The organism is Actinomyces sp. ZJ308 (genome assembly GCF_011752065.1).
Lineage (GTDB): Bacteria > Actinomycetota > Actinomycetes > Actinomycetales > Actinomycetaceae > Actinomyces.
In genome coordinates this window covers 57672-115342 of record NZ_JAAIJY010000006.1, presented here as the reverse complement: position 1 = coordinate 115342, position 57671 = coordinate 57672, and the positions used below count along the sequence as shown (strand labels likewise).

Genomic DNA, 57671 nt, shown 5'->3' with positions numbered 1-57671 from the left:
GGCAACTTGAATAGTAAAAACTCGGAAAAACTCACGGTTTGCAGCGAGGATCAAGTTTCTCGCATCCGCCTACTCACACCTGAGAGTAGTAAGTTCGATAAAACAGTGCAGGTAATACCTGCAGTCACATACAACGAAATTTCTTACAAAATTCATGAGGGCAAGATTAACCTCAGCCAAAAGGACTTGAGAGTTCTAGTATCTTCGATCGACAATATTAAGCACCAGGCAACGAAAGAGTACGCTGCAAAACAGTTGATTGAAGCCATCTTCACAGCATCATTTTTGAATTTCGGGAATCCTCAGCTAAACATTAATATCGTTGAAGCCATGCCTTATCTCAACCCCTACGCCGACCCGATCGGAGATGAATGCATGTTGAGGAAACTAGCATTTTCATTTGCTGAGCGGAAGATAATCTCTGGAGAGAGCTTGCCAAATGGATCCTATAAAAATCTTCTGAAGTTCACTTCATATAACTTGCGGATTGCAAACCTGTTTGTAACTCTATTCAAAAACAAGGAATCTTTCGATCTGAAGCTGGCCGAGTACTTAACGCAGGAAATTGAACCTGTCGACCTAACGTCGAAAGACGAATTTGTTGATGAGCCACTGCAATACGACTCTGATTTACTGAAGTTTGAAGCAGGTAAAGTAAAGGAAATGATATATAAGTTTGATAGCAGACCATTAAATATGACTCTCATGAATATCCGCGATGGAGGCGCACTAGAGTGGCTTTTTGACATTCTAAAGAAGCCAATTACCTGCGACATGTATAGGGAGTTTGAGAAACAGAATTTTAAACGATTCTTTAGATTTCGCACTGTAGTCCTATGGAGAACTCTAGTCTCTACGGAAATCTATGATAACTTATACTATTTATTAGACGGCGCATCAGGTTATAGTGGCATGTTTTACAAAAGTGATCAAGATCAGTCAGATCTCATAGACTTAAAAGAAGCAACGGAAGAAGTTGACAAGGCGGCTGATCTCCTTGAAGGTTTTGGCCGGAAAGAGGAGGCTAAAATGCTGCGCCGGTCTATCGCTACGAAGTGAAACACCGGTTTCTCAGCACTCTACGACGTTGACGGCCAGGCCGCCGCGGAAAGTCTCCTTGTACTTGGCGAGCATATCCTCGCCGGTCTGATGCATCGTCTCAATGACGGTGTCGAGGCCGACGGCGCGGCCCCGTGCCCGGGCTCCGATTCCTGCGATCTCGGCGGCCGTCAGTCGGTGGGGCGCACCAGCCACCAGGCGGCGTAGGGCGGCACCGGCACGCGGCCGTCGCCTGCCCCCTCCAGCGAGGTGGACCCGAAGGGGATCGTGTCGGTCAGGACGTCGGTGGCCCCCATGACGCCGAGCCGGGCGAGCTGGTCGGCGGCGACCGAGCGCCACTGCGGCGTCACGTTGTACACGCCCACGAAGCTGCCGCGCGGGTGGTCGCGGTAGATCACCAGCACGCCGGGGTCGTCGACGTCCTGGACCTGGGTGCGCACGACGGCGTCGAGCTGGGGCAGGCCCGCGCGCACCCGCGCCATGTGGGCCAGGTCGGTGAAGACGCGCCCCTCGACGGTGGAGCGGTCGTGCCGGTTGGCCATCCGCGTCTCGTCGAGCCGGGGCCGCCCGGCCCAGCGCGAGTCGGCCTCGTGGCCGGGCTCGGTGTCCCAGTTGGGGTCGTTGGGCTGGGCGAGCTCGTCGCCGCTCCACAGGACGGGGACGCCGCCCCAGCCGTAGAGGATGGCGTGAGCCATGCGCAGGGCGTGGATCCGCTCCTCGCGCCAGGTCCACAAGGACTCCACCTCGTGCTCGGGGGCCTCGTCGGTGACGCCCTCCCAGGCCTCCGCGGCGGCCTCGATCCCGATGAGTGAGGCCGCGGTCCCGGCGATGCGCCGGTCCCCGGTGGCCGGGTTGTGCTGGAAGACCAGGCCCGCGGCGTCGGAGGAGGGATACTCGCCGCTGTACCAGTCCGCGAGGAAGGCCCGGTGGTCGTAGCCGCTGAGGCCGACGGCGGCCGCGTCGTCGTCATCGATGGCCCAGCCGATGTCGTCGTGGCAGCGCAGGTAGGTGATCCAGGTGGCCGTGGACGGCTCGACCGGCAGGCTCTGGAGCGCCTCGACGGCCAGCGTCGTGTCGCGCGCGGCGAGCATGGACCAGATCTGGACCATGAGGGAGTTGTGGTAGGCCAGGTCGGAGACCTTGCCGGTGTACTTGCCCTGGCCCAGGTACTGGAGGAGCTCGGTGGGGGCGACGATCGCCTCGGCCTTGAGGTCGACGGCGGGGCATGCGATGCGGGTCAGGGCGCGCAGCACCTCGGTGATGGCGTGGACCTCGGGCTGGCCCTGGCAGTCGGTGCCCAGGCGCTTGATGGTGAAGGCGATGGCGCCCAGGCGCAGCACCTCGACGCCGCGGTTGGCCAGATCCAGGACGATCCCGGCGAACTCGGCCATGACGCGTGGGTTGCGCCAGTTGAGGTCCCACTGGAAGGAGTTGAAGGTGGTCCACACCCAGCCGCTGACATCCTCGTCCCAGGTGAAGTTGCCGGGGGCGAAGTCGGGGAAGACCTCCGGCAGGGTGCGCTCGTAGGCATCGGGCTCGGTGCGGTCGGGGAAGATGAGGAAGTAGTCGCGGTAGCGCTGCTCGCCGGCGCGCGCCCGGGCCGCCCACTCGTGCTCGGCGGCCACGTGGTTGAGGACGAGGTCCACCACCAGGGAGATACCCTCGGCGCGCAGCTCGCCGGCCAGGTGCTCGAGGTCATCCATGGTGCCCAGGTCCGGACGCACGGTGCGGTAGTCGGCCACCGCGTAGCCGCCGTCGGAGTCGCCGGGGCGCGGGGTGAGCAGGGGCATGAGGTGGAGGTAGCTGACGCCGAGCTCACGCAGGTAGTCGATGCGGTCCTCCACGCCGCGCAGGGTGCCGGCGAAGCGCTCGGTGTAGGCGGCGTAGCCGACGCGGCCGGGGTGCTGGGCCCAGGCGGGGTCGAGGGTGCGGGCCAGGTCCAGGCGGCGCAGCTCGTGCTCACGCTCCACGTAGGCCCGGGCGGCCAGGGCCAGCAGGTTGAGGGCCGTGTCCTCGGCAGTGTCCCCGTAAAGGGTGGTGAGCCCGTCGATGAGGTCGGGGTACCAGGCCTCCACGCGCGTGAGGAAGATGTCGCGCTCGGCGGCCTCAAGCGGGTCCAGGACGTGGAAGACGATGTCGTCGAGGGAGGACGGGAGGGGAGGGGTGGCGCTCATGGATCCATGGTCCCCGATTCGACGTCGCCGCGGTACTGATTTCCTCACCGTCCCACCGGCCGGCGACCGCGGACGGGCAGCAGGACAAGCCGCTGCCGACAGAGCCCGCCCCGACCACCGGCGGGGACATTCCGCGCGGCCGGGTGCATCGCCCGATCAGACGGGGACATGTCACGCGTACGGGGACGGAATTTCTGTCCCCGGCCGGGTGGAACGCCCCCGCCCGGGAGGAAAGGTCCCCGACGGCGTCGAATGTCCCCGGCCGCGAGAGACGGGCGACCGACGGCCCCACAGGCGCAGGAAGATCAGGATTCGGCGGCGTCGTAACGCTCGCGATGGGCCAGGATCTGGGCGGCGTTGTCCTGGATCCAGGTGCGCAGCACGCCGATGGGCGCCTGGAGGCTGCGGCCCAGGTCGGTCAGCTCGTAGTCGACGTGCGGCGGCACCCCCGGCAGCTGGGTGCGCGTGACCAGTCCGTCGCGCTCCATGGAGCGCAGCGTCTGGGTGAGGACCTTGGGGGTGACTCCGCCGACCCGCGAGCGCAGCTCGCCGAAGCGGCTCGGCCCGTCGGCCAGGACCGTCACCACGAGTGGGGTCCAGCGGTCGACGACGTGGCGCAGTACCGTGCGCGACGGGCAGGCCGGCGACAGGATGTCGAAGTCGAAGACCGCCGCCTCGACGCCGCGGCCCACGGCACCGCTCTCCGTGTCGTCGCGGCGCACCGAGCCCCTCGACTCGCGTGCGGCAGGCGCGCCTGGGCAGGCCCCTGCGGCGCCGTCGCCATCGGCCCGCACCGAGCCCTCCGACTCATGCGGAGCCGACGCACTCGGGGACGAATCGTCGGTAGCGGCACCACCGCTGCCATGGCGCTCCTCCTGCTGGCGCCCCATCAGCCCGACAGAACGTGACACAACACACTCCTATAGTTACTTTGAGGTACTTGGTACCTTAAGCATACCATCAAGCCATCGCGAGCACGGCGACATCCCGTCGCGCACACTCGTCCGCAAACGCCGCTCCCTCATCCAACAGGAGGAAAAGTCATGAAGATCGCCGTCATCGGAGGAACCGGAATGGTCGGCTCGGCCGTCGTCGCCGAGGCCGCGGGCCGCGGGCACGAGGTCGTCTCGGCCTCCCGCTCGGGGCGCCACGCCGAGGGCGCCGCGCAGGACGTCAGCCTCACCCTGTCAGACACCCGGGCCCTCGTCGACCTCATCAACGCCTCCGACGCCACGATCATCTCCGTCTCCGCGGGCCGCGGCGAGTCCGCCCAGCCGGCCATCGACGCCCACCGCGCCCTCATCGCCGCCGCCCCCACCGGCCGGCTCGTGGTCGTCGGCGGTGCCGGCTCCCTGCTGACGCCCGACGGCGCCCGCCTGGTGGACAGCCCCGGCTTCCCCGAGGAGTACAAGCCCGAGGCCCTGGCCTTCTCCGAGGTTCTCGACCTCTACCGCGGGGCCGACGACGCCCTGCGCTGGACCTTCCTCTCCCCCGCCCCGGCCTTCACCGACAAGCCCCGCACCGGCAGCTACGTCGAGGGAACGGACGAGCCCGCGGGCGGCGAGATCTCCGTGGCCGACTTCGCCGTCGCCCTGGTCGACGAGGCCGAGAAGGACGCCCACCGCGGCCGGCGCTGGACCATCGCCAACGCCTGAGCCACAGCTTTTCACATCCCCTCGCCAAGCCGGGCCGGTTCCTCGTGATCGGCCCGGCTTGGCCGGCACGCCCCGAGCGGTGCACGCTAGATCCATGACTCCCATCGCCCTGACCATCGCCGGCTCCGAGGCCTCGGGCGGCGCCGGCGCCCAGACCGACCTCAAGACCTTCCACACCCTCGGCGTCTTCGGCTGCACGGCCCTGACCTGCATCGTGTCCATGGACCCCAAGGACAGCTGGAACCACCGCTTCGTCCCGGTGGACCCCGGTGTCATCGCCGACCAGATCGAGACCTGCGCCGCCGTCCACTCGCGCGTCGACGCCGTCAAGATCGGCATGCTGGGCACGGCGGCCACCATCGACGTCGTCGAGCAGGCACTGGAGACCTACGACTTCCCCACCGTGGTGCTCGACCCGGTCCTCATCTGCAAGGGCCAGGAGTTCGGGGGCGCCCTGGAGGTGGACAACGCGCTGCGCTCCAAGATCCTGCCGCGCGCCACGATGACCACCCCGAACCTCTTCGAGGCCGCCACCCTGGCGGGCGTGGAGGAGATCACGACGGTCGATCAGCTCAAGGACGCCGCCAAGCGCATCCACGACCAGGGCGTCCCCAACGTCCTGGCCAAGGCCGGCCCGTCGCTGGGCACCGGCACCGCGCTGGACGTCTTCTACGACGGCACCACCCTGGAGGTCCTCGAGGTCGAGGCCGTGGGCACCGAGCGCGTCCACGGCGCCGGCTGCACCCTGGCGGCCGCGGTCACCGCCGAGCTCTCCAAGGGCGCCACCCCACTGGAGGCCGCCGTCACCGCCAAGGAGGTCGTCTCCTCCTCCATCCGGCACGGGCTGCGCGGCAACATGCCCTTCCTCTACGTCTACCAGGGCGAGTACCGGCCGGCCTGAGGCCCTTCACCGCGGTTCTCCGCGGTTATCCATGGCCTCCCGCAGTCTTCCAGGGTCATGCACAGACCTGACTGCCCGCTTGCCATCTGTACGTCCGCCGTCGACGGCCTCCAGTGCCGCTGACGGCGGACGTCCGTCAAAGTCGGGTCATTTTGTCACTCAGGGAGACTTTTCCCTTGACCTGACGCCGCCACAATCCCACACACAGGGCTCTGACCTGGGAGGATATGCCGCCCTCCCGCCGAGAAGCAGCACTCGGGCGACCTAAAAGTCGCCACCAGTGACACTTTCGACCGTGCGATCCGGCGCGTGTACACGTTCCGGTAGATAGATTGCCTAGTAACTAGGTAGTCTATGAACCATGGACACCTCGACGGCCCGTCTCCTGCGCGGCTTCCTGGAACCCTGCCTGCTCTCCCTGCTGGCCGAGCACGCCGACTATGGCCTGTCACTGGCTCAGCGCCTCGCCGCCGCCGGGCTGGACGAGGTTCCGGGCGGCACGCTCTACCCGGCCCTCATGCGACTGGAGAAGCGCGGCCTCGTCGCGGTCTCCTGGCGCCCCTCCACCTCGGGCCCCGCGCGCAAGTACTACGCGCTGACGGAGGCCGGACGCACAGAGCTCGCCGCACGGCGGACCGAGTGGCGGGCCTTCTCCACAGCCGTTGGCGCCCTCATCGAGGGCCGGTCGGCCCGGGCGGAGGCCTCCTCATGAACCGCGCTCAAGAGCCTTGCGGCCCCGCGCCGGACCCGCCCGACTGGTACCGGACCTTCGAGACGGAGCTCGCCTGCCACGGCCTTCCGGTCCCCGAGGTCTCACGCACCTCCACCTCGACCCGCGCCGAGGCGGAGGCGGCCGGCGTGCCGCCCTTCGAGATGTACGGGCCGGCAGTCCTCTACGCCCGCGAGGTCGCCTCCGCTCTGCGCGACTACCAGGGAACGGTCGCCCCTCCGGCGCCCGGCTCATGGACCGGCAACCCCACCGACCTCAGCTCGACTGATCTCGTCGACGCCTCCGACCATAGCGTCCCGGTCGACTCCGCCGAGCAGGCGCCTACCGCAACCACCATCCCGGCTGACGCCGTCCCGTCCATCGCCCCCGTCGTCCTGCGCCTGACGAACGTGTCCGTGCACCGCGGCAGGCGCACGGTCCTGTCCGGCATCAGCCTCACCGTCCACCGAGGTGAGGTCGTCGCCGTCGTCGGGGCCAACGGCGCCGGCAAGTCGACCCTGCTCCAGCTCTGTGCGGGCCTGCTGCGCGCCGAGAGCGGACGTATCGAGCGGACACCACGCTTCGGCTACGCACCCCAGCTCGACTCCCTGGCTCCCCTGCTCACGGTCGACGAGCACCTCAGGCTCTTCGGCGCGGCACGCGGCATGCCGCGGGGCCGCTCGGTCTCGACGGGGCACCGGCTCCTGACCCGCCTGGGCTGGACCGCCCGAGGAGACCAGAACGCCGGAACACTCTCCGGCGGGACCCAGCAGAAGCTCAACGTCGCCCTCGCCCAGCTCGACGCACCCGACCTGCTGCTGCTGGACGAGCCCTACCAGGGCCTGGACGCCCTGGCCTACGAGGACCTGTGGGCACTCATCTCCTCCTGGCGCGCCTCGGGTGCGGGGGTCCTGCTGGTCACCCACCTGCTGCGCGACGTCGACCTGGTCGACCGTGTCATCGAGCTTCCGGCGCCGCAGGAGGGCAGCGGCCGGTCAGCCCGTTGGGCACCCCGATGGACACGGCGGAAGGAACCCGCATGAGCACACCGCCCCCTCAGCCACCCGCCTCGCAAGCCGGACCTCCCCACACCGAGGCCTCCCGGTTCCGATCGACGGCGGCGACCACGGGCCTCGTCGCCCTCATCACCCTGCGTGAGCTCGCCCGACGGCGCGGCGCCCTCGCGCTGGCGACTCTTCTGCCGTTGGTCTTCTACCTGGTGCGCCTGGAGGCGCACTGGACCGCCATCCGGCTCCTGTCGATCGGCCTGGGCTGGGCGACGGCGACGCTGGCGCTGTTCACGCAGGTCTCCTCCCGGTCGGTGGACCGCCGCCTGACCGTGAACGGAGCGGACCCCACGGCTCTGCTGCTGGGCCGCCACCTCGCCGTCCTCGGCCTGGGGTGGGCCGTCGGCCTGCTCTACAGCGGGCTTGTGCTGACCACGATCGGCGACGAGCTCACCCGCCCGGGGACAGTCCCGGTCATGCTGCTGCTGACGGCCGCCGTCGCCGCTCCCCTGGGCTCGTTGGCCGCCGCTCTGGTCCCACGGGACCTGGAGGGGGCGCTCCTGCTGCTGTCGGTCATGGCCATCCAGGTGCTCGTCGACCCCTCGGAGGGCTGGACCCGCGTCCTGCCCCTGTGGTCGACCCGGGAGCTGGCCAGCGTCGTCGTGGAGAACCTGGGGTCGCAGACCGCGACCTACCTGCACCGAGGACTGGCGCATGGCGTTGCGACGGCCGTCCTGCTGACCGCGGCGAGCTGGGCCGTGGGCGCCCTGCGACTGCGCACGGTGCGCATCCCGGCCCCGAGTCCTGCCGAGCCGGCCTACTCGTAGGCGGGCTCGGGAGTGACGTCGCGCGCCATGTTGGCGAAGCGCGAGACGTGCCCCTGGAAGGCCACCGGAATGGTGCGGGTCTGCCCGTTGCGGTGCTTGGCCACGATGATGTCGGCCTCGCCGGGGCGCTCCTCGTTGTTGTAGTACTCCGGACGGTGCAGCAGGATGATGATGTCGGCGTCCTGCTCCAACGACCCGGACTCGCGCAGGTCGCTCATCTGGGGCTTGTTGCCGGTGCGCTGCTCGGGACCGCGGTTGAGCTGGGCGACGGCGATGACCGGGATCTCCAGCTCCTTGGCCAGCAGCTTGAGGGACCGGGAGAACTCGGAGACCTCCTGCTGGCGCGACTCGACCCGCTTGCCCGAGCTCATGAGCTGGAGGTAGTCGATGACCATGAGCCCCAGGTCGTGCTGCTGCTTCATGCGCAGCGCCTTGGAGCGGATCTCCGGCATCGTGAGGTTGGGCGAGTCGTCGATGAACAGCGGCGCGTTGGACACGGGGTTGTAGGCCACGGCGACGTCGGTCCAGTCCCGGTCCTCCATCTGGCGCGAGCCGCGCAGCTTGTTCATGTCCACGCTGGACTCGGCGGCCAGGATGCGCATCATGAGCTCCATGCGGCCCATCTCCAGGGAGAAGTAGCAGCTGGTGATGCCGTGGTGGATCGAGGCCGAGCGGCAGAAGTCGACGGCGAGGGTGGACTTGCCCATGGCGGGACGCGCGGCCACGATGATCATCTGGCCGGGATGCAGCCCGCCGGTGAGCTCGTCGAGCTCGATGAAGTCGGTGGGGACGCCGGTCATGGCCCCGTTCTCGCGGTTCTGGGCGGCCTCAATCTCAAGGTTGGCTTCACCCAGGAGCTCGGAGACGGCGACGTAGTCCTCCTTCTCGCCGTCGTGGTGGGCCACCGAGTAGACCTCGGCCTCGGCCAGGGTGACGAGCTCGGCGATGTCGCCGGCGTCGGTGGAGTACCCCAGCTGGGTGATGCGGGTTCCGGCCTGGACCAGGCCGCGCATGAGCGCCTTGTCCTTGACGATGCGGGCGTAGTAGCCGGCGTTGGCCGCCGTGGGGACGGTGGCCATGAGGGAGGCCAGGTAGGGGGCGCCGCCGACGCGCTCGAGCTCGCCGCGCCGGGAGAGCTCGTCGGCCACGATGAGCGGATCGGCGGGCTCGGAGCGGTTGTAGACCTCGACGATGGCGTCGAAGATCGACTCGTGGGCCGAGCGGTAGAACTCCGGTCCGCGCAGGACGTCGATGACGTCGGTGATGGCCTCCTTGCTCAGGAGCATGCCGCCCAACGTGGCCATCTCGGCCTCAAGGTCCTGGGGCGGGAGGCGGTCGAAGGCGGCGCTGTCGGTCCGGACGCTCCCGCCGCCGGCGCCCTCCGAGCCGGCCTGCCCGCCCATGCCGTTGTCCATCCGGCCACCTTCCGCACGATCACGCCGGTTGGTACCGGCCCCTCCTACCACTCCCGACGACGGAGCGCCGTGCCAGGAAGACGCTCGCCCGCGTGGAGCGCGCGCGTGACGATAACGCCATCGCGCAGACCTGGCAAACTCTCAAGTTCGCCAGTCTTGGGGATATCCGCACCGCCACTGTGGGAAGACCCCCCATCCCTGGGGACAGAAGCGCATCCACTGTGGATACAGATGTGCGCATCTGGTGCAGCCGTACCAGGGACTGTCGACTTTTCGTTGCCATCACTGACATCTGCGAGTTCAGGCTTCCTATAGGCACTTCCCACGACATCACAATGTGATCTGTGGACAAGTGGGTAAACCTGTGGACAAACATGACGCTCGACTTGAGGTCCACACCGTTTGTGGCTCTCCTACAGGGATGTCCGCACCAGTTATCCCCAGGTTGCTCGCACTCCGGCGGACAACGGCCTCACCAGTCGCATTTCCAGGATTCTTTCAGTATGTACCTACTTTTCTTTCTGGAGAATAGTTGTGCGATCCTCCAGAGAATCCGGGTTGTTCGCCCGATCGATGACGCGGGGGCCGTGGACGCCGGCCCGCCCTCAACCTGATCCTCAACCTGGCCATGAGGACCGCTTCGGCACAGGCAGGTTCGTCTCAACGAACTCATCCCGCGCGGTGGCGTGCGGTGTGTGCGCGCCGTCGAGCAGGCTCCGTGCGGCCCACCGCGCCCACCCGGCAACCGCCCATGACCTCCAGTGGTCCCCTCCGGTCCACCGTGGTCCACAATGGGGCGGTGCCCGACGCCAGCAGCCCCGTTTCCACCAGTCTCAACCGCCAGGTCCTGTCGCTGGCCCTGCCCGCGCTGGGGGCGCTGATCGCCGAGCCGCTCTTCGTCCTGGCGGACTCGGCGATGGTCGGTCACCTCGGAGCGGTCAGCCTGGCGGGCCTGTCGCTGGCCTCGACGATCCTGACGACGACGGTGGGCCTGTTCGTCTTCCTGGCCTACGCCACCACGGCGACGACGGCGCGCCTGTTCGGCGCGGGCCGGCGCACGCAGGGCCTGCGGGCCGGCGTCGACGGGATGTGGCTGGCCCTCCTGCTGGGGCTGGGAGCGGGAACCCTCCTGGGACTGGGCGCCCCGTGGCTGACACAGGCGATGGGCGCCCATGGTCCGGTGGCGCAGGCCGCTGTGGCCTACCTGCGCGCCTCCTGCCCGGGACTGCCGGGCATGTTCGTCGTCCTGGCGGCCACCGGGGTGCTACGCGGTCTGCTGGACACGCGCACGCCCTTCGTCGTGGCCTCCGGCGGCGCGGTCCTCAACGTCGCCGTCAACGCGATCCTGCTCTACGGCGTCGGGATGGGGATCGCGGGCTCGGGCGCCGGCACCGCGATCGCACAGACGGCCATGGCGCTGGCGCTGGCCCGCCCGATCCTTCGTGAGGCCCGGGCGGCCGGCGTCGGTCTGCTCCCCCGCCGTGATGGCCTGCGAGCCTCACTGGGCAGCGGCACCCCGCTGCTCATCCGCTCGCTGAGCCTGCGGGTGGCGATCCTGGCCACCGTGTGGGCGGCGACGGCGCTCGGGGACGTATCGCTGGCGGCCCACCAGGTGGTCAACGTCCTGTGGACCTTCGCGGCCTTCGCCCTGGACGCGCTGGCGGTGGCGGCGCAGGCACTCATCGGCACCGCCCTGGGACAGGCGCAGAGAGCCGACGGCGAGTCCACCGCGACCGATACCTCGGCCGGCACCGACGCGGAGGCTCAGACCGCCTCGGCCACGGCGGGCTGGTCCATTGACGAGCTCCTGCGACGCATGCTCACCTGGGGCGCCGGGACCGGTGTGCTCATCGGGGTGCTCATGGCGGCCGGTGCCGCCTGGCTGCCCCGCGCCTTCACCTCCGACGCCGGCGTCATCGCGGCCGCGACTCCGACCCTGCTCGTGGCGGCGAGCGCGCTGCCGCTGGCCGGGGTCGTCTACCTGCTCGACGGCGTACTCATGGGCGCCGGCGACGGCCGCTACCTGGCGTGGGCGGGTCTGGTGACGCTGGCGCCCTATGTCCCCCTGGCTCTGCTCATCGGCGGCGGCGTGCTGCCGGGCGCCACCGGTTCGACGTCGGGCCTGGTCGAGCTGTGGGTCGCCTTCGCCTGCGTGTTCATGGCCGCCCGCGGCGCCACCACCTACCTGCGCGCCCGCGGCACCGCCTGGCGCCACTGAGCCGCCCCGGCGCGCCGCCCTCGCCAGTCCCTACGCGCGCGGTCGTACCTTGTATCGCGCGATCGAGGGGTAGAGGGTACGACCGCGCGACCTACCCCACGAACCGGAGGTCAGCACGAGGCCGAGGCACCCTCAGGACGACGCCGTCGGGCCAGATCCCTCCCCGGAAGGAGGAGACCCGGCCCGACGGCGGAAAGAAGCCCGGAGGCTCTCAGCGCGCGGGGACGACGTTGACCTCGAGGGGGGCCACGACGTCGGCGTGCAGGCGCACGGAGGCGCTGTGACGGCCGGTCGACTTGATCGGCGGCACGACCTGGATCTTGCGGCGGTCGACGGCGGGGCCGCCGGCGGCCTTGACGGCGTCGGCCAGGGTTGCGGTGGTCACGGCGCCGAAGAGACGGCCGTTGTCGCCCGCGGTGGCGGAGACGGTCACGACGTTCTCCTGCAGCCAGGTGCGCGCGGTCTGGGCGTGCTCGAGGGACTCGATGGAGCGCTTGCGACGCGCCTCGGTCATCTGGTCGATCTGGCGCTGGGCGCCCTTGGTCCACGGGGTGGCCAGCTTGCGGGGCAGGAGGTAGTTACGGGCGTAGCCGTCCTTGACCTCCACGACCTCGCCGGCGGAGCCGAGGTGGGAGACGTCGTGCGTGAGGATGAGCTTGGTGGTCATTGCGCGTGCCTCCGATCAGCGAGCCGAGCTCGAGTAGGGCAGCAGAGCCATCTCGCGGGCGTTCTTCACGGCCTTGGCGATCTTGCGCTGCTCCTGGACGGAGACGCCGGTGACGCGACGGGCGCGGATCTTGCCGCGGTCGGAGATGAACTTCCGCAGCGTGGCGGTGTCCTTGTAGTCGATGGTGCCGACCTTGATGGCCTTGACGGGGCTGACCTTCTTCTTCGGCTTGCGAAGTTGGGGCTTCGCCATGGTGGTACTCCTTGGTCTGAGCGCCTGGGCGCTCTACGAGATGAAAAGTGTGGTGTGTTTGAGGGAACGTGCCGACGACGTCGTGGCTTTAGAACGGGGGCTCGTCACCGAAGGAGGTGGAGCCGCCCGTGGCCCATGGGTCGTCCGCGGCGCCGCCGGCGGGGGCGTTGTACCCGGACTGGCCCTGGCCGCCGAAGCCGCCACCGCCGTTGTAACCGCCCTGCTGGGGGCCGCCCTGGTTGTATCCGCCCTGACCCTGGTTGCCGAAGCCGCCGCCCTGGGGTCCGCCCTGGCCGCCGCCGAAGCCGCCCTGACCGCCCCCGCGGGGCTGGCGGGTGACCTGGGCCTTGGCGTAGCGCAGGGAGGGGCCGATCTCATCGACCTGCATCTCCACGACCGTGCGGTTCTCGCCCTCACGGGTGGTGAAGGAGCGCTGGACCAGGCGGCCCTGGACGATGACGCGTGTGCCCTTGGTCAGCGACTCGGCCACGTTCTCCGCGGCGTCGCGCCAGATCGAGCAGCGCATGAACAGGGTCTCCCCGTCCTTCCACTCACCGGCCTGGCGGTCGAAGGTGCGCGGTGTGGAGGCGACGGTGAAGGAGGCCACCGCTGCCCCGGAGGGCGTGAAGCGCATCTCGGGGTCCGCGGTGAGGTTCCCGACGATGGTGATGATGGTGTCTCCGGCCATGGCGTTGTCTCCGTTCCCGGTAGAGGCTCAGGCCTCGGGACGCAGCAGCTTGGTGCGCAGGACGGTCTCGTTGAGGCCGAGCTGGCGGTCGAGCTCCTGGGCGGTCTCGGGCGTGGTGGTCATGTCCACGACGGCGTAGAAGCCCTCGGACTTCTTCTTGATGTCGTAGGCCAGCCGGCGCTTGCCCCAGATGTCGACCTTGTCCACGGTGCCCCCGTTGCTGGGGACGACCTGCAGCAGCTTCTCGAGCGTCGCGTTGGCGGTGCGCTCGTCCGTCTCGGGGTCGAGGATGATCATGATCTCGTAGTGACGCATGCTTGGTACCCACCTCCTCTGGTCTGTGGCGGTCACGGTCCTTCCGTGACAGGAGGGTGATGCGTGCGGCGCACCATCCGGCGGAAAAAGGCTCATCCGCCCGACGACGCAGCCAGTTCGCCACATTACCGGACAACCCGGTGACGCTGAAAGCCGAGACGGTGGGCCGACGACGTGCCGTGCAACACGTCGTCGGCCCACCGTCGGGTGCCTACCGGAATGCGGGTGTCAGCCGCGGAGAAGTGGGACGTTAGCGGACGCCGCCCTGCTGACCATCTTGACCAGCATTGCCTTGATCGCCACCCGGGTCCCCAGGTTGCAGGCCTCCACCTCCGTTGTTGCCACCATTGCCGCCGTTGTTGCCGCCATTATTGCCACCTTGGTTACCGCCACCTTGGTTGCCACCATTGCCACCATTGCCACCGTTGCCGCCATTGTTATTGGCGTCACCTGTGGACTCCGGTCGGCTAGTCTGCTGACCCTCCGGCGGCTGCGTGCCCTCGGGCTGCTGGGTCACCTCGGGCGTGGGCTCGGTGGTGGGCGCCTGGGTCTCCTCGGGCGGGCTGGTGGGGGCCATAGTGGACTCGTCCTCCGGCTCGGCGGTGGGCTTGGCGGTACCGGTGCCTCCGCCGCGCGTCGCGGGGATCTCGGCGGGCTCCGGGAACTCCTCGACCTTCAGTCCCTCGTGGGCGACCTTCATGTAGTCGATGAAGATGTCTGCCGGGTAGGTCGAGCCGGTGATCTCGTCATACTCGCCCCAGGGCTCGATCGACTCCTCCGAACCGTCCTCACCGGTCTGGTAGAGGGTCACCGCGGTGACCACCTGCGGAGTGAAGCCCACGAACTGGGCGGACTTGTTGTCCGACGACGACCCGGTCTTCGCGGCGACCGGACGATCCATCTGGACGGCCACCTTGTCCGCGCTGCCGTTCGCCCCGGAGACGACCTGCTGGAGGGCGTAGGTCGTGTCCGCCATGACGTCCTCCTCGAACTCCCGCTTCCCCTCGGTCGCCGGGGTGTAGTGGTCCGCGCCGTCGGAGTTCTTGACGGAGGCCACGATATGGGTGTCGCGCTTGACCCCCTGAGCGGCGAAGGTGGAGTAGGCCGAGGCGATGTCGATCGTGTGCGGCGAGGCCGATCCCAGGACGTTCTGCACGAACTGCCGTTCCTCGTCGGACTCCAGCCCCTTGGTCTTCTGGGGATAGCCGGCGCGGTTGGCCACCTCGGCCGTCGCCTGCGGGTCGACCTGGTTGGACAGATCCCGGTTGAGCTGGAGGTAGGGCGTGTTGAGCGACTGCTCCGTGGCCTCAGTCAGGCTGGCCGACTTCAGTGAGACGTTCTTGAAGTTCTGGAACTCGTGCCCCTCGATGGTCATCGGCGAGGTGGCCGGGTAGCTGCTTCCCAGGGCCCACCCGTTCTCCAGGGCCGCCACCAGCGCGAAGGGCTTGAAGGTGGAGCCCGCCTGGGCAATGGCATTGGTCGAGGTGTTGACCTGACTGGTCAGATAGTCCTCACCTCCGTAGAGCGCCAGGATGCCCCCCGTCTTGGGGTCGATGGACACCAGCGCCTTGCGCAGGTTCGGGGAGGCGCCCGCGGGCAGGGAGTTGACCGCATTGACAGCCGCGTCCTGATCCTTCTGATTGATCGTGGTGACGATCTTGAAGCCCCCGGTGTCGATCTGCTCCGGCGCCAGTCCGGCCTTGTCCTCGAGCTCGGTGCGCACCATCTGAAGCAGGTACCCGTTGGTCCCGGAGTACACCTGCTTGGTCTGAGACTCGATGGTCGCCGGCATGCCCGCCTGCTTGGCGGTGTTGTACTGCTCCTGGGTGATGTAGCCGTCGTCGGCCATGAACTGGAGGACTCGGGCCCAGCGCTCCTCGGCCTTGTCCGGATTCTCAGTCGGGTCCCAGGCACTGGGGGAGGGCAGGATCCCCGCCAGGAGCGCGGTCTCGGACGGGCTCAGGTCCTTAGCGGCCTTGCCGAAGAACGCCTGCGAGGCCGCCTCGATGCCGTAGGCGCCGCGACCGAAGTAGACCGTGTTGAGGTAGTCGCCCAGAATCTCCTTCTTGGACTTCTCCCGATCGATCTTGATGGCCATGATGGCCTGCTTGAACTTGCCGCTGTAGGAGCTGGTGGTGTCGACGTAGTAGTTCTTCACGTACTGCTGCGTCAGGGTCGAGGCGCCCTGCGTGTCGCCTCCGCGCAGGTTGTTCACCAGGGCGCGGGCGATGCCCTTGGGGTCGACGCCCTGGTTGGAGTAGAAGGAGCGGTCCTCGGAGGCCACGACCGAGTTGCCCACGTACTCCGGCAGAGTGGAGGTGTCCACGGAGGTGCGGTTGATCTCGGCGAACCGGCCCATCTCCGTGGTCCCGTCGGCGTAGTAGACGGTGCTGCTCTGCGCGAGGGCGAACTCACTGGGCTTGGGGACCTTGATCGTGTTGTAGGCCCACGCGAAGGCGGCGATGAGGCTCAGCACCCCCAGCAGGAAGGTGCCCAGGACGAACCGCCAGCTGGGGATCCAGCGATGGATCTTGCCCTTGCCGGCGCGAGGGTAGTTGAAGAAACGGCGCTTGCGCCCCGAGGCGGCGTCCTTGGACCGCTCGGCCTGTGCGGGCCTGCGATCCTTCCCGGACTTCCTGGCGGACCCTGAGGCCTTGCTCAGCGCCTGCCGGCCGGCGCTGGTCACCTGGGACAGCTTCTTGCCGACGGGGCGGCTGGGTCCGCCCCCGTTCGTGCCTTCTGCCACGCGCTCCTCGTTTCGGTTGACTGTCATGGATGTGACTGGGTTCCGCGACGGCGCGGGGGATAACGCTCCGGTTGCGGTCTTCGGTTCCATCATGACCGATGTTGGCTGTCGGCGCCGACTCGAGCACCGGTCGCCGTCCTGCAAGACTGCCGACGGCGATCAGGCGCGATCGCTGCGGGCAAGCCGCATCGGGCGTCGACTGCGGTCCAGTATGGGGGAACAGTGGGCAGTGACGGTAGCGATGCGCACCTGGGAACCAGCCATGACGCTTCCGCAGGACGTTACCTGAGCGCTACCTGATTCGCCCTGACCAGCGCGCTCACGCGCTTTGAGAACCGTTTGCAGGTGGTTGCGGAACCAGAATGTGAGTTCGCGCCCAGCGGGCATCGAGGCGCACCGGGAACAGCCGGCATCGATCGGGACAATGGTCCCCGCCCAGCAGTGAGACACTGGACACGACGCTGACAGAGTGTCAGTTCCACGCATCAGATCCTCGTCCACGCGAGGAGCGCCGGCTACCGCCCGTCCAGCTCACTGGGGAGATCCGCCATGGACGCCAGCACCGCCCTCCAGACCCTCAGCATCATTCTCCAGGTCGTCATCATCCTCTCCTGCCTCATCGTCGGGGCGAAGAAGGGAGGGATCGCCCTCGGTCTCATCGCCGGGATCGGCCTGCTGATCCTCGTCTTCGGATTCCGCCTGGAGCCGGGCGAGGCGCCGGTCGACGTCATCCTCACCATCCTGGCCGTCATCGGATGCGCCGCCACCCTCCAGCAGTCCGGCGGCCTGGACGTCATGATGCAGATGGCCGAACGGGTCCTGCGCCGACATCCCGAGCAGATCACCATCCTGGGTCCGTGCGTCACCTGGTTCCTCACCGTTCTGTGCGGAACCGGGCACGTGGTCTACACGATGCTCCCGATCATCGCGGACATCGCCATCAAGAAGGACATCCGACCCGAGCGCCCCATGGCCGCCTCCTCGGTCGCCGCCCAGATGGGGATCACCGCCTCACCGGTCTCCGTGGCCACGGTCTCGATCGTCTCCATCATCGCCAAGAACACCGACCGGCACTGGTCGGTCCTCCAGATCCTGGCGATCTCCATTCCGGCGTCGCTGTGCGGAGTGCTCCTGGCCGCCCTGTGGTCGATGCGTCGCGGCAAGGACCTGGACAAGGACGAGGAGTACCAGAAGCGCCTGGAGGACCCGGAGTTCCGGGCCACCGTCCAGTCCAGCTCCGAGACCCTCATCGGGAAGGTGTTCTCGCCCGAGGCCTACCGCGCCACCTGGATCTTCCTGGGCGCCATCGCCGCCGTCGTCGTCCTGGGCGCCTTCGACGTGCTGCGTCCCGAGTTCCCCACGGGCGACGGCGGCAAGATGGAGCACCTGAGCATGAACCTCGTCATCCAGATGGTCATGCTCGCCGCCGGGGCCCTCATTCTGCTGACCTGCAGGGTGCAGGCCGGCAAGATCGCCTCCACCCCCGTGTTCAAGGCCGGCGCCACCGCCATGTTCTCCATCTTCGGAGTCGCCTGGATGACTGAGACGGTCGTTCACGCCCACCTGGAGGCCCTGGAGCACAGCCTCGCCGGCGTCCTGTCGAGCCATGTGTGGATGTACGCCATCGTCCTGTTCATCATCGGCAAGCTGGTCAACTCCCAGGCGGCCGGACTCCTCATCGTCGCCCCCATGGCACTGTCACTCGGGGTGAGCCCGGTCGTCGTCGTCGGGTTCATCGGCGCCTCCTACGGGTACTTCATTCTTCCCACCTACCCCTCGGACCTGGCTGCGATCGGCTTCGACCCCACCGGTACCACGCACATCGGCAAGTACGTCATCAACCACTCCTTCCTGGTGCCCGGGCTCATCGGCGTCATCACCTCCTGCCTCGTGGGCACCGCCCTGTCCCAGCTGCTCCTGTCCTGAGCCGGTTGTCACCACTGTCACTACCGACGCATTCGTCGAAGAGGACGCGGCCCGATGTCGCCTGTGACGAGTGCGTCGACGTGGGCATCCACGGACCCTGGCGTCAGTGCGACGGCGAACACACTCCTGAAGCCGTCCTTCTGGGCAGAACGTAACAAGAGAGTGTCGTCCCGTCTGACTAGGCTCGTGCCATGACAACTACAGACGCGGCCACTACTTCCGCCATCGCCCTGCGTTTGGAGCTGCTGGGGATCTCCGCCCCGGCACAGGTCGAGCAGAGTGAGGCGGACCGCCTCATGTCCCCGATCCTGGCGCGCCAGCGCGAGCTCTCCCGCCGGCTGGCTCACCGCCCCTGTGCCGCCGACCAGCGCATTCAGACCTTCCTGGACTCCTACCTGGAGGGTGCGGCCGCCACCCCGCAGCTGCCGCGCTCGACCTTCGTCCTGGACCAGCCCGGCCTGGCGCGGGCCCTGTCTCTGCCGGCGGACTCCACCAGCTTCACCTCAGACTACGTCGAGAGCTACAAGGTGCTCGGCGGCGTCCTGCACAACCCCCGCAACGACCGCCGCACCACCGCCGGCGTCTTCCACGTCGCCGAGGGCGGCCTGCCGATCCCCGACGACAAGATCGCCGTCCCGCGCGACGTCTTCGCCCGCCTCCTGGCCCACGCCGTCGAGGCCCCCGAGGACCTGCTGACCCTGCCGTGGGCCTCCGGGCAGGAGGACCCGGCCCGCTGCTTCGTCTCCCTGCTGCTGCGCCCCGTCGTCGTGCCCGAGGTCCCCGGCTTCTCCGCGGAGCGCTCCATGGAGATCCGCTTCATCGCCCCCGGCGGCCTGGTCTCCAACCTGGACTTCGTCGAGGGCATCTTCGGCAACGGCGGCGACCCCTACCTGCCGGAGAACGACGCCTCCCTGGCCCCGGAGTCCTGGACCGGCCACACCGGCTGCGTCATCCTCGCCCCGCACCTGACCACCCTGACCAAGAAGGAGCTGGGCCTGCCCTCCTGGGAGGAGGCCACCGAGCGCCAGCGCCGCGATGGCCAGTGCTGGAAGACCGAGGACGAGCTCTACAACGGCGGCAAGGCCTTCAAGTGCGTGGCCCGCGACGAGCGCGGCGTCATCGTCACCGTCATCGCGGACAACTACTTCGGCTACTGCAAGAAGGAGGTCAAGACCCAGATCGGGTACTCGGCCAACCTCTTCGGCTGCGTGGAGGAGGAGCACGCCGGCGGCGCCGTCGCCTACCCGCGCTACAACCTGGGCCAGGAGTACACCGACATCCACACGCCCGAGGGCCTGACCCTCGAGCACGTCGTCGAGCGCAACCCCGGCCGCTTCGAGGTGCGCGAGGACGGCTCCGCCGTCGTGGTGGAGGACCCGACCGTGGTGCTGGTGCCGGCCGGCGCCCACTACTCGATGCGCAACCAGACGATCACCTGGAGGCGCCCCGACGGCCAGGAGGCCTCGATCCCGCTGCTGGTGAGCAACACCTACGTGGCCCCCAACGGCTACCGGGTCCACGCCAAGCACCGCGAGGGCGACGCCACCCAGTGGCACCTGGTGGGCACCGCCCCCTGGTCCACGCAGGCCCACAAGCCCGCCACGGTCTCCGGCGGCGGCAAGTCGGAGATCTCCAAGTCCCTCCTGGACGCCTTCGTCTTCGGCGAGGCCTACGTCGGCGACGTCGACGAGGACTTCGACACCGTCCAGAAGATCCTCGACGGCAACTACGCCGACCGCTTCGTCGACCCGGCCAACAAGAGCGACAACCACCGCTCGATCCTCTCCGAGCGCCGCTCGCTGGGAAGCGTCATCAAGCTGCTGACGCCCTCGTCGCTGTACACCGACGAGTACAACGCCTTCCTGGAGTCGATCCCGGCCCACATCAAGGAGCTCATCTTCACCGTCAAGCGCTTCTACCAGCCCAGCTGGGACAAGGACTGGCGCAGCCACTTCTCCGTGGGCATCATCAACGGCCGCAAGGGCAACTCCCTGCGCCTGGATGAGGAGCTCATCAAGGTCAACATGCTGCGGGTGGGCTTCGAGGACGACGGCGCCTGGCGCCTGCTGTCCCTGCGCCCGGACTTCTCCCCGGCCGCCAAGGTCCAGACCGAGGACGACATCACCGCCTCGATCGTGGCTCCCGGCGGCCTGGTCTCGACCCCGGACTCGCAGCTGTCGCGCAAGTTCGTCACCAACTGCGAGTCCCTGCTCTTCCAGCGGCCCGACGACGCGATCGTGCGCGGCTACGACAAGCAGACCGAGTCGGACATGTCCGATCCGGAGGCGGACCTGTTCATCTCGAACTTCGAGCCGCTCACCCCCGACGACGCCCGGGCGATGGCGGCCGACGCCCCCGGCCTGTCCCGCTTCACCCGGCCCATGCAGGACCTCGTGGCCCGCGCCGCCGCCCTGCCCGAGGCCGAGGATGCCGCCGAGGAGACCTACTGGGTCTCCACGGCCGACCCGCGCCTGGTGGGCGGGACCCCCACCAAGAACCCCCGCTACCTCCAGGTGCGCCCGGACATCGCCAACCCGAGGGACGTGGCGCTGGCGGACCTCACCAACCACCTCTTCCGCGACGTGCCGCTGGTCGAGCCGCTGCGCCACAGCGTCGACGTCGTCGCCGCCGGGCGCCGCAACAACCCGCCCGAGGACGGGGTTCCGCCGCTGTGCGCCTACAACCCGCTGCACTACATGGAGCTGCCCGAGCTGTTCATGGAGTTCATCTCCTCCATGACCGGCAAGTCCCCCTCGACGACGGGTGCCGGCAGTGAGGGGGCGCTCACCAAGTCCCCGTTCAACGCCCTGCCGGCCATCTACGACCTCAACGCGGCCCTGCTGTCCTACGCCCTCAGCGGTTACGACGGCTGGCTGTCCTCGGCCGGCTACATCGGCCCGAAGGTCCAGGTGGCCCACGACATCTCGCTGCTCATCCCGGAGATCTTCTCCCGCATGAGCACCGAGGAGCGCGACGCCCGCAGCCTCATCGAGGGCGGCTACCTCGAGCGCATCGAGGACTTCGAGTACGAGGGCCGCACCGTTCAGGCCTCGCGCCTGGGCTACCGCATGAACCAGGCCTTCGCCTCGACCTTCTTCGGGAGGATCTTCCTGCACCCCGACGTCGTCTTCACCGAGGAGATGCTGCGTCCCGAGCTGCAGGACGAGGCGGTCTTCGCCGACTCGGTGGACATCATCGTCACCACGCACAAGGTCGTGGCCGAGCACTACCGGGCCGACGGCTCCATCGAGTGGGCCGTGCCGCCGCTGCGGGCCCTGCTGGAGATCATGATCGACGGCACCTCCCGTGAGGGCTGGGACCTGACGAGCCCGGAGTTCCGCGCCCTGTTCGAGCGTGAGAACATCCTGAGCTCGTCGTGGTACGCGGCGCGCCTGGACGCCAAGGTCGCCCGCGACACCCGCCAGGCCCACCAGGCCATCGAGGACCTCACCCGCTTCTACACCGGGGAGAACAACGAGGAGGTCATCGAGCGCCTGGGCATCGAGGGCCGCCTGGCCGAGGCCCGCGCCTGGCTGGACAAGGTCAGCTCCCCGGCCTACCGCGAGCACCTCGTGGGCACGCTCGGCCTCCAGCCCTCGCTGGCCTGAGGCTGACGCCGGCCGGCGTGCGCGCCTGACGCACCCCCTCTCACTGACGGGGACCTTCCACGCGTGCGGGGACAGAAATTCTGTCCCCGCACGCGTGTTCCGTCCCCCACCGTGCGTTTTGTCCCCGCAGAGCGCGGTGGACGTGCCGGGCAGCGGCACCGGAACGCCCGACGACGACGCTCTCACCAAAGTTCACACTGAAAACCCACCAAAGTTCACACTGAAATCGCTTCAACTGTCACACTGGGAACTACTACCCGTGTGACTCACCCTAAAAACGCTTGCGGAGGCTTGTGAGGGGCTACAGCCGTTGATGGGATAGCGCCCATGCCCACAGCACCTGCCATGGACACATCGGCCGATCCGGCCGGCGCCGCAACGACTCAGCCCTCCCCCTACGCCCGCCCGGCCGACGCCGTCGCCGCGGACCTGGGCACCGACACCTCCTCCGGTCTGAGCGCCCAGTCCGCGGCCGACCGCCTGGCGGCCGACGGACCCAATGAGCTGCCCTCCAAGCCGCCGACTCCCGCCTGGCTGCGCTTCCTGGGCCAGTTCAACGACCCGCTCGTCTACCTCCTGCTGGTGGCGATCGTCATCTCCACCATCGCCTGGGTGCTGGAGGGGGCCGAGGGCGTGCCGGTGGACTCCGTCGTCATCCTCGCCGTCGTCACCCTCAACGCCGTCCTGGGCTTCGTCCAGGAGAACAAGGCCGCCGACGCCGTCGCCGCCCTGTCCGCCATGACCGAGGCGACCTCCACGGTGCTGCGAGACGGCTCGCGCCTGGTCATCCCCTCCTCCGAGCTGGTGGTAGGCGACGTCCTCGTCCTGGGCGAGGGCGACCAGGTCGGTGCCGACGCCCGTCTGGTCTCGGCCGCTGCCCTGCGCGTGGTCGAGTCCTCCCTGACCGGGGAGGCCGACGCCGTCGTCAAGACCCCGGAGGCGGTCGGCGCCGACACGGACCTGGCAGACCGCACCTGCATGGTCTACCGGGGCACCTCCGTGGCCCAGGGAACGGGACGCGCCGTCGTCGTCGCCACCGGCGCCGACACCGAGATGGGCGCGATCGCCCAGATGCTCGACTCCGTCGAGGAGGAGGACACGCCCCTGCAGAAGGAGATCCACGCGATCTCCAAGATGCTGGGGATCGTCGTGGTCATCATCGCCGTCGTGGTCGTGGGCACCCTGCTGCTCCTGGCCACCGAGCGCACGCCGGACACGATCGTTCACGCCCTGCTGCTGGGCGTCTCGCTGGCCGTGGCCGCGGTGCCCGAGGGCCTGCCCGCCATCCTCTCGGTGGTCCTGGCCCTGGGCGTGCAGCGCATGGCCACCCACAAGGCGGTGGTCAAGAAGCTCACCAGCGTGGAGACCCTCGGCTCGGCCTCGGTCATCTGCTCGGACAAGACCGGCACGCTCACCCGCTCGGAGATGACGATCCAGGAGGTCGTCACCGCCTCGGGCACCTCCGTGGTCACCGGTATCGGCTACACGCCCGACGGCGAGGTCGCCCCCGACGCCGACCGTGACGGCCGCCCCGACGCCGATCCCCTCGAGGGTCCTCTGCGTGACGAGGTCACCGTGGTGCTCTCCGGCGGGACCCTGGCCTCCGACGCCGAGCTCAACGTCACCGAGGACGTCTGGAACGTCGTCGGCGACCCGACCGAGGGCGCCTTCCTCGTCGCCGAGAAGAAGCTCGGCACCGACGGCCAGCGCGAGGGGCGCTTCGAGCGCATCGGCGAGGTCCCCTTCACCTCCGAGCGCAAGATGATGTCGGTGCTGCTCACCGACACCGAGCACGGCACGATCATCATGTCCAAGGGCGCCCCCGACGTCCTCATGGAGCACTGCACGCAGATGCGCCTGGGCGAGACCGCCACCGACCTGACCGACGAGGCCCGGGCCCGCTTCACCGAGCACGTCGCGGACATGTCCGGCCGGGCGCTGCGCACCCTGGGGGTCGGCTACCGGGTCCTCACCGACGAGGAGGCGGCCCGTGTGCGCGAGGCGGCCGCCGGCGACGGCGAGGCGGACCTGTCCGACCTGGAGCGGGACCTGGTGCTGGCCGGCGTCGTCGGCATCATCGACCCTCCGCGCCCCGAGGCGGCCGTGGCCGTGGCCGAGGCGCACCGGGCGGGCGTGCGCGTCCTCATGATCACCGGCGACCACCCGGCCACCGCCGGGCGCATCGCCGCGGACCTGGGCATCGTCGAGCGCGGAGCCCCGGTCCTCACCGGCCGCGAGCTGGAGGCGATGGACGACGACGCCCTGTCCAGGGCCGTGGCCGACACCAGCGTGTACGCGCGCGTGGCGCCCGAGCACAAGATGCGGATCGTCCACGCCCTGAAGTCCCAGGGTCACACGGTCTCCATGACCGGCGACGGCGTCAACGACGCCCCGGCCCTACGAGCCGCGGACATCGGCGTCGCCATGGGCATCACCGGCACCCAGGTGACCAAGGAGGCCGCCACGATGGTCCTGGCGGACGACAACTTCGCCACCATCGTCGACGCCGTGCGCGAGGGCCGGCGCATCTTCGACAACATCAAGAAGTTCCTGCGCTTCCTGCTGTCCTCCAACATGGGCGAGGTCCTCACCGTCTTCGGCGGCGTCGTGCTCTCGGGCGTCATCGGCCTGAGCGGTCACAGCGAGTCCGGCGTCGTCCTGCCGTTGCTGGCCACCCAGATCCTGTGGATCAACCTCGTCACCGACTCCGGACCTGCCCTGGCGATGGGCGTGGACCCCTCCGTGGAGGACGTCATGGCCCGTCCGCCGCGCAAGCCCACGGACCGGGTGGTCGACGGCGCCATGTGGAGCGGCGTCCTGCTGGTCGGCGCCGTCATGGCCTTCTCGACCCTGGCGACGCTGGACTTCTTCCTGCCCGGCGGCCTCATCGAGACCTCCCTGTCCACCGACGACCTGGACACCGCCCGTACGGCGGCCTTCTCCACGCTGGTCCTGGCCCAGCTGTTCAACACCTTCAACTCGCGTTCGGAGACGGTCAGCGCCTTCAGCCACCTGCTGGTCAACAAGTGGCTGTGGGGTGCGATCGGCCTGACCCTGGTGCTCCAGGTCGCCGTGGTGGAGGTGCCCTTCCTCCAGGCGGCCTTCTCGACGACGTCGCTGGACCCGGCCCACTGGGCGGTCGTCATCGTCATGGCCTCCCTGGTCCTGTGGGTCGATGAGCTGCGCAAGCTCACCAGCCGGCTCATGAGCCGGTAGGGCGTGAAGGCTCAGGACACTCGAAGGGGCCCGGCCGTCTGGTGACGGTCGGGCCCCCTTGGTTCTGAGTCCGGAGTCGGCCGGGAGCGGTGGCCGGCCGCAGCCGGCCGCGGCGCTCAGCCGACGTCCGCGTTGCCGGAGAGGTGCCAGGTCTCGTTGGCCCAGGGGAAGACGTACTGCATGAGCACATAGACGATCCCAGCGGCGAGGATGAGTGCCTCGATGGCCTTGAGCCATGCGGGTCCTGGAAGGTGCCTCCAGATGAAGCCGTACATCAGTTGACCCCCGGATCGTTGAGCACGGAGGCCGGGCGCCCCTCGGCGCGGTCCATCCAGTAGGAGAACTTCGCGTGGACGATCCAGCGCTGATCGTTGCCGAACTCGCCCGCGGTCGAGCCGTGGCAGGTGGTCAGGGTGATGTACCGCTCGGTGGGCTGGGCATCGGGCTGGTCGGGCACCGGGGCGATGACCTCCACCTGCTCGGGCTGGACGATCTCATGGTTGGTCACCGTGAACACGTACCAGGTGCTGGCGGTGGAGACGACGATCTCGTCGCCCTCCTGCAGCAGGTCGATGCGACGGAAGGAGTTGCCGTAGGTGCGGCGGTGCCCGGCGATGGCGAAGTTGCCGAGCTCCCCGAGCTGCTGGGTGTCCGGGTAGTGGCCCGCGGCGGCCTGGTCCAGGACGTCGGATCCGGTCCCCTCCAGGATCGGCATGTTGTTGTTGGTGACGCCGTACCACTTGGGGACGACGAGCATCCCGATGGTTTCGCCGTAGCCGGCCTTGTCCATCACCGGAGGATCGTCGTAGTGCTTGGTCCCCTCGGTCTTGGGGGACTCCACCTGCTTGTCGTGGAACTGGGTGGCCACCGCCTGCGCGCTGGCGTTGGCGTCGATGCCGGTCCACCACAGCTGCCAGCACAGGAAGAGCGCGACGACGAGACCGGCGGTGATGAGCAGCTCGCCGATCCCGGTCAAAGTGCCATTGAAGATTCGTACAGCGCGGCTCTGGCCGGGCGCTCGGTGTCGCACAAGACCTCCTCTGGCCATCGCCCCTCCTCAGGACTGAGACTTCATGAGTGTAACGGCCAGTCTAAGGCGGCACACCCCGCCCGTGACCAGCCCGGAGTGGTGGACGTATCACAGAGCACACCGTGAGGAAGCTTCTGCGCATGTCCTAGGCTAGGCCCGGATGTATTGCGGTGGTCTCACGCCACCATCCCCAACCAGTGAGGAGACCCAGGGTGGCCTTGGAGAAGAAGTCCACGAAGGACGACGCCGACAAGAGCTCGGAGAAGGTCTCGAGGAAGAGCTCCGGCGAGAGCAGCGGGAAGAGCACTGAGAAGGCCTCGACGAAGGACAAGGACTCGGCGAAGTCCGGGAGGAGCTCCGCGAAGGACTCTCAGAAGAGCTCGGCCGCGTCCGAGAAGTCTGAGAGGAAGGGCAAGGCGGACAAGGGCTCCAAGAAGAGCTCGTCGTCGAAGAAGAAGCACCCTGAGCGCTCGGGCAACCCGGCCAAGGCCGCCAAGGTCCTGGAGGAGGAGTCGCGCGCCGCGGCGAACCGGGTCTCGCGCACCCCCGCCAAGATCAAGGACACCGCCTCACCGCGCTGGTACGCCCCCACCATGGTGACGCTCATGGTGATCGGGCTGCTGTGGGTGGTCACCACCTATCTGTTCAACGGCCTGTACCCGCTGCCCTACTTCGCCAAGCACCATGCCACCGACTGGCTGTTCAACGGCAACCTCTACATCGGCTTCCTCATCATGATGTCGGGCTTCCTCGGCCTGCTGCGCTGGAAGTAACGAGTCCCGACAGCGTTCCGCACGCTCAACCGACACAGCCGCGAGGCCCCCGAGCACAGGCTCGGGGGCCTCGCGGCTGTCAGCAGTCGTGCCCGGGCGGCCACGGCACTCCACAGACCTCCTGTGGATCAGTGGACAACTCGCTCCCCACAACCCACCCGGACTTTCCCCAAGTGTAGACACACCTGTGGATAACTACACGGGTGTGTTTCCACATCTGTGTCCCCAGGTGTGGATGAAACACACCCGTGTTCTTCCACCGATGTCATTGAGCCTCCTGCGGGCTGCTCGGTCTGTCAGGCGATGAAGGCCCGCACGACGTTGAGCCCCACGAGCACCAGCGCGATCGCGACGGTTCCCGCCACCCCGACAGCCTGTCGCCTCCCGCGGGGAGCCCACGCGTAGACCACTGCGACGACTCCACCGACGATGAGCCCGCCGAGGTGCCCCTGCCAGGAGATGTTGGCTCCCAGGAAGGAGATGACCGCGTTGATCGCCAGCAGCGCCACGATTCCCGAGGTGTCCCGCCCGAAGCGCCGTTGGACCACGAACATGGTGGAGAACAGGCCGAAGACCGCCCCCGAGGCCCCCACCGTCGTCGTGACCCAGGAGTCGGTGCCCGGCCAGGCGAGCCAGTAGATCGCCGTCGAGCCGCCCAGGGCACTGAGCAGGTAGACGGCGGTGAACCGCCAGCGCCCGAGCACCGGTTCCAGTGCACCGCCCAGCACCCACAGGGCCCACATGTTGAAGCCGAGGTGCATGTAGTTCGCGTGGAGGAAGGCGGTCGTCAGGAACCGCCAGGGCTCGCCGGCGGCCAGCGCCGGTACGAAGGCCAGTCGGGCGTCGAGGGCCGGTGCGAGGACCTGAAGCACATAGGCCGCCACGCACAGGCCGATCAGCACCTTGGTGACGACGGCGTCGGACACCACGGTTCCGCCCAGCAGCGTGCGCGCCTGGCGCCGGCCGGACTGAGACCGGCGGGCGCAGTCCACGCAGTGCACGCCCACGGTGCTGGGCACCTGGCAGGCGGGGCAGGTGGGCCTCTCGCAGCGCTGGCAGCGCACGTAGGCCACCGTGTCCGGGTGGCGGGGGCACACCGGCGGCGCCTGCTCGGCGGACGAGTTCACTGAGGTCATCGAGTACTCCTGGGTGGAAAGGTCGGGGCTCGGCGGGTGGGACCGGGTACAACGACGCCGCCGGGACCCGTGTCCCAGCGGCGTCACAGGGGCGAATCACACCCGATTCCGGTGTTTCAGCGGCGGATCGGTAGCGGGGCGGTTGCCGACGGGCGACCGACCCGCTATCTCCTGACGACTACTCGGTGATCTCCACCGAGGTGATGATGACGTCCTGAACCGGGCGGTCTCGGGGGTCGGTCTCGACGGCGGAGATCGCGTCGACGACGGCGCGGGAGGCCTCGTCGGTGACGGCACCGAAGATCGTGTGCTTGCCCTGGAGCCACTCGGTGGGCGCGGTGGTGATGAAGAACTGCGAGCCGTTGGTGCCCTTGCCCAGGCGACGGCCGGCGTTGGCCATGGCCAGGACATAGGGGGCGGCGAAGGTCAGGGAGGCGTCGATCTCGTCGTCGAAGACGTAGCCGGGGCCGCCGGTGCCGGTGCCCAGCGGGTCACCGCCCTGAATCATGAAGCCGGGGATGACGCGGTGGAAGATGACATTGTCGTACAGGGGCGCGTGGGACTCCTCGCCGGTGCGAGGATCCGTCCAGGCCTTCTGGCCGGTGGCCAGCCCCACGAAGTTGGTGACGGTCTCGGGAGCCTGCTCGGGATAGAGCTCCAGCCGGATATCGCCGAGGTTGGTGTGAAGAGTCGCTTCCATAGGGGCCATGGTGGCACGCTCCCGCGTCTATCGGTACGAACCCTGAACGGTGTGCGGCGCTGTTCACCCCAGGCAAAACGCCTGGACATCTTGTGGGCGCGATCGCTCAACGGTGCAACCATTAGTGCACGTTGCACAACGACCGTCTGTATCCGTATCCGACCTGGGAGGCGATCATGTCCTGCCTGACGAAGACATGCTGCGACAAGAAGCTCGACACTACTCATCTGCGCAAGGAGGCAGCATCCCTCGCCGGGTCCGTCGTCGATCAGGCTGAGCGGGCCGCCCTGTGGGCGGCACCGCACGTGAGCAAGGCCGCTGAGGAGGTGGCCCGCGCCGCCAAGGACGCACAGGAGCGTCTGGAGCCAGTGGTCAACGACGCTCGCCAGCGGGTTGTCGAGGACTACATTCCGCGTGCGCAGCGCGCCGCCGTGGCTGCCCAGGCCGCAGCGGGTACGGACGGTACCCTGACAGAGCGCGCCCAGCGCGTGGCTGTTGCCGCAAAGTCCGCCGCATTGGAGGTTCCCGTGAAGAAGCAGAAGAAGCACCGCGTGCTCAAGACCCTGGGTTGGCTCGCCGTCGCCGGCGCGGCCGCTGCCGGCGCCTACGTCGTATGGCGTCGTAGCCAGCCGGTCGAGGACCCGTGGGCCGAGGAGTACTGGGCCGACTCCACCGAGGAGGAGGCCGGCTACGGCATCAGCCCCGAGGACGCTCAGGCCTGACACCCCCAGACCCGTCGACGACGGCGCCGTGCCGGTCTCCTGACCACACGGCGCCGTCGTCGTGCGCCGTGGGTAACCTGGAGGCATGAGCGCTCTGTCCGTTCCCGCCATCACCCTGACCCGCGGAACCAATGGGGAGGAGGTGCTCATCCCCCAGTTGGGCGCCGGAACCTACAAGGTGGCCGACGCCGAGGCCGAGCACGTTGTCCGCGAGGCCCTGGACGTGGGCTACCGGCACATCGACACCGCCCAGATGTACGGCAACGAGGCGGGTGTGGGACGGGCGATCGCGACCTGCGGCCTGCCGCGCCAGGACCTGTTCATCACCTCCAAGCTCAACAATCCCAACCATCGGCGCGACGACGCGCTGCGCAGCTTCGAGGCGACGATGGAGGCGCTGGGACTGGAGGTCCTCGACCTGTTCCTCGTCCACTGGCCCCTGGCGGACTCCCCCGGGATCGACCTGGTGGACACCTGGCGCACCATGATCGAGATCCTTCACAGCGGACGGGTACGCGCCATCGGGGTGTCCAACTTCCAGCCCGAGCACCTGCACCGGATTATCGAGGCCACGGGCGTGGTCCCGGCGGTCAATCAGATCGAGCTGCACCCCTGGCTGGTCCAGTCCGAGCTGCGCCGCGTGCACGCGCAGCTGGGTATCGCCACGGAGTCCTGGTCGCCGCTGGGACGGGGCAGGCTGCTGGCCGATCCCGTCGTCGTGGAGATCGCCGAGAGTCTTGGGGTGAGCCCGTCGCAGGTCATCATTCGCTGGCACCTGCAAAGCGGTCTGGTGGTCATCCCCAAGTCGATTCATCGCCGGCGTATGGCGGCCAATGCCGACGTCCTCACCTTCACGCTCGACGACGGCCGCATGGCCGCGCTGGACGCCCTGGACCGGGACGTGCGCACCGGCTCGCACCCCGATCGGATTCAGGTGTGAGCGCTGCGGGCCGGGCTGCGGCGTCGGACCGCCGTCAGGAGCGGTGGCGGTGGACGCGGAAGCCCGGCCCGATGTCGCCGGCCGGCACCAGCTCGGCCAGCGCGGCCGGATCGGACAGCGAGCGCGCTGCGACGAAGCCGGTGATGGTGTCGACGCCGTAGTCGAGGAGCACGGGGTTGAGCGGCGTCGAGGGACCGACGAGGACCGTGTGCGCGTGGCGGGAGAGCTCGATGAGCCTGGGCGCGGTCTTGTTGACGAAGCTCGACGAGGAGATGAAGACGACGTCGCACTCGGGCAGGACGTACTCGCAGGCGCTGTCCGGCCAGTCGCCGGGCTGCAGGTTGCGCTCAAGACAGATGTACTCCCCGGCGGTGGCCAGAGCGGCCTCGGCGAAGGGGAAGTGACCGATGACCGCGACCCTCTTGCCCACGATCATCTCCCGGTAGGGGTCGAAGACCTGGCGCCAGGTGAGTCCTTCACCGGTGGGCTCGAAGCCGTTGGCTAAGGCGGTCTCCTCACGCGAGTACCAGGAGTTGATGGCGGCCTGGCCGATGCTGGCCTCGGCAAGGTTCCAGGACCTCACCAGGGCGGCGACGTCGCGCAGCGGGCGGTCCTCAAGCGGTCCCTCGACGAGGGCCGGACGGCTCTGGACGTCCATGGTCCAGGCCGAGCCGACGCCGCCTACGGAGTTGAGGACGCGGCTCCAGCGCGGTCCCCGGCCGGCCGCGCGCACGACGACGTCGCCGGGCAGCTCGTCGAGAAGCGCGTCGTAGATCTCCCACGGGTGAGACATGAGGGGTCACCTTTCAGTAAGTGCAGCCTGTCCTGACCATCGTAGGCGCCGCCGGCCGATCGCACAGGCCCTCGGAGTGCACCGGCGGCGGGCACAACGCTATGTGTTCGCATCCAAGGAAGAATGGCGGGATAACTATTTCACCAGAGTACAGAATTAGCAGCGGAGACTTTTCCGTGACCCGGATTGCTGTTGCATTGCAAGAAGTCGCACCGGATATTCGGCGATTTCTACCGATGCTACCTTGACTGGGCCCATACCCCTAGATCGAGGTACTGCTTCATGCTTCGCCGTCTCCTCGCCCGCGCAGCCACGACGGAATCTCCCTCAGCACGTCACGCGCTGAGGTCCTCGCGCATCCGCCGGCGGCGTGGCGCCGCCCTCTGCGCGCTGGCGCTGGCAGGGGCGGCTCTGGGTACCGTCACGCTCCCGACCCCTCCGGCCGAGGCCGTCCACGGAAACCCCGCCGGAGGCCTGGGTCGATTCACCCCTGTCATCGACTGGATCGACTGGACCGGCATCACCAACACCCGGGTGGAGAACTGGACGCGCATCCTTCCTGACGGAGCCACCGGTGTCGCCTGGTCCACCCCGACTCAGATCTCCGATGACATGTGGCGTACGAGCCGATGCACGATCTCCAACATCATCACGACGGAAGTGGGAAGGAACAACTCCAGGCTGACTACTCGCAGGGGAATTGAGGTCGAATATAATACCGGGAACTGGCAGGGAGACGGATTGGCCCGTCTCTACAACGACGGATCGAACTACAATAATGGTGTCGCCAAGGGCAGCAACTTCCGTTCCAACCTATTAGTCGGCATCGTTAATCTTCAGGATTCTTCCACCCACCAATTCCACGTGGACTGCAAGGCCTATCTCGTCAGTTCATCCACCAAGCCCGCCAAGAATCAGCTCGACGCTCTTCCCAACAAGGTGGAGCTGCCGATGGAGGGTATGGTCTTCGCCGACGCCGAGGGATCCAACTGGCAGGGAGCCGGCGGCCAGAGGGAGTACATCGGGGTCTCTCCGACTCCTTACGACACCAACCGCGACGTCTCATACCGCCTACTTGAGACCGCTCAACCAGCAACAGGGTGCAGCACCAGCTCCTGGGGCGGGCTGATCACTATGTCCACTCCTGTGGGAAACCGCAACGGCATCAAGCTGCGCCCGGATGGAAGCGAGTGCAGCAGTCAAGTCCGTGGGGGTTATGGTCCGTCGTCGGTCATGCTGATCAGTAATACGCAGAGTGGTTATGTTGAGGTTCACGGAGGCGGTAAGAGCGCTGTGGCTCTGGGTGTTGTCTCCTACATCGACTACGGTGACGCGCCCAGCAGCTACGGCAGTGCGGGAAGCGCCTACCAGCCCTCTTGGGCCGGTGGACAGCTCTCCGGCTACGGCGCACTCGACATCTCCTCCCAGCGCGGACCCGCCCAGGCGGAGGACGGCTCCTGGCACAACCTCTCTCAGGCAGCCAGGCGGCAGCGCCTCGCCTCGGCCGGTCCGGCTGTGGTTCGTTTGGGCGGGTTGACGGATAACGACGAGTCGATCGTCTACAGCGCCGACGCCAGTGCCGACGACACCACCGGCACGGCCGACGAGGACGCCCTGCCCGCAGGCTGGGACCGGGTCATCTGGACCGACATCGGCAAGCAGTGGAGCCAGCGGATCACCTGCTCGGGCCAGGGAACCAAGATCGCCGGCTGGGTCGACTGGAACCATAACGGCTCCTTCGACTCCACCGAACGCTCCGAGGTCACCACCTGCACCAGCCAGGGCACCGCCACCCTGACCTGGACCGTCCCCCAGGACGCCCAACGCACCACCCTGACCGGCAACCAGGCCACCACCTTCATGCGCCTGCGCATCACCGGCCCCCTGGCCAACGGCCAGGGCGCGGAGGACCCCCAACCCACCGGCATCGCCCTCAACGGCGAGGTCGAGGACCACCCCGTCCAGGTCCAGCTCCCCAACCTGACCATGACCAAGACCGTCGACAACACCGCCGCCGGCACCCAGGGCCTGAGCCCCAACGACTGGACCCTGACCGCCACCCCCACCACCGGCACTCCCGCCACCGGCCCCGGAGGCTTCACCGCCTACCAGCCCGAGGGCGACACCGTCCTGTCGGAGTCCTCCACCTCACCCAAGGCAGCCGGATACAAGCCCAGCATCACCTGCACCCCCCACGCCAGCTCCGACCTGGCCCAAGCCATCTCATCCTTCGACGAGGCCACCAGCACCCTCCACCTGGCCACCGGCGAGTGGATGCACTGCACCATCACCAACACCGCGCAAGCCGGCCAGATCACCTGGACCAAGACCGACCAGGACAACAACCCCCTGGCCGGCACCGTCTTCACCCTGGCCGCCACCGCCCTCACCGGCGGCCAGGTCACCGTTGCCGACTGCGACAACGACAACGGAGGCGGAGCCGCCTGCCCCACCGACTCACCCGACCAGGACCCCCGACCCGGCTACTTCAAGGTCACCAACCTCACCTGGGACCAGTACACCCTCACCGAGACCCAGGCCCCCACCGGCTACCAGCTCTCCGAGGTCCCCATCACCAAGACCCTTGACGGTTCCGCGCCTCCCGCCAGCGCCACCGACACCACCCCCAGCCTCGACCTCGGCCACATCACCAACAACCCCATCCAAGGCACAGCCACCTGGACCAAGACCGACGAGACCGGCCACCCCCTCCAGGGCTCCCAGTGGTCCCTCACCCCCCTGGACGCCAACGGCCAACCCGTTCCCGACAAGACCCGTACCGTCACCGACTGCACCACCACCTGTCCCCAAGACGGCCTCGACACCAACAGTCAACCCGGCGCCTTCACGCTCCCAGGCCTCACCTACGGCAGCTACCAGCTCACCGAGACCAAGGCCCCCACCGGCTACATCCTCGATGCCACACCCCGCACCATCACCATCACCACCCATAACCAGGTCATCGACCTGGGTACCATCACCAACCGCAGGACCACCGTTCCCGCCATTCCCCTCACCGGCGGCAGCGCCACCACCACCTACCTCATCGCCGGAGGGGTCCTCCTGGGAATCACGGCGCTGGTCATGGCGATCCAAGCACGCAAACGCCGTCGAGCGCTGAATTCATGACTCGATTCATGATCTGAACGGACCGCTGGAACTCACCTGACGGGCTGCCGATGCCTCGACATCGGCAGCGCCCGTCAGGCCTCAGTCCGCGTGAGTCTCGTGGGTCAGGACGATCTTGCCGGTGGTGGCCCCGGACCGGACGGTGGTGACGGCTCGGGCGGCGTCCTGGATCGGGATCCGACCGGTGACGCGAACGGTGAGGTCTCCGCAGGCCACGAGCTCCACCGCGCGCCGCAGGTAGCGCCCGACGAGCGCCGCGTCGATACTGCTGAGCGCCCCGAGGTTGAAGCCGATGACCCCGACACCCCGGAGCCAGAGCGACGTGGTGCTCACCTGCTGATCCTCCTCTTGAGCGGCATCTCCCAGAACCAGCAGCCGGCCACCCGTACGCAGCAGCTCAAGGCTGCGCAGCCTGGCCGGACCGGCAACCGGGTCGGCCACGACGTCGAACTGGGCCGGTTCGGCCTCGGCCAGGTCCTCGGTCAGCCAGGCCTCGTCGTAACCCAGGTCAAGGATCTCCTGACGCTTGGCCTCGCTGCGGGTGACGCCGACGACGCGTCCGGCTCCGAGGATCCGGGCGACCTGGCCCATCTGTGAGCCGAGGCCCCCGGCCGCGGCGTGGACGAGCACACTCTCCCCGCCGCGCAGGTGGGCGGCCTCCTCCAAGGCGATGAGCGCCGTCGTCGTGTTGGCCGGGACGGCGGCGGCCAGGACCGGATCGAGTCCGGTGGGCAGAGGGGTCACCAGCTCAGCGGGCGTCACAGCAACCTGGCCGTAGCCTCCTCCCGCGGTGATGGTCAGAGCGGCGACGGCGTCTCCGATCCGGTAGTCGCTCACACCTTCGCCAAGGGCTCTGACGTGGCCGCTCACCTCGAGCCCCGGCGTCCAGGGCAGCTCGATGGGAACGAGTCCTTCGGCGAAGAGCGCCTCGACGTAGCCGACACCGGCATGGTCCACGTCGACCGCGATCTCTCCCGGCCCGGGCTCGGGGACGGGAGCATCCTGGTAGCGCAGCCCGGAGGGGCCGTTGAAGCTGATGATCTGCATGGCCTTCATGGATTCACCTTCCTGTATCAGTCATCAGCACTGTATCAGTTATCTGATACTTGAAGGCGGCCGACAGGAGGGCATATGGAGATCATCATCGGGTCTCGACCGCGGATGCGGGGGACCCGGCCCGGGCTCGGTTTCTACTGGCCGACGGCCGGCTCGTCGCGCAGGACGGCGGTGACGCGCGCGAGCATCTCGGTCAGCTGCTCACGTTCCTCGGCGGAGAAGGCCTCGGCCATGCGCTGCTCGATGCGCCGCGCGACCTCGTCGGCGCGCAGCACCAGCGCCTCTCCGGCGGGGGTCAGTGAGGCGATAAGCACCTTGGCATGATCGGAGGAGGGGTGGCGAGTGACGAGATTCTTCTGCTCCAGCTTGGAGATGACGGTGGCCATCGTCTGCGGGGTGACTGCCGCGGCTCTCGCCAGCTGCGCCGAGGACTGCTCGGGCACGTAGTAGAGGGAGAGCATGGCGGCGTACTGGGCGACCGTGATGCCGAAGCCCCGCAGGGCCTCGGTCTTGGCGGCCATCATGGCCTGCTCCGCGGCCTTGATGTGCAGGCCGAGTCGCACCCTGGTGTCCTCGACGAGCGCACGGCGACCCCGCCTCGGGTGCGGGATCGTAACGGAGCGGCTCATGGTGGTCATCTTAAGAGGCGGTCGAGTCGTCGTCGGGGAAGAAGATCTCCTCGATGGTCAGACCGAAGACGCGCGCGATGGTGAAGGCCAGCGGCAGGGAGGGGTCGTAGCGGCCGGCCTCCAGGGCGTTGACCGTCTGGCGGGAGACTCCCAGCTCCTCGGCGAGCCGGGCCTGGGTCCAGCTGCGCTGCGCGCGCAGCACCTTGAGATCGTTCCTCACCGGTACCGCCAGCTGGACCACAGCATCCCGACGCCGAAGAACAGGGCCCACACACCGCCGACCCACTCGATGTCGACACGGGGCGCCCCAACCTCCTCCATGAAGCTGTAGGCAATCGAGGTCGTCACCGTTCCGGCGGCCGAGATGACGAGTGCCTCCATCACCTTGCGCGCCTGCATCTCATCCGCCTCGTGGGCCAGCTTCATCATCGCCCACGCGCACACACCGACCCCGGCCATCGGAAGCAGCGCGACGAGGAAGCGCCACGGACTGTCACCCAGGGATCGGGCCCAGGGCATGCCGAGCAGGACGCCGACGGAGTAGAGAACGGCACCGGTGCCGAAGCGGGCGAAGTAGGCGATACCCGCCTTGTGTTCACTGGTCATGGCTGCCTTCCGTCGATGGAGACAATGGGGCGGATCGGTCGGCAGGTTCAGTTCGACTCGCCCCGGCTACCAGCACCACTATAAAGTTACCTTGTCATTCAGTCAAGGTTACTTTCCTTTATGACGATATCCTTCCATTTCTCGACAACCTTCTGGTCACCATGTACGCGCTTGCGAGGGCACTGCCGACAACGACCGGGAAGGCGGGAATGACCCATGGATGAGATCGCACCTCGACCCCGTGGGCTCGCAGTGTCCGCTTCGCGAAGATCCAGAAGGGCAGGACGATCGGCAGCGCCGTCGCCGACCCCGGGGTGTAGCGCCGGGCGAGGGCGGCCGTGGCCAGGTGGCTGAAGGCGTGCATGCCGTAGCCGTAGAGCACGGCCTGATAGAGGAACGAACGCCCGCGCGTGCGGTAGCCGTCGATCGAGGCGGCCGCCATGAGGCCGCCCATCAGACCGATTCCCAGGTAGACCTGCTCGCGCGAGCAGCCGTTGCGCCGGATATCGTCGGGCAGGAAGGGGATCTTGTCCAAGGCCGGGTGGGTCCATCCCGGCATCGTCGCCAGCTCCTCGACATCGTGAGCCAGCCATGAGAAGAACAGGCCTCCGGTGACCAGTGAGACGGAGTCCATGTCATCACCTCCGATATCGACGGTACACAAAAAAGTCCCCGAGGTGGACCGCCTTGATGGTCCGTCTCAGGGATCGGAGAATGTGAAGAAGAAGTAGCTGGTGGAGCCAACGGGACTCGAACCCGTAACCCCCTGCTTGCAAAGCAGGTGCGCTACCAATTGCGCCATGGCCCCTTAGGGAGAATGATCGCCTATTCCGCCGGCGTTTAATCGACGGGATCGGTGACCTCGGCCCATGCGGCGCGCTCCATGCGAGCCGCCTCGAACCTGAGCCATGCGGCATAGCCGGCGGCGGCCAGGAACGAAAAGACCGCGGCTGATACGACTGCCCGGTTCCTCATGAAACCTCCTCATCGTCTCACCGCGGACGGTGGGCCTAGCTGGACTCGAACCAGCGACCTCATCCTTATCAGGGATGCGCTCTAACCAACTGAGCTATAGGCCCTTGCGACCGGAAGAGATTAACCCACCCGGCCACGGGAGACCAAATCCGATCACTCGTCCGCGAGCGTGAGATGGATCCCACCGACCAGGGTGGCGGTGATGTTGTAAAGAAAGGCGCCCAGGGTGGTCAGCGCCGTCACCAGCACCATGTCCACCACGGCGATGATCGTGGAGACCGCCAGGGCTCGCGGCAGCTCCAGGTAGGCCACGATGGCGGAGAAGGTGTTGGATCGCTCTCCGGCCACCGTCTTGACCAGGTCCTCGATGGTGGAGAAGACGTGCATGGCGTCCAGCATGAACCACACGACCGCCGTGGCGACGATGAGCATGATGCCGCCGGCGAAGCTGAGCAGGAAGCTCGCCTTCATCACCGACCAGGGGTCCACCCTGGTCAGGGCCAGACGCACACGGCGCGGCCCGGCGATGGTCTTCTTGCTCTTCTTGCTCTTGCCACCCGAGGCATCCGCGCCACCCACAATGGATGCGGCACCCGCGGACTGCCCGCCGTCAGGGGACATGGAAACCGGCTGGCTCATGCTTCAACCTCACTCTCGTTGTCTTCCAACGCTACCGTGTCAGCCGCTGAGTCCGCAGGAGAGTCGCCAGTCTCACCTTCTGGGGCCGCGTCGGCCTGCACCTGGCCGGCGGAGTCGGCCGAGTCGGCGCTCGGGCCGCTATCGGCGGCGTCGACCGCCTCCTCCATGTCCCGCTCGGTGTTGCGGGCCACCGCGATGATGCGGTCTCCGGCGTCGGGCTTGGCGAAAGTCACGCCCTGGGTGGTTCGTCCGGTGCGCGAGACCTCGCCGACGGCGGAGCGGACCACCTTGCCCGAGGCCATGATGCACAGGACCTCGTCGCCGGAGTCGGTCACCAGGGCGCCCACGAGGTTGCCCCGGGCCTCGACGAGGTTGGCGACCTTGACGCCCAGGCCTCCGCGGCCCTTGACCGGGTAGTCGACGACGTTGGTGCGCTTGGCGTAGCCGCCCTCGGTGACGACGAACAGGTCGGCGTCCTGCCAGGAGGGGTCGACGACGTCCATGGCCAACAGGTAGTCGCCGGGACGGAACCGCATGCCGGTCACGCCGCTGGTGGCCCGGCCGGTGGGGCGCAGGGTGTCGTCGTCGGCGTGGAAGCGCAGCGACTGGCCGGCGTGGGAGACCAGGAGGAGGTCCTGGCCGGTGCTCAGGAGCCTGGCGGAGACGAGCTCGTCGTAGTTGCCCTCCTCGTCCTGACGCAGGTTGATGGCGATGACGCCGCCGGAGCGGTTGGAGTTGTACTCGCTCAGGCGCGTCTTCTTCACCAGGCCGCGGCGGGTGGCCAGGACCAGGAAGTCGGCCTGGTCGTAGTCCTGGAGCTCCATGACCTGGGCGATCTCCTCACCGGGCTGGAAGGCCAGGAGGTTGGCCACGTGCTGGCCCTTGGAGTCGCGGCCGCCCTCGGGCAGCTCGTATCCCTTGGCCCGGTAGACGCGACCGTAGTTGGTGAAGAACAGCAGCCAGCGGTGCGTCGTCGTGACGAAGAAGTGGTCGACGACGTCGTCCTCGCGCAGCGTGGCCCCGCGGATGCCCTTGCCGCCGCGGTGCTGGGAGCGGTAGGAGTCGGTGCGGGTGCGCTTGGCGTAGCCGGAGCGGGTGATGGTGACGACCACGTCCTCCTCGGGGATGAGGTCCTCCATGCTCATCTCGCCGTCGAAGGGCACGATCCTGGTGCGGCGCTCGTCGCCGTACTTGTCGACGACCTCGGCGAGCTCGTCGGAGACGATGCTCCGCTGGCGCTCCGGGGAGGCGATGATCTCGCGCAGGTCCTTGACCCGGGCGCGCAGCTCCTCGGACTCCTCCTGGATCTTGAGGCGCTCGAGGGCGGCCAGGCGGCGCAGCTGGAGGGAGAGGATCGCCTCGGCCTGAGCCTCGTCGACGTCCAGCAGGCCCATGAGGCCGGTGCGGGCCTCCTCGGTGGTGGGCGAGCGCCGGATGAGGGCGATGACGGCGTCGAGGGCGTCGATCGCCTTGAGCAGGCCCTCGAGGATGTGGAGGCGCTCCTCGGCCTTGCGCAGGCGGAAGCGCGAGCGGCGCACGATGACGTCGATCTGGTGGGTGACCCAGTGGCGTACGAACCCGTCCAGGCTCAGCGTGCGCGGCACCCCGTCGACCAGGGCGAGCATGTTGGCCGGGAAGTTGTCCTGGAGCTGGGTGCGCTTGTAGAGGTTGTTGAGGACCACCTTGGCGACGGCGTCGCGCTTGAGGACGATGACGAGCCGCTGGCCGGTGCGCCCGGAGGTCTCGTCACGGATGTCGGCGATGCCGGTGACCTGGCCGTCGCGCACGAGCTGGGCGATCTTGTCGGCCAGGTTGTCGGGGTTGACCTGGTAGGGAAGCTCGGTGACCACGAGGCACTGGCGCCCCTGGATCTCCTCGACGTTGACCACGGCGCGCTGGGTGATGGAGCCGCGGCCGGTGCGGTAGGCCTCCTCGATGCCCCGGCGGCCCAGGATCGTGGCGCCCGTGGGGAAGTCGGGTCCGGGGATCCGCTCGATGAGGGCGTCGAGCAGCTCCTCGCGCGAGGCGTCGGGGTGCTCGAGGTACCACTGGGCGCCGCGGGCGATCTCGCGCAGGTTGTGCGGCGGGATGCGGGTGGCCATGCCGACGGCGATGCCCTCGGAGCCGTTGACCAGGAGGTTGGGGAACCGGGCCGGCAGGATGACCGGCTCCTGGTTGCGCCCGTCGTAGTTGTCCTGGAAGTCGACGCTGTCCTCGTCGATGTCCCGGAGCATCTCCATGGCCAGGGGGGCCATCTTGCACTCGGTGTACCGGGGGGCGGCGGGCCCGAGGTTGCCCGGCGTGCCGAAGTTCCCCTGACCGGCCACCAGCGGGTAGCGCATCGACCACCACTGGACCAGGCGGGCCAGGGCATCGTAGATGGCGCTGTCGCCGTGGGGGTGATAGGTCCCCATGACGTCGCCGACGACGCGGGAGGACTTGGAGAAGGAGGCGGTGGGGCGGTAGCCGCCGTCATACATGGCGTACAGGACGCGGCGGTGGACCGGCTTGAGCCCGTCGCGCACGTCGGGCAGAGCCCGACCCACGATGACGCTCATCGCGTAGTCGAGGTAGGAGCGCTGCATCTCCATCTGGAGGTCGACCGGCTGGATGCGCTCGGGGGTGACGACGTCCGTCAGCCCCTCGTTGCCGATGATCTCTTCAACTTCGTCGCTCACAGGATTCCTTCGTGTTCAGAGGATGTCGCCGGGGTGCGTCGGCGGTTCACGGGTGGCTCAGTGCCCATCAAGTGCCCATCAGTGCCGATCGGGACCGCTCAGATGTCCAGGAAGCGGACGTCGGAGGCGTTGCGCTGGATGAAGGAGCGCCGCTGCTCGACGTCGTCGCCCATGAGGATCGCGAAGGTCTCGTCGGCGTCGGCCGCCTCATCGAGCGTGACCTGCTTGAGGATGCGGGTCGTGGGGTCCATGGTGGTCTCCCACAGCTCGTGGTCGTTCATCTCGCCCAGACCCTTGTAGCGCTGGATCCCGCCGTCCTTGGGCAGGCGGCGGCCCTTGTCCTGGCCGGCGGCCAGCAGCTTGTCGCGCTCGGCGTCGGAGTAGGCGAACTCGTGATCGGCGTTGGACCACTTGAGCCGGTACAGCGGCGGCATCGCGATGTAGGTGTGGCCGTGCTCGATGAGCGGGCGCATGTAGCGGAACAGGAGGGTCAGCAGGAGGGTGGCGATGTGCTGGCCGTCGACGTCGGCGTCGGCCATGATGACGATCTTGCCGTAGCGCAGCTTGGTGATGTCGAAGTCCTCGCCGATACCGGTGCCGAAGGCGGTGATGAGGCTGCGGATCGTGTCGGAGGACAGGGCCCGATCCAGGCGCGCCTTCTCCACGTTGAGGATCTTGCCGCGGATCGGCATGATCGCCTGGTGCTCGGGGTCGCGGCCGCCGACGGCGGAGCCGCCGGCCGAGTCTCCCTCGACGATGAAGATCTCCGAGTCCGCAGCGTTCTTCGAGGAGCAGTCCCTCAGCTTGCCGGGCATGGAGGCCGACTCCAGGACGCCCTTGCGGCGGGTGGCCTCGCGGGCCTTGCGGGCGGCCAGGCGCGCGGCGGCGGCCTGGGAGGCCTTGGTGATGATGGCGCGGGCGTCGGAGGGGTGAGAGTCCAGCCAGTCGCCGAGCTGCCCGTAGACCGTCTGCTGGACGAAGGTGCGGGCCTCGGTGTTGCCGAGCTTGGTCTTGGTCTGGCCCTCGAACTGCGGTTCGGAGAGCTTGACCGAGATGACGGCCGTCAGACCCTCACGGATGTCGTCACCGGTGAGGTTGTCGTCGCGCTCCTTGAGCAGGCCCTTGTCCCGGGCGTACTTGTTGACCAGCGTGGTCAGCGCCGTGCGGAAGCCCTCCTCGTGGGTGCCGCCCTCGGTGGTGTTGATCGTGTTGGCGTAGGTGTGGACCGACTCGGAGTAGGAGCTGGTCCACTGCATGGCGATCTCGAGGCTGATGGAGTGGGTCTCGCCCAGGGTCTGCTCGGCCTCGAAGTCGATGATCTCGGGGTGGACGAGCTCGGCCTTCTTGGACTTGTTGAGGAAGGTGACGTAGTCGCGCAGGCCGTGCTCGTAGCAGTAGGAGTCGGTGCGGAAGCCGACCTCGGGGGCGTCGGGGGCGGAGTCGTCACCGGTGATCTCGTCCCCGGCGTCCTGGACACCGACGCGCTCGTCGGTCAGGGTGATGCGCAGGCCCTTGTTGAGGAAGGCCATCTGCTGGAAGCGACGGCGCAGCGTCTCGTAGTCGAAGTCGACCGTCTCGAAGATGCTCGGGTCCGGGTAGAAGGTCTGGGTGGTGCCGGTGGACTCGGTGGCCTCGCCCTTGACCAGTTCGGTGATGGGGCGGCCGCCGTCGGCGAAGGACATGCGCCAGACGAATCCCTGCCGGCGGACCTCGGTGTCCACCCGGGTGGACAGGGCGTTGACCACGGAGATGCCCACGCCGTGCAGGCCGCCGGAGACCGCGTAGCCGCCGCCGCCGAACTTGCCTCCGGCGTGCAGGATCGTCATGACGACCTCGACGGTCGGCCTGTGCTCGGTGGGGTGCTCGTCGACCGGGATGCCGCGGCCGTTGTCGCTGACGCGCACGCCGCCGTCGGCCAGGATAGTGACCTCGATGTGGTCGCAGTAGCCGGCCAGGGCCTCGTCGACGGAGTTGTCGACGACCTCGTAGACGAGGTGGTGCAGGCCGCGCTCACCGGTGGAACCGATGTACATGCCGGGGCGCTTCCGGACCGCTTCGAGCCCTTCGAGGACGGTGATGTCCGAGGCTCCGTAATCATGATTCACAGTGGCGTCCTGGTCAGACACGTGTCAGTTGCTCCTCAATCTGTGCGCATCGGGACCTCAGTGGTCCGATGTCTCCGTCCGAGCCCTTCACGCGACGATCCTGAGGAGGATCATGCGCACACGTAGGTGGGTACATCAGGACGGTCCTGGGCGCACCTTGGGCGGTTTCACCGCATTCTAGCGTAGAAAGGCTCTCGACCCGCTGTGCAGGGGGCAGCTGGGAGCGTGCCCGTGGTCACCTCTGTCGCGCGCGGGTCACCGAGTCGCCCGCCGCCTCGTGTCCCTCCTCGTGCCTTGTGCCGACGACGGTCGGCGGCCGGTGCGTTGAACACGTGTTGCCCATGGTAGCGCTAACCGTATGTATCGCGCGGACCACGGGTGCCGCGCAGGCCGACGCCGCGGCGCTTCCAGGAGGGTCCGGCCGGTCCCAGGATCCGCAGCTCGACCCCGTCGGCGGTGCTGATGCCCCCGGCCTGGCGTCCGCCGGGGCCCGAGCGCAGGGCCTCGACGATCCGGGCCTCGATGGTCGGTTGGAGGAGGCGCAGCTGCTGGGCCCAGCTCGACGACGAGGCGCGCAGGGTGATGCGTCCGGCCTCGAAGGACTCGATGGTGCAGTGCTCGGCCACCTGGTCGCCCACGATGGTCTTCCACCGGGCGACGACGCCGGCCACCGCGAGCTTTCCGGCCCAGCCGTTGTCGGCCACCATGCGGCGCAGCTCCCGCTGCCCGGTGCGGGGGTCGAAGGGGGTGGGGCCGGGCCGGTCGCGGCCGCGCGCCAGCCCGGGACCGCGGTCGGCCGGGTCGTCCGGGTTCTGTCCCAGTGCCCGGGCCAGCTCGCGACGCTGGTCCCAGGGGGCGATCCTCTCCGCAGCCTCCTGCGCACTATCTCCGGAGCGACCTCCCCGGACCGGCTCACGCAGCCTGCGGGTCGGTATCCGGCTGTCGCCCTTCTCCCAGGCGCGGGCGCGCTGGCGGGTCAGCGCGCGCTGGGCCAGGACGTCGGGAAGCGGGTCGGCGCCACCGGTACCAGCAGCGCCACCGGCTCCACCGCCTTCGCCGGCGGACCCGTCACCGGTGGCTCGGGGGCGCTCAGTCACGGGTGACCTCGCCGTCGGCCACGCGGTACCGAGCGCCGGCGAGCTCGGCGGGGACGTCGTCGTCGACGGCGGCGGTCAGCAGGACCTGCTGGGCCCCGGCCACCATCCGGGCCAGGGCGCGGCGGCGCTGCTCGTCGAGGGAGGCGAAGACGTCGTCGAGGATGAGGACGGGCTCACCGTCCCCGCCGTAGGCGTCGACGTCGGTGCGCAGCATGTCGTAGGAGGCCAGGCGCAGCGCGAGGGCCAGCGACCACTGCTCGCCGTGGGAGGCGAACCCGCGGGCGGGCAGGCCGGTCAGGAACAGGGAGAGGTCGTCGCGGTGCGCGCCGACGAGGTTGGCGCCGCGGTCGATCTCGCGGGCGTGGAGCTCACCCATGGCGCTCTCCAGGCGGGCGGCGACGGCGGCCTCGTCGAGGAGCGACTCCTCGCCGGCGAGCCAGGCCGCCTCGTCGTGGGGATCGGGCTCGGGGGATCCCTCATGGGTGAGCAGGCTCGAGCGGTAGGCGAGCTGGGCGCACGAGCGCTCCCCGGTGCTGCCGGAGACGGTCTCGTAGGCGGAGGCCGCCCAGGGGCGCAGACGCCGGACGACGTCGACCCGGGCGGCGATGAGCCGGGCGGCCGCCGCGGCGAGCTGGGCGTCCCAGATCTCCAGGGTGGAGAGCATGGAGGCCGTCGACGAGCGGGCGGCGCGGGCGGACTTCAGGAGGCTGGCGCGCTGGGCGAGGATCTTGTCGTGCTCATTGCGCACCCCGGCCAGGCCCGGGCGCAGGGTGACCACCAGGTCGTCGAGGAATCCTCGACGCAGTCCGGGCTCGGCGCGTACCAGCGAGAGGTCCTCGGGTGCGAAGACGACCGTGCGCAGCACCCCGAGCAGGTCGCGGGGCCGGCAGCCGCCCCGGTTGAGGCGGGCCCGGTTGGCCTTGCCCGCGATGATCTCGATCTCCAGGACGCTGGGCCGCTCGCCGTGGACGGCCCGGGCTCTAACGACGGCGCCGGCCGGCTGGCTCTGACCGGGCACCGCTCGGCGCACCAGGGCGGTGTCGGCTCCGATCCGGTGGGAGGAGAGCGTCGCCAGGTAGACGACGGCCTCGACCAGGTTGGTCTTGCCCTGCCCGTTGGAGCCCACGAAGGCGCTGGGGCCGGGCTCCAGGGACAGGATCAGGTTGTGGTAGGAGCGGAAGTCGTCCAGGGAGAGGTCAGAGACGTACATGCACCGTGAGGTCTCAGGCTCCGAAGCGGATCGGCATGAGCAGGTAGCGGAAGGTGGAGTCCTCGGTTCCGCCGATGGAGTCCATGCCCGTGAGCACCGCCGGCTTGGAGGCGTGGGTGAAGTCGAGACGGACGTAGGGCTGGTTGAGTGCGCCCAGGCCGTCGAGGAGGTAGCCGGGGTTGAAGGCGGTGGAGATGTCGTCGCCCTCGAGGTGGGCGACGAGCTGCTCGGTGGCCTGGGCGTCGTCGCCCTGTCCGGCGTCGAGTTCCAGGTTGCCCTGGGTGAAGGACATGTGGATGGGGGTGGAGCGGTCGGCGACGAGGCTGACGCGGCGCACCGCCGCCATGAGCTCGTCGGTGCCCACGGTGGCGTGGATCGAGGTCGACTCCGGGAAGAGGCGGCGCACCGGCGGGTAGTCGCCGTCGGTGAGCAGGGAGGTGGTGCGCCTGCCACCGGCCTCGAAGCCGATGAGGCTGGAGGCCGCCGACTCGCTGCTCAGGGCCACGGTCACGTCGCCCGAGGAGGTCAGGGACTTGGCGACGTCGGACAGGGTGCGGGCCTTGAGCAGCGCCGTGGTGGACAGTTCCGTGTTGGCCGGGGACCAGGTCAGCTCCCGCATGGCCAGGCGGTAGCGGTCGGTGGCCATGAGCACCAGGGAGCTGCCCTCGACCTCCATCTGCACGCTGGTGAGCAGGGGCAGGGTGTCATCGCGGGAGGCCGCGATGGAGACCTGGGCGACGGCGCGGGCCAGGTCGTGGGCGTCGATCGTTCCGGCGACGGCGGGCATGACCGGCAGCGCCGGATAGTCGTCGGCCGCCATGGCCGCCAGGGAGAAACGGGCCGATCCGCAGGAGACGGCCACCTTGTTGCCCTCGACCTCCAGATCGACGGGCTTGTTCGGCAGTGCCTTGGCGATATCGGCCAGAAGTCTTCCGGAGACGAGGACGACGCCGTCCTCCTCGACGTCGGCGGCCACCTCGCAGTGCGCCGAGACCTCGTAGTCGAAGGAGGCCAGGACCAGGCTGGAGCCCTTGGCCTCCAGCCTCACCCCGGCGAGCACCGGCACCGGTGGGCGGGCGGGCACGGACCGTGCAGTCCAGGTGACGGCTTCGGCGAGGATGTCTCGGTCAACCCTGAGCTTCACGGTAGGTGCCTCCGTCAATCGTGGTAGGTCGGTCAGCGGGCGTCGTGGCACCGCTGAGCCGAATAAGGAACATGCGGAACATGCGTGCCGGCAGGTCGCCGGCAGGTAGTCGTGACAGGAACCGCGCCGCTGGGTGCACAGTCCTGGGTCGAGAGTGTAGACGGTAGACCGTACCAATCGCTTCCGTCACCAGCGATCACCCATCCTCATCCCATGAGCCTCCCTGAATGACAAGCTCCTCGGGGTCCGGGCCGGCCTTGTTGGCCGATCGTGCTTCGCGATTCCTGTCATCTTGTTTTGTAGGTGTAGTAGCACGTGTGGATGCTGGGGATAACAGGATCTTTCCTCGTCAGGACGCCGATCCCGTTGGGGAAGCACAGGTGGGTGGTTCTGGTGAGTCAGAGGGGGTCCCGGTGGAGGGAGCAAATGACATCCCTGTCATTCCACAGTGAGGGCGGCGGGCCTCCACAACGACACGCTCACTCCTCCACGTGCCGTCCTCAGCACCGTCCACACCCGCCTCCATCACCGTCGCGACGTGGAACGCCGGGGACGGGCCGGTGGTTGGACGGGGGTCGGACGGGGGTCAGGCGGGTGACTGGGCGGCCTGCTTGATGCGGCTGGTCAGCTCGGTGACCTGGTTGAAGGTGGAGCGCCGCTCGGCCATGAGGGTGCGGATCTTCTTGTCGGCGCTCATGACGGTGGTGTGGTCGCGCCCGCCGAACTCCCGACCGATCTTGGGCAGGGAGAGGTCGGTGAGCTCACGGCACAGGTACATGGCGATATGGCGGGCCGAGACCATGGTGCGCGAGCGGTTGGCCGAGCACAGGTCATCGATGGTGATGCCGAAGTAGTCGGCGGTCTGCGCCATGATGAGGGAGATGGTGATCTCCTGGCCCTCGGGGTCGGAGATGATGTCCTTGAGGACCATCTCGGCCAGGGTCTGGTCGACGGGTTGCTTGTTGAGGGATGCGAAGGCCGTCACGCGGATGAGTGCGCCCTCGAGCTCGCGGATGTTGGTGGTGATGCGCGAGGCGATGTACTCCAGGACGTCGAAGGGCAGGTCGAGGCCCTCGGCGGTGCCCTTGCGGGAGAGGATCGCGATGCGGGTCTCCAGGTCCGGCGGCTGGACGTCGGCCAGCAAGCCCCACTCGAAGCGGGAGCGAAGGCGCTCGTCGAGCCCGCCCAGGGCCTTGGGGGGCTGGTCGGAGGTGAGGACGACCTGCTTGCCCGAGGAGTGCAGGGAGTTGAAGGTATGGAAGAACTCCTCGAGAGTCGACTCCTTTCCCTGGAGGAACTGGATGTCGTCCACCAGGAGAATGTCGACCTCTCGGTAGCGGCGCTTGAAGCCCTCCATGCGTCCGTCGTCCTGGTTGCCGTCGCGCACGCAGGCGATGAAGTCGGAGACGAAGACCTCGGAGTTGACGTACTTGACGCGAATCCCCGGATTGAGCGTCTGGGAGTAGTGACCGATGGCGTGCAGCAGGTGGGTCTTGCCCAGGCCGGAGCCGCCGTAGATGAACAGGGGGTTGTAGGCGCGGGCCGGAGCCTCGGCGACGGCCAGGGCCGTGGCGTGGGCGAACCGGTTGGACGAACCGGTGACGTAGGTGTCGAAGGTGTAGCGCGGATTGAGCTGGGAGACGTCATGGGCCGCCGTCGGGGTGAGCAGCCCGGTGGAGCTCTGGGGACCGTAGGCGCCGGGGAAGGCCGACATGGATGGAGCGGAGCCCGACGTCGGCGAGGGGGCCGATGCCGCGGATGCCTGGGAGTGGGGTACCGGTGAGGAGGCGGATGCCGGATAGCTCGGCCGGTCCCCGAGCTGCTCGCCGTAAGCGGGCACGGTTGGGGAGGCGGTCGGAGAGGGAACGGAGACGGCGCCGGCCGCTGCGGGTGGGGCCGAGAGGGGGGACGGTCCCGAGATGACTGGTGAGGACGACGGTGAGGGTGCCGGTGAGGATGACGGCGCGGGTGAGACGGTGGCCAGGTTGACGGGCTCGGGGGCCACTGGCGGCAGCGGCGCTCGCGACACCTCCGAGGAGGTGTCGACCGTGACCTCGATGGGCATGGGACGTCCCCAGACCTGGGTGATGGCGGCGCTGATGGGACCGCGCGCCTGCTCGACGATGTCCTTGGCGAAGGCCGAGCCGACGACGAGGACGAGGGTGCCGTCGACGTCGATGAGGTGGGTCATGCGAATCATGGACATCTTGCCCTGGCCCAGCTCTCCGGAGCTGGAGAGCACCTCGAGGGCGGAGAGCCATTTGGTGTTGGCGGCGTCGGGCACGACGGACTCCTGATCGGCATGGTTGGTGAACCCGGTGACGGCAACCCGACCGGCGTCGGCCAGGGCGCTGCGTCGATGATGACAGGGATGTGTGGACCTGGCGAACCGGACGGTCTTGGCCGGGCGTCCCATCATGCTGTCTCTCCACAGACTTGTCCACATCTGGGGACAAGTCGAGCAATGACTCACAGGCAGTATTCAGAAAAAACTCTGGTACTACCAGGTTTTGTCGTCCTCGATCATGTGGCACGAGCCCGGGGAATGACAGATGTGTAGCCGTTGCGTAGCCATTCTCCGCGTGACTGAGAAGGTGCACACAGATCAGTGAGTTATCCACATATCCGCATGGTTGTGGACGGGTGGCTTCCCACAGGGGTGGACACGGACGGACCCCGTTGTGGATGAGGTGTGGACGGGGTGTGGATAACGTCATCGGTCACAGTGGTCACAGTCGGCCGCATCCGTTTGACCGGCAAGAGGGCCAAACGTAGGCTGTTGCAGACGTTCGCGCGGAGTCAGGTCCCGATCCATGGGGCAGCCGCACGAGCGACAGTGCCGCGAGCCTCGCGATGCACTGTTCCGATCACCTCAAGCAGGAGTTAAGCCCGTGAGCAAGCGGACCTATCAGCCGAACAACCGTCGTCGTGCCAAGGTGCACGGCTTCCGCAAGCGCATGTCCACCCGCGCAGGTCGCGCTGTCCTCGCTTCGCGACGCCGCAAGGGTCGCGCTCGCCTCGCGGCCTGAGGTGCTCGGCGCGGCGCACCGGTTGGCGCGGGGTGAGGACTTCACTACCGCGATTCGTCGGGGTACGCGTTGCGGGAACCGCAGGCTGGTCGTGCACTACCACGCCGGCGGGAGAGGGGATGACTCCCCGGCTCTCGTCGGCGTCGTCGTGCCCAAGAAGCAGATCCCGTTGGCGACCCGTCGCAACCGCGTCAAGCGTCGCGTGAGAGCCCTCATGGCTCAGCGGGTCGATGCACTCGAACCGGGAGCCCGCGTCGTCGTGCGCGGACTGGCCGGTGCCGACGGTGCGGACAGCACCACCCTGGGGAGGGACCTGGACCGGCTTCTGAATCGGTGCCGTGAGCGTCACGCTGAGCCTCAGCCCCAGGGGCGGCAGCGGTGAGCCGACCGGACACGAGTGAGCGATGAAACGATGAGTCGATGGCTGACGCGAGTTCTTCTGGCTCCGGTACGTCTCTACCAGCGCTTCATCTCCCCGCTGCTGCCGGCCTCCTGCCGTTACTACCCGACCTGCTCGGCCTACGCCGTCACGGCGCTGGAGGTGCACGGTCCGATCAAGGGCGCGCTGCTGGCCGCCTGGCGCCTGCTGCGATGCAACCCGTTGACCCCCGGTGGGGTCGATCATGTTCCGGACAAGGGGCGCTGGCGCTACGACCATCCCCGCGATGTTCCCCGGTTCATGGTTGCCTCACGATCGACAAGCTCTGATCAGTCTCGACGAACCGATTGACATGCGGGCTCGCACCCTGAGCTCGCGCTGAACTGCTCTCCCACGACAACCCCACACAAGGAGTACGGATGGACACATTGCTGTGGCCCCTCAAAGTGGCCGTGGCCTGGGTCATGGTCACGATCCACAAGGGCCTGGTCCTCATCGGGTTCCCCGATGGGCCGGGTATCGCCTGGGTGCTGTCCATCATTGGTCTGACGATCGTGGTGCGGCTGCTCATCATGCCGCTGTTCGTCAAGCAGATCCGGGCCTCGCGGGGGATGCAGCTCCTCCAGCCGGAGATGCAGGCGCTCCAGGCCAAGTACAAGGGCAAGAAGGATCCCGAGTCGCGCCAGCGCATGAACGAAGAGATGATGGCGCTCTACCGCAAGCACGGGACCAACCCCATGGCCTCCTGCCTGCCGATCCTGGTGCAGATGCCCATCTTCTTCGCCCTCTTCCGCGTGCTGGCCTCACTGGGTGCCGTTGCGGGCGGCACCTACGGACGCTCCTCCATCGGTCCGCTCACCCAGGAGCTGGCCGAACAGGTCCAGCACTCCAGCGTCTTCGGCGCCAGCCTGTCCTCGTCCTTCATGAGCAGTGGCGACAACACGCAGGTCAAGGTCGTCACGGTCGCCATGATCATCATCATGTCGGTGACGCAGTGGTACACCATGGCGCAGCTGACGATGAAGAACATGTCAGCGGAGTCCATGAACTCCGACAACCCCATGATCCGGTCCCAGCGGATGATGATGTACGTGATGCCGGTGATCTTCGCCGTCTCCGGCGTCAACTTCCAGATCGGCGTGCTCGTCTACTGGGTCGTCTCCAACCTGTGGACCATGGGCCAGCAGTTCTTCACCATCCGCAACATGCCCGCGCCCGGCAGTGAGGCCGAGAAGAAGTACCGGGCCCGGGTCAACGCCAAGCGGGCGCGCAAGGGCCTGCCCTCCCTGGAGGAGGAGGAGCGGGCCGAGGCGGTCGCCAAGGCCGAGGCCGAGGGGCGTACCGGCGGTCAGCGGGTGCAGCCGGTACGGAAGAACCGGCAGAAGAGGTCCGGTGGCCAGGGCGAGTCTCGTGACGAGGCGCGTGCTGACGGCGTCGGCGACTCCGACGTCGAGCCCGGCGAGGACGCGAGCGACTCCAAGGGCGGCGGCTCCAAGAGCTCGGCATCCAAGAGCGGTGGCCTCAGCGATGAGGAGATCGCCCGACGTCGTTACGAGCGCCGAGCCCGTCAGCGTCGCGAGGCGGCGGCCCGACGCAAGGCCCAGGCCAAGAAGAAGCGCAACCGCTGAGACGTGCTCAGCGGTGAGACAACCCGGTTCCCATCACAGATACGGATGACATCATGAGTGAGCAGCACAGTAATGACTCCTCCCAGCAGTCCGCAGGCAAGCCTGTGAGCAACACCGTCTCGCGCCTCGAGGAGGAGGGCGAGATCGGCGCCGACTACCTCGAGGAGCTTCTCGACATCGCCGACCTGGGCGGCGACATCGACATCGATATCGACCACGGGCGCGCCTCGATCGCCGTGGTCGCCTCCGAGGAGGGCGACGAGCGAGAGCTCGCCGATCTTGTCGGACGTGACGGAGAGGTTCTTGAGGCGGTCCAGGAGCTGACCCGTCTCGCGGTCCAGGCGCGCACCGGCAACCGATCGCGGCTCATGCTCGATATCAACGGCTACCGCGCCGATCGCCGCACCGAGCTCACCAAGGTCGCCCAGGAGGCCGTCACCAAGGTGCTCACCACCGGGGAGTCCGTCAGCCTGGAGCCGATGAACCCCTTCGAGCGCAAGGTGTGCCACGACGTCGTCGCCTCCGCCGGTCTGGTCTCCGAGTCCGAGGGCGCCGAGCCGCACCGCTACGTCGTGGTCCTGCCGGCCGACGAGGTGGAGGACGAGGACGTTGATGACGTCGACGAGGTCGACGTCGAGCCGGTTGTGGAGCAGGCCTGAGCATGAGCGAGGAGCAGCGGGCCCAGGTGGAGGAGCCGACGCCGGAGATGCGGGAGATCTTCGGGGTCTCCTTCTCCGCGGCGGAGCACTTCGCACAGATGCTCGCTGAGGAGGGTGAGCTGCGCGGTCTCGTGGGACCGCGCGAGCTTCCTCGCCTGTGGAGCCGGCACATCGTCAACTCGGCCGCCGTGGTCCCCTTCCTGCCGGCTCGGGGAAGTGTGGCCGACATCGGCTCCGGGGCCGGTTTTCCCGGTGTGGTGGTCGCGCTGCTGCGACCCGATCTCGATGTGACGCTCATTGAGACGATGGAGCGCCGCACGCAGTGGCTCTTAGACGTCGTCGAGGAGCTGGACCTGGACAACGTGACTGTTCGGCGGGCACGGGCCGAGGAGGTCAAGGACCGCTATGACGTGGTCACGGCTCGCGCGGTGGCGAACCTGTCCAAGCTCGTGAGGCTGACGGCACCGTTGCTGCGGCCAGGGGGTGCACTGCTCGCCCTCAAGGGGATGCGGGCGCACGATGAGGTCGACGACGCCAAGTACGTCATTAAGAAGGCAAAATTATCAGTCGCCGTAGTTCATGAGGTTGTTACTCCCGGCGATGAAACTACTGCTGTGGTTGAGATTCGCCGGCCGAAGAACCGGTGAGATACGGCGCGCGTTCGGTGTAACGCGTAAGGATCGACCTGCTCGCGTAGACTCGTAACTGCCCGACTGGCTCGGGCCGTTGGATCGTCGTCCGAGGAGAAGCAGGTTTGTCCGGATCGTCTATCTTCGATCAGCTCCAGGCCGAGCACCTCGCCTTAGACGAGGTAGCGGGTGGAGAGTTCCCACATCCCGAGCGGACCCGCGTCGTCGCGGTCGCCAACCAGAAGGGCGGCGTTGGAAAGACGTCGACCGCAGTGAATCTCGCCGCGGCCCTGGCCGAGGGCGGACTGCACGTGCTCCTCATCGACGCCGACTCTCAGGGCAATGCCTCGACGGCGCTGGGGGTGGAGCACGGTGATGACAACGCCTCCATCTACGACGTCCTTGTCGACGGACTGCCCATCAAGGAGGTCGTGGCCAAGACTCGCTTCTGCGAGACCCTGTGGTGTGTGCCGGCGACGATTGACGTGGCCGCCGTCGAGATCGAGCTCATCTCCACCGCCGAGCGGGAGTCGCGTCTGAGGCGGGCACTGGTGGATTACCTGGTTTCACGTGAAACCGATGGGCAACCGCCTCTCGACTACGTCATTATCGACTGCCCTCCGAGTCTGGGCATCATGACTATCAACGCCTTCGTCGCGGCCGACGAGGTCCTCATTCCGATGCAGGCCGAGTACTACGCCCTTGAAGGGCTGGCGCTGCTGACGCGTTCCATCGATCGGATCGCCCGCATTCACAACCCGGGACTGGGTGTCTCGATGATTGTGCTCACCATGTTTGACGGACGCACCACCCTGGCTCGTGAGGTGGAGTCCGAGGTTCGTTCCTACTTCCCTGAAGCAACGCTGGACACCAAGGTGCCGCGTTCAATCCGTGTTGCCGAGGCCCCCTCCTTCGGCGCTCCGGTGGTGTTCTGGGATCCCCGGTCCACCGGCGCAATTGCGTACAAGAAAATGGCTCGTGAGGTCGCTCTGAGGGGCGTCCCCCGAATTGAAGGCGAGGAAGCCTAATGGCTCAGAAACGGCGCGGACTCGGTAGGGGTCTGCAGGCGCTGATTCCAGAGGCGCAGAAGGAGAAGGTGTCTGCGTCCCGCCCTTCCGATGTGTTCTTTCCCGACTCACGGAAGGCGGATGGTCAGGAGCAGGACGGTACGGTTCCGCAGGCCGAGCATGCCGTCTCAGAGCCCGAACCGGCTGCGGAGGCTCGAAGCACTCGTGATCTGACCGCCAGTCTCTTAGCACCCTCCCAACGGAAGCGGGGATCGAAGAGTCGTTCCACCACGCGTTCGACGTCATCTAAGACGACGGACAAGAACAAACAGAGCACCTCCGTTTCACGTGAAACCGCCTCGGAGTCGCCTTCCACAACGAAGACGACCGAGAAGAAGGATGCCAAGGGGTCGTCGTCGGCTACCTCGACGAAGAGCACTCGATCGGCTTCTCGGCGGACTCAGAGGCCTTCGGCGAGGAAGACGACGAAGACTGCAGCGAAGAGCTCCACCGCGGTTGAGGAAACGAAGGTGGACGAGCAGTCGCTGCATTCGGAGACTGTGGAGACGGTGTCTGCTGCAGCTCGGGAATCGACGCATGAAGATGCACCTGCGGTCGACAAGGTTGCTGTCGAGCCCATTTCGGAGACGGTGCCGTCCTCGGAGGATTCGGTGGTTTCACGTGAAACAGAGGAGGAGCACTCCGAGGCTGTGGATGATCAGCCCTCGCAGTCTGAGGCTGAGCATCCTGCTGATACGTCGATCGCCTCTGATGCAGATACTGAGACCGATGGCGAAGAGGATGCGGGTGATGCCGATGCTGCGGATCTGGTTCCTGTTCCAGGTGCCCGTTTCGCTGAGATCCCGGTTGGACTGATCCACCCGAATCCTCGTCAGCCTCGTCAGGTGTTCGATGAGGAGGACATCTCAGAGCTGGCGGCCTCGATTGCGGAAGTCGGCTTGCTGCAGCCGATCGTAGTGCGGCAGGTTCCCACCCCTCCGGATGAGGAAGCGCGTTATGAGCTCATTATGGGTGAGCGTCGTCTGCGCGCTTCCAAGGAGGCCGGCCTGGAGACGATTCCAGCGGTCGTCCGGGATACCGACGACGTCGACCTGCTGCGTGATGCACTTCTGGAGAACCTGCACCGCGTTCAGCTCAATCCGCTTGAAGAGGCTGCTGCCTATCAACAGCTACTCGAGGACTTCCAGTGCACCCATGCGGAGCTCTCTGAGAGGATCGCCCGGTCTCGCTCACAGATCTCGAACACCTTGCGTCTCATGAAGCTTCCACCGCTGGTGCAGCGCAGACTCGCAGCGAATGTCATCTCCGCCGGCCATGCTCGTGCACTGCTGGGGCTCCCCAATGCCGCAGAAATGGAGCGGCTTGCGCAGCGCGTGGTGGCCGAAGGTCTTTCGGTACGGGCGACGGAGGAGCTCGTTGCTCTTCACGAGGAACCTGAGCCGGGATCGGATCAACCGAAGGTACTACGGGCACGCAGTACCCCTCTCCCGGCGCTCTCAACACGGCTGTCCGATGCCTTCGATACCCGCGTCAAGGTGACACGTGGAGCGAAGAAGGGGCGAATCACCATTGAGTTCGCCGGAGATGAGGACCTCGCCCGTATTGTCGGCGCGCTGGCGCCGGGGACGTCACTCGACGAGGAGTAGTCGACGTCGATCGTGAGAACGGTGATGGGGCCGAGACAGATACTGTCTCGGCCCCACTTCTTGTTGTCATGAGACGCCGGCCTTCGTTGTTCTCGTTCCCTTGGAACATGCCGTAGACGTCGTCCGGAGTAAGGGCATGTTTCACGTGAAACGGCGTCGTGCGTGGGCAAGATAGTCTGCGGCTCACGAGCGTTCAAGAGATTGTTGACGGCCAGATGGAGCATGACTCCGTATGCAGTGCTGACCCGATGAAGTGAGAATGACTGTCTAGTGGATGATACGGCCGAACGTCGAAGGCCGTCTCTGCCAAACCGGAGCGGTGATCTGTGGCGACGCCACGTGATGCCCTCACGGTGTGCGGAGCATCCTTGGTTTCAGAGGAAGCCAGTAGCTGTACCTACATGTTGTCGTCGAGTGTGTAGGACGGAGAGGCTGCACACGTATCACGTGAGACCTCCCTGCCGTGTGTATGGTGGTTTAAGCGAAGCCTCCTTGGTGAGGGTGAGCCGGTCTCTCGGGGTAGGGGTGAGCTGCCTTCCTTTCACAGTAGGTGGCGGTTGAGGGTGCGTGGGTCGCGCGACTCGGTCCGCAGCATCTCTTCCTATGTCTCCCCGTCCTGTCTCCGACTCGGCTGGATTGCTGAGTCGACCGTCGGCGCTTCTGACCCATGATTTGCGTACGACTGGTACGAGGATGTGGATATGGGTATCGGAGTACTTGAGATGCTGTCAGGAGCGTCGTTTCACGTGAAACCAGCATCGAGCTCGCGCTCGAATGTCTGAGACAGGAACCTTCGCCGAGGAGTTGTGAGTGCAGGGAGGAGGAGGGACCGAAGCGACGCTGCGTGGATTACGTGAGCGTTGAACTCGGGAACTCCGATTGCACTACTGATAGCAGACCGGCGCTGTATCTACGGGTCAAGGTTCTCGGAAGGCCGTCGTCGAGAAGAGACCCAGGTTTCACGTGAAACACGGGGCGGCGTACGTATCTGGGATGTCAACCGGTGCGTCGAGTCAAGCAGGAGATGGAGCGCAATGCACGACCCCTACCCCAGGAGCGGTGCGGCTCAGTGCTGTGGCTGGTTGGCTTGAAGGAGGAGATCTGAACAGCAGTTGTAGTAGGTCGAGAGCACCTGTTTCCCGGTCCAGCAACTCGCTGTGCTCGCCAGCTGAACACGAACGTGCTTCCATGAAGATGGCCCCCGCATCTCCCGTCCTCGCCTCCATCAAGGGGAATGACCGTGGGCCGTGGTTTCACGTGAAACCTTAAGGGGTCCGCGTCATCAACAGTGACGAGAACAAGGACCATACGATTGTTTACTTCCTCTGAGGTATATCGGCCCGTCTTGTTCTCATAGTGGCGCGGTGCTGGGAGTGTACGAGACGGGTCCTACCTCCTCCTCCTCAAGTGGCGTGCCGTCATGTTTGCTCGATGTGGAGGAGGGCCAGGAGACAGGATGTCTTAGCGAGGTGCCGACGGAGCCTGAGGTCTTGGGGTAGATGAGAGCGAAGGATACAGAACCAGGTGTACCAGAGAGGCGCAAGGACAAGACTCTGACGAGAACGCTGATGTACTCAACGTCGGTTTCACGTGAAACGCGTATAGCCGGCGAAGGGAGGATGGGCACTCATTCGACCCAAGATGCCTCTCGCGGGTGCGTAGTACGGTCGCGACTACGACATCGTGAATCGCCCACCTCTCTAGCTTGCCGGAGGAGTCAGGGAGAGGCTTGAGTGCCGGTTCGAGTGAGAGAACCTTTTGAGTGAGCGAACGTACGGTCGTGGTCGCTCAATCGATACCGGACCTTAGCAAGGCACCATGTCATACACGATTCACTCTAGGTTCAAGGTTTCACGTGAAACCTGAGCGGCGCCGGCTGACTCCTGCAGCTTGTTCAAGTCAAGCTCGTCGTGCTGAGGTCCCGTTAC

At 67.3% G+C, this 57671-nt stretch carries 49 protein-coding genes and 2 tRNA genes (1 of these 51 only partly in view); 22 read left to right on the top strand and 29 right to left on the bottom strand.

Going from position 1 to position 57671, the window contains the following annotated elements:
• Positions 1–1059 carry the 3' portion of a hypothetical protein gene (locus tag HCR68_RS04970; protein WP_167146971.1) on the top strand. The gene continues 870 nt to the left of window position 1, outside the view, so only the last 1059 of its 1929 coding nucleotides appear in the window; the start codon falls outside the window, past its left edge; it ends in the stop codon at positions 1057–1059.
• Positions 1060–1071: 12 nt separating this feature from the next.
• Here HCR68_RS04970 and HCR68_RS14190 read toward each other — a convergent pair whose 3' ends face one another.
• The 3 genes from HCR68_RS14190 to HCR68_RS14185 all read right to left on the bottom strand — a co-directional run bounded on the left by HCR68_RS14190 (position 1072) and on the right by HCR68_RS14185 (position 4144).
• Positions 1072–1257 carry an L-serine ammonia-lyase, iron-sulfur-dependent, subunit alpha gene (locus tag HCR68_RS14190; protein ID WP_243858942.1) on the bottom strand — a complete coding sequence of 62 codons (186 nt, stop codon included), beginning with the start codon at positions 1255–1257 and terminating at the stop codon, positions 1072–1074.
• On the bottom strand, positions 1230–3233 hold the full coding sequence (locus tag HCR68_RS04960; RefSeq protein WP_167146968.1) for an alpha-amylase family protein: 2004 nt from the start codon (positions 3231–3233) through the stop codon (positions 1230–1232). Before HCR68_RS04960 ends, HCR68_RS14190 begins: the two co-directional genes overlap by 28 nt.
• A 305-nt stretch (positions 3234–3538) precedes the next feature.
• Positions 3539–4144: a helix-turn-helix domain-containing protein gene (locus HCR68_RS14185; RefSeq protein ID WP_243858937.1), complete on the bottom strand. Its 606-nt coding sequence runs from the start codon at positions 4142–4144 to the stop codon at positions 3539–3541.
• Between the two features lie 132 nt (positions 4145–4276).
• On the opposite strand from HCR68_RS14185, the gene HCR68_RS04950 reads away from it, so the two are divergent.
• The 5 genes from HCR68_RS04950 to HCR68_RS04930 all read left to right on the top strand — a co-directional run bounded on the left by HCR68_RS04950 (position 4277) and on the right by HCR68_RS04930 (position 8332).
• Positions 4277–4888, top strand: coding sequence for an NAD(P)H-binding protein (locus HCR68_RS04950; RefSeq protein WP_167146965.1), 612 nt, complete (start codon positions 4277–4279; stop codon positions 4886–4888).
• A 94-nt stretch (positions 4889–4982) separates the two neighbouring features.
• Positions 4983–5789, top strand: a complete 807-nt coding sequence (locus tag HCR68_RS04945; protein WP_167146962.1) for a hydroxymethylpyrimidine/phosphomethylpyrimidine kinase — start codon at positions 4983–4985, stop codon at positions 5787–5789.
• A gap of 361 nt (positions 5790–6150) precedes the next feature.
• Entirely contained in the window at positions 6151–6501 is a 351-nt protein-coding gene (locus HCR68_RS04940; RefSeq protein ID WP_167146959.1) for a PadR family transcriptional regulator, read from the top strand.
• Positions 6498–7541 carry an ABC transporter ATP-binding protein gene (locus HCR68_RS04935; RefSeq protein WP_167146956.1) on the top strand — a complete coding sequence of 348 codons (1044 nt, stop codon included), beginning with the start codon at positions 6498–6500 and terminating at the stop codon, positions 7539–7541. Before HCR68_RS04940 ends, HCR68_RS04935 begins: the two co-directional genes overlap by 4 nt.
• Positions 7538–8332 (top strand): ABC transporter permease, encoded by a 795-nt coding sequence (locus HCR68_RS04930; protein ID WP_167146953.1) that lies wholly within the window; start codon positions 7538–7540, stop codon positions 8330–8332. The genes HCR68_RS04935 and HCR68_RS04930 overlap by 4 nt, the downstream gene beginning before the upstream one ends.
• Here the strand turns inward: HCR68_RS04930 and dnaB are convergent.
• Positions 8323–9747: a replicative DNA helicase gene (dnaB, locus tag HCR68_RS04925; RefSeq protein ID WP_167146950.1), complete on the bottom strand. Its 1425-nt coding sequence runs from the start codon at positions 9745–9747 to the stop codon at positions 8323–8325. The two genes, HCR68_RS04930 and dnaB, sit on opposite strands and share 10 nt — an antisense overlap.
• 751 nt (positions 9748–10498) lie before the next feature.
• On the opposite strand from dnaB, the gene HCR68_RS04920 reads away from it, so the two are divergent.
• On the top strand, positions 10499–11965 hold the full coding sequence (locus HCR68_RS04920; protein WP_167146947.1) for an MATE family efflux transporter: 1467 nt from the start codon (positions 10499–10501) through the stop codon (positions 11963–11965).
• A gap of 211 nt (positions 11966–12176) precedes the next feature.
• On the opposite strand, the gene rplI is transcribed toward HCR68_RS04920, so the two are convergent.
• The 5 genes from rplI to HCR68_RS04895 form a co-directional block, all read right to left on the bottom strand.
• Complete coding sequence (rplI, locus tag HCR68_RS04915) at positions 12177–12632, bottom strand: 50S ribosomal protein L9 (RefSeq protein WP_167146944.1); 456 nt, start codon at positions 12630–12632, stop codon at positions 12177–12179.
• Positions 12633–12647: 15 nt separating this feature from the next.
• Positions 12648–12884 (bottom strand): 30S ribosomal protein S18, encoded by a 237-nt coding sequence (gene rpsR, locus HCR68_RS04910; protein ID WP_003783656.1) that lies wholly within the window; start codon positions 12882–12884, stop codon positions 12648–12650.
• 88 nt (positions 12885–12972) lie between these two features.
• On the bottom strand, positions 12973–13572 hold the full coding sequence (locus HCR68_RS04905; protein ID WP_126414639.1) for a single-stranded DNA-binding protein: 600 nt from the start codon (positions 13570–13572) through the stop codon (positions 12973–12975).
• 27 nt (positions 13573–13599) lie between these two features.
• Positions 13600–13887: a 30S ribosomal protein S6 gene (gene rpsF, locus HCR68_RS04900; RefSeq protein WP_126414640.1), complete on the bottom strand. Its 288-nt coding sequence runs from the start codon at positions 13885–13887 to the stop codon at positions 13600–13602.
• Between the two features lie 250 nt (positions 13888–14137).
• Positions 14138–16660, bottom strand: a complete 2523-nt coding sequence (locus HCR68_RS04895) for a transglycosylase domain-containing protein (protein WP_167146941.1) — start codon at positions 16658–16660, stop codon at positions 14138–14140.
• 522 nt (positions 16661–17182) lie between these two features.
• Here HCR68_RS04895 and HCR68_RS04890 point away from each other — a divergent pair.
• The 3 genes from HCR68_RS04890 (at position 17183) to HCR68_RS04880 (ending at position 25383) form a co-directional block, all read left to right on the top strand.
• Positions 17183–18559 carry an anaerobic C4-dicarboxylate transporter gene (locus HCR68_RS04890; RefSeq protein ID WP_167146938.1) on the top strand — a complete coding sequence of 459 codons (1377 nt, stop codon included), beginning with the start codon at positions 17183–17185 and terminating at the stop codon, positions 18557–18559.
• 191 nt (positions 18560–18750) lie between these two features.
• Positions 18751–22167: a hypothetical protein gene (locus tag HCR68_RS04885; RefSeq protein WP_167146935.1), complete on the top strand. Its 3417-nt coding sequence runs from the start codon at positions 18751–18753 to the stop codon at positions 22165–22167.
• 327 nt (positions 22168–22494) lie between these two features.
• Complete coding sequence (locus HCR68_RS04880) at positions 22495–25383, top strand: cation-translocating P-type ATPase (protein WP_167146933.1); 2889 nt, start codon at positions 22495–22497, stop codon at positions 25381–25383.
• A 116-nt stretch (positions 25384–25499) separates the two neighbouring features.
• Here the strand turns inward: HCR68_RS04880 and HCR68_RS04875 are convergent, their stop codons facing one another.
• On the bottom strand, positions 25500–25658 hold the full coding sequence (locus HCR68_RS04875; protein ID WP_167146930.1) for a hypothetical protein: 159 nt from the start codon (positions 25656–25658) through the stop codon (positions 25500–25502).
• Positions 25658–26431: a class E sortase gene (locus HCR68_RS04870; RefSeq protein WP_208320506.1), complete on the bottom strand. Its 774-nt coding sequence runs from the start codon at positions 26429–26431 to the stop codon at positions 25658–25660. The genes HCR68_RS04875 and HCR68_RS04870 overlap by 1 nt, the downstream gene beginning before the upstream one ends.
• A 194-nt stretch (positions 26432–26625) precedes the next feature.
• On the opposite strand from HCR68_RS04870, the gene HCR68_RS04865 reads away from it, so the two are divergent.
• Positions 26626–27186 carry a cell division protein CrgA gene (locus tag HCR68_RS04865; RefSeq protein WP_167146924.1) on the top strand — a complete coding sequence of 187 codons (561 nt, stop codon included), beginning with the start codon at positions 26626–26628 and terminating at the stop codon, positions 27184–27186.
• Between the two features lie 296 nt (positions 27187–27482).
• Here the strand turns inward: HCR68_RS04865 and HCR68_RS04860 are convergent, their stop codons facing one another.
• Positions 27483–28322, bottom strand: coding sequence for a rhomboid family intramembrane serine protease (locus tag HCR68_RS04860; protein WP_167146921.1), 840 nt, complete (start codon positions 28320–28322; stop codon positions 27483–27485).
• Between the two features lie 178 nt (positions 28323–28500).
• Positions 28501–29022, bottom strand: coding sequence for a peptidylprolyl isomerase (locus HCR68_RS04855; protein ID WP_167146918.1), 522 nt, complete (start codon positions 29020–29022; stop codon positions 28501–28503).
• 176 nt (positions 29023–29198) lie between these two features.
• On the opposite strand from HCR68_RS04855, the gene HCR68_RS04850 reads away from it, so the two are divergent.
• Both HCR68_RS04850 and HCR68_RS04845 read left to right on the top strand, forming a co-directional pair.
• Entirely contained in the window at positions 29199–29744 is a 546-nt protein-coding gene (locus HCR68_RS04850) for a hypothetical protein (protein ID WP_167146915.1), read from the top strand.
• Between the two features lie 85 nt (positions 29745–29829).
• Entirely contained in the window at positions 29830–30684 is an 855-nt protein-coding gene (locus tag HCR68_RS04845; protein WP_167146912.1) for an aldo/keto reductase, read from the top strand.
• 34 nt (positions 30685–30718) lie between these two features.
• Here the strand turns inward: HCR68_RS04845 and HCR68_RS04840 are convergent, their stop codons facing one another.
• The gene (locus HCR68_RS04840; protein WP_167146909.1) at positions 30719–31477 is read right to left on the bottom strand and encodes a DUF364 domain-containing protein; all 759 of its coding nucleotides are present in this window, start codon (positions 31475–31477) and stop codon (positions 30719–30721) included.
• Between the two features lie 282 nt (positions 31478–31759).
• Between HCR68_RS04840 and HCR68_RS04835 the strand changes: the two genes are divergently transcribed.
• Positions 31760–34606 carry a CshA/CshB family fibrillar adhesin-related protein gene (locus HCR68_RS04835; RefSeq protein ID WP_167146906.1) on the top strand — a complete coding sequence of 949 codons (2847 nt, stop codon included), beginning with the start codon at positions 31760–31762 and terminating at the stop codon, positions 34604–34606.
• Between the two features lie 81 nt (positions 34607–34687).
• On the opposite strand, the gene HCR68_RS04830 is transcribed toward HCR68_RS04835, so the two are convergent.
• The 15 genes from HCR68_RS04830 to dnaA all read right to left on the bottom strand — a co-directional run bounded on the left by HCR68_RS04830 (position 34688) and on the right by dnaA (position 49029).
• Complete coding sequence (locus HCR68_RS04830) at positions 34688–35662, bottom strand: zinc-binding dehydrogenase (RefSeq protein WP_167146903.1); 975 nt, start codon at positions 35660–35662, stop codon at positions 34688–34690.
• A 134-nt stretch (positions 35663–35796) separates the two neighbouring features.
• Complete coding sequence (locus tag HCR68_RS04825) at positions 35797–36300, bottom strand: MarR family transcriptional regulator (RefSeq protein ID WP_167146900.1); 504 nt, start codon at positions 36298–36300, stop codon at positions 35797–35799.
• Between the two features lies 1 nt (position 36301).
• Positions 36302–36511 (bottom strand): helix-turn-helix transcriptional regulator, encoded by a 210-nt coding sequence (locus HCR68_RS04820; RefSeq protein ID WP_167146897.1) that lies wholly within the window; start codon positions 36509–36511, stop codon positions 36302–36304.
• Positions 36508–36897 (bottom strand): hypothetical protein, encoded by a 390-nt coding sequence (locus tag HCR68_RS04815; protein WP_167146894.1) that lies wholly within the window; start codon positions 36895–36897, stop codon positions 36508–36510. The genes HCR68_RS04820 and HCR68_RS04815 overlap by 4 nt, the downstream gene beginning before the upstream one ends.
• A gap of 118 nt (positions 36898–37015) precedes the next feature.
• On the bottom strand, positions 37016–37531 hold the full coding sequence (locus tag HCR68_RS04810) for an HXXEE domain-containing protein (protein WP_167146891.1): 516 nt from the start codon (positions 37529–37531) through the stop codon (positions 37016–37018).
• 98 nt (positions 37532–37629) lie between these two features.
• A tRNA-Ala gene (locus tag HCR68_RS04805) sits at positions 37630–37705 on the bottom strand.
• 32 nt (positions 37706–37737) lie between these two features.
• Complete coding sequence (locus HCR68_RS14180; RefSeq protein WP_009396342.1) at positions 37738–37872, bottom strand: DLW-39 family protein; 135 nt, start codon at positions 37870–37872, stop codon at positions 37738–37740.
• A 30-nt stretch (positions 37873–37902) separates the two neighbouring features.
• A tRNA-Ile gene (locus HCR68_RS04800) sits at positions 37903–37976 on the bottom strand.
• Between the two features lie 49 nt (positions 37977–38025).
• Positions 38026–38511 carry a DUF3566 domain-containing protein gene (locus HCR68_RS04795; RefSeq protein ID WP_009232717.1) on the bottom strand — a complete coding sequence of 162 codons (486 nt, stop codon included), beginning with the start codon at positions 38509–38511 and terminating at the stop codon, positions 38026–38028.
• Positions 38508–41189: a DNA gyrase subunit A gene (gyrA, locus tag HCR68_RS04790; protein WP_167146888.1), complete on the bottom strand. Its 2682-nt coding sequence runs from the start codon at positions 41187–41189 to the stop codon at positions 38508–38510. Before gyrA ends, HCR68_RS04795 begins: the two co-directional genes overlap by 4 nt.
• A 98-nt stretch (positions 41190–41287) precedes the next feature.
• On the bottom strand, positions 41288–43315 hold the full coding sequence (gene gyrB, locus HCR68_RS04785; protein ID WP_167146885.1) for a DNA topoisomerase (ATP-hydrolyzing) subunit B: 2028 nt from the start codon (positions 43313–43315) through the stop codon (positions 41288–41290).
• A gap of 329 nt (positions 43316–43644) precedes the next feature.
• On the bottom strand, positions 43645–44391 hold the full coding sequence (locus HCR68_RS14435) for a DciA family protein (RefSeq protein ID WP_208320505.1): 747 nt from the start codon (positions 44389–44391) through the stop codon (positions 43645–43647).
• On the bottom strand, positions 44384–45601 hold the full coding sequence (gene recF, locus HCR68_RS04775; RefSeq protein WP_167146881.1) for a DNA replication/repair protein RecF: 1218 nt from the start codon (positions 45599–45601) through the stop codon (positions 44384–44386). The genes HCR68_RS14435 and recF overlap by 8 nt, the downstream gene beginning before the upstream one ends.
• A gap of 13 nt (positions 45602–45614) precedes the next feature.
• Positions 45615–46745 carry a DNA polymerase III subunit beta gene (dnaN, locus tag HCR68_RS04770; RefSeq protein WP_167146878.1) on the bottom strand — a complete coding sequence of 377 codons (1131 nt, stop codon included), beginning with the start codon at positions 46743–46745 and terminating at the stop codon, positions 45615–45617.
• 586 nt (positions 46746–47331) lie between these two features.
• Positions 47332–49029 (bottom strand): chromosomal replication initiator protein DnaA, encoded by a 1698-nt coding sequence (gene dnaA, locus HCR68_RS04765; RefSeq protein ID WP_167147049.1) that lies wholly within the window; start codon positions 49027–49029, stop codon positions 47332–47334.
• Positions 49030–49636: 607 nt separating this feature from the next.
• Here dnaA and rpmH point away from each other — a divergent pair.
• The 8 genes from rpmH to HCR68_RS04725 all read left to right on the top strand — a co-directional run bounded on the left by rpmH (position 49637) and on the right by HCR68_RS04725 (position 55743).
• The gene (rpmH, locus tag HCR68_RS04760; protein ID WP_026426261.1) at positions 49637–49774 is read left to right on the top strand and encodes a 50S ribosomal protein L34; all 138 of its coding nucleotides are present in this window, start codon (positions 49637–49639) and stop codon (positions 49772–49774) included.
• 22 nt (positions 49775–49796) lie between these two features.
• Complete coding sequence (gene rnpA, locus HCR68_RS04755) at positions 49797–50156, top strand: ribonuclease P protein component (protein ID WP_167147047.1); 360 nt, start codon at positions 49797–49799, stop codon at positions 50154–50156.
• A 30-nt stretch (positions 50157–50186) separates the two neighbouring features.
• Positions 50187–50504, top strand: a complete 318-nt coding sequence (gene yidD / locus HCR68_RS04750; protein WP_167146875.1) for a membrane protein insertion efficiency factor YidD — start codon at positions 50187–50189, stop codon at positions 50502–50504.
• 68 nt (positions 50505–50572) lie between these two features.
• The gene (gene yidC / locus HCR68_RS04745) at positions 50573–51781 is read left to right on the top strand and encodes a membrane protein insertase YidC (RefSeq protein WP_167146872.1); all 1209 of its coding nucleotides are present in this window, start codon (positions 50573–50575) and stop codon (positions 51779–51781) included.
• A 53-nt stretch (positions 51782–51834) separates the two neighbouring features.
• Entirely contained in the window at positions 51835–52440 is a 606-nt protein-coding gene (locus tag HCR68_RS04740) for a R3H domain-containing nucleic acid-binding protein (protein ID WP_167146869.1), read from the top strand.
• A 2-nt stretch (positions 52441–52442) separates the two neighbouring features.
• Positions 52443–53087, top strand: coding sequence for a 16S rRNA (guanine(527)-N(7))-methyltransferase RsmG (gene rsmG, locus HCR68_RS04735; protein WP_167146866.1), 645 nt, complete (start codon positions 52443–52445; stop codon positions 53085–53087).
• A 107-nt stretch (positions 53088–53194) separates the two neighbouring features.
• The gene (locus tag HCR68_RS04730; RefSeq protein ID WP_167146863.1) at positions 53195–54097 is read left to right on the top strand and encodes a ParA family protein; all 903 of its coding nucleotides are present in this window, start codon (positions 53195–53197) and stop codon (positions 54095–54097) included.
• Positions 54097–55743: a ParB/RepB/Spo0J family partition protein gene (locus HCR68_RS04725; RefSeq protein WP_167146860.1), complete on the top strand. Its 1647-nt coding sequence runs from the start codon at positions 54097–54099 to the stop codon at positions 55741–55743. The genes HCR68_RS04730 and HCR68_RS04725 overlap by 1 nt, the downstream gene beginning before the upstream one ends.
• The last annotated feature ends 1928 nt before the right edge of the window (positions 55744–57671 follow it).

What these genes read in the sequence shown, in the direction of transcription:
- rpsR (WP_003783656.1), bottom strand. Translation starts at nt 12,884, where the DNA reads ATGGCGAAGCCCCAACTTCGCAAGCCGAAGAAGAAGGTCAGCCCCGTC.
- HCR68_RS04845 (WP_167146912.1), top strand. Translation starts at nt 29,830, where the DNA reads ATGAGCGCTCTGTCCGTTCCCGCCATCACCCTGACCCGCGGAACCAAT.
- recF (WP_167146881.1), bottom strand. Translation starts at nt 45,601, where the DNA reads ATGTACGTCTCTGACCTCTCCCTGGACGACTTCCGCTCCTACCACAAC.
- yidC (WP_167146872.1), top strand. Translation starts at nt 50,573, where the DNA reads ATGGACACATTGCTGTGGCCCCTCAAAGTGGCCGTGGCCTGGGTCATG.
- HCR68_RS04930 (WP_167146953.1), top strand. Translation starts at nt 7,538, where the DNA reads ATGAGCACACCGCCCCCTCAGCCACCCGCCTCGCAAGCCGGACCTCCC.
- rsmG (WP_167146866.1), top strand. Translation starts at nt 52,443, where the DNA reads ATGAGCGAGGAGCAGCGGGCCCAGGTGGAGGAGCCGACGCCGGAGATG.
- dnaB (WP_167146950.1), bottom strand. Translation starts at nt 9,747, where the DNA reads ATGGACAACGGCATGGGCGGGCAGGCCGGCTCGGAGGGCGCCGGCGGC.
- HCR68_RS04905 (WP_126414639.1), bottom strand. Translation starts at nt 13,572, where the DNA reads ATGGCCGGAGACACCATCATCACCATCGTCGGGAACCTCACCGCGGAC.
- HCR68_RS04725 (WP_167146860.1), top strand. Translation starts at nt 54,097, where the DNA reads ATGGCTCAGAAACGGCGCGGACTCGGTAGGGGTCTGCAGGCGCTGATT.
- HCR68_RS04920 (WP_167146947.1), top strand. Translation starts at nt 10,499, where the DNA reads ATGACCTCCAGTGGTCCCCTCCGGTCCACCGTGGTCCACAATGGGGCG.
- HCR68_RS04945 (WP_167146962.1), top strand. Translation starts at nt 4,983, where the DNA reads ATGACTCCCATCGCCCTGACCATCGCCGGCTCCGAGGCCTCGGGCGGC.
- HCR68_RS04815 (WP_167146894.1), bottom strand. Translation starts at nt 36,897, where the DNA reads ATGACCAGTGAACACAAGGCGGGTATCGCCTACTTCGCCCGCTTCGGC.
- HCR68_RS04795 (WP_009232717.1), bottom strand. Translation starts at nt 38,511, where the DNA reads ATGAGCCAGCCGGTTTCCATGTCCCCTGACGGCGGGCAGTCCGCGGGT.
- HCR68_RS04890 (WP_167146938.1), top strand. Translation starts at nt 17,183, where the DNA reads ATGGACGCCAGCACCGCCCTCCAGACCCTCAGCATCATTCTCCAGGTC.
- yidD (WP_167146875.1), top strand. Translation starts at nt 50,187, where the DNA reads ATGAGTCGATGGCTGACGCGAGTTCTTCTGGCTCCGGTACGTCTCTAC.
- HCR68_RS04885 (WP_167146935.1), top strand. Translation starts at nt 18,751, where the DNA reads ATGACAACTACAGACGCGGCCACTACTTCCGCCATCGCCCTGCGTTTG.
- HCR68_RS04810 (WP_167146891.1), bottom strand. Translation starts at nt 37,531, where the DNA reads ATGGACTCCGTCTCACTGGTCACCGGAGGCCTGTTCTTCTCATGGCTG.
- HCR68_RS04850 (WP_167146915.1), top strand. Translation starts at nt 29,199, where the DNA reads ATGTCCTGCCTGACGAAGACATGCTGCGACAAGAAGCTCGACACTACT.
- HCR68_RS04830 (WP_167146903.1), bottom strand. Translation starts at nt 35,662, where the DNA reads ATGAAGGCCATGCAGATCATCAGCTTCAACGGCCCCTCCGGGCTGCGC.
- rplI (WP_167146944.1), bottom strand. Translation starts at nt 12,632, where the DNA reads ATGACCACCAAGCTCATCCTCACGCACGACGTCTCCCACCTCGGCTCC.
- HCR68_RS04840 (WP_167146909.1), bottom strand. Translation starts at nt 31,477, where the DNA reads ATGTCTCACCCGTGGGAGATCTACGACGCGCTTCTCGACGAGCTGCCC.
- HCR68_RS04880 (WP_167146933.1), top strand. Translation starts at nt 22,495, where the DNA reads ATGCCCACAGCACCTGCCATGGACACATCGGCCGATCCGGCCGGCGCC.
- HCR68_RS04950 (WP_167146965.1), top strand. Translation starts at nt 4,277, where the DNA reads ATGAAGATCGCCGTCATCGGAGGAACCGGAATGGTCGGCTCGGCCGTC.
- HCR68_RS04960 (WP_167146968.1), bottom strand. Translation starts at nt 3,233, where the DNA reads ATGAGCGCCACCCCTCCCCTCCCGTCCTCCCTCGACGACATCGTCTTC.
- rpsF (WP_126414640.1), bottom strand. Translation starts at nt 13,887, where the DNA reads ATGCGTCACTACGAGATCATGATCATCCTCGACCCCGAGACGGACGAG.
- HCR68_RS04835 (WP_167146906.1), top strand. Translation starts at nt 31,760, where the DNA reads ATGCTTCGCCGTCTCCTCGCCCGCGCAGCCACGACGGAATCTCCCTCA.
- HCR68_RS04935 (WP_167146956.1), top strand. Translation starts at nt 6,498, where the DNA reads ATGAACCGCGCTCAAGAGCCTTGCGGCCCCGCGCCGGACCCGCCCGAC.
- HCR68_RS04860 (WP_167146921.1), bottom strand. Translation starts at nt 28,322, where the DNA reads ATGACCTCAGTGAACTCGTCCGCCGAGCAGGCGCCGCCGGTGTGCCCC.
- HCR68_RS04825 (WP_167146900.1), bottom strand. Translation starts at nt 36,300, where the DNA reads ATGACCACCATGAGCCGCTCCGTTACGATCCCGCACCCGAGGCGGGGT.
- HCR68_RS04740 (WP_167146869.1), top strand. Translation starts at nt 51,835, where the DNA reads ATGAGTGAGCAGCACAGTAATGACTCCTCCCAGCAGTCCGCAGGCAAG.
- HCR68_RS04855 (WP_167146918.1), bottom strand. Translation starts at nt 29,022, where the DNA reads ATGGAAGCGACTCTTCACACCAACCTCGGCGATATCCGGCTGGAGCTC.
- HCR68_RS14180 (WP_009396342.1), bottom strand. Translation starts at nt 37,872, where the DNA reads ATGAGGAACCGGGCAGTCGTATCAGCCGCGGTCTTTTCGTTCCTGGCC.
- HCR68_RS04870 (WP_208320506.1), bottom strand. Translation starts at nt 26,431, where the DNA reads ATGGCCAGAGGAGGTCTTGTGCGACACCGAGCGCCCGGCCAGAGCCGC.
- HCR68_RS04895 (WP_167146941.1), bottom strand. Translation starts at nt 16,660, where the DNA reads ATGACAGTCAACCGAAACGAGGAGCGCGTGGCAGAAGGCACGAACGGG.
- HCR68_RS04875 (WP_167146930.1), bottom strand. Translation starts at nt 25,658, where the DNA reads ATGTACGGCTTCATCTGGAGGCACCTTCCAGGACCCGCATGGCTCAAG.
- HCR68_RS04940 (WP_167146959.1), top strand. Translation starts at nt 6,151, where the DNA reads ATGGACACCTCGACGGCCCGTCTCCTGCGCGGCTTCCTGGAACCCTGC.